The sequence below is a fragment of the Pseudomonas sp. SJZ131 genome, from assembly GCF_007828705.1.
Taxonomy (GTDB): domain Bacteria; phylum Pseudomonadota; class Gammaproteobacteria; order Pseudomonadales; family Pseudomonadaceae; genus Aquipseudomonas; species Aquipseudomonas prosekii.
In genome coordinates, this window is record NZ_VIVC01000002.1 from 915003 (window position 1) to 972673 (window position 57671).

The 57671-nt window shown below is 60.4% G+C and carries 53 protein-coding genes and 1 pseudogene (2 of these 54 cut by a window edge); 35 read left to right on the plus strand and 19 right to left on the minus strand.

What is annotated here, in order from left to right; all coding sequences use genetic code 11:
• The 4 genes from recQ to FBY12_RS11170 form a co-directional block, all read left to right on the plus strand.
• Positions 1-1068 carry the 3' portion of a DNA helicase RecQ gene (gene recQ / locus FBY12_RS11155; protein ID WP_121734034.1) on the plus strand. Its footprint begins 1059 nt before the window's first position, so the window shows 1068 of its 2127 coding nt (coding positions 1060-2127); the start codon falls outside the window, past its left edge; the stop codon is at positions 1066-1068.
• Positions 1069-1201: 133 nt separating this feature from the next.
• The gene (locus tag FBY12_RS11160; protein WP_121734033.1) at positions 1202-1636 is read left to right on the plus strand and encodes a MarR family transcriptional regulator; all 435 of its coding nucleotides are present in this window, start codon (positions 1202-1204) and stop codon (positions 1634-1636) included.
• A gap of 128 nt (positions 1637-1764) precedes the next feature.
• Positions 1765-3558, plus strand: a complete 1794-nt coding sequence (locus FBY12_RS11165) for a FimV/HubP family polar landmark protein (protein ID WP_145252901.1) — start codon at positions 1765-1767, stop codon at positions 3556-3558.
• An 83-nt stretch (positions 3559-3641) separates the two neighbouring features.
• Positions 3642-3929, plus strand: coding sequence for a SelT/SelW/SelH family protein (locus FBY12_RS11170; RefSeq protein WP_121734031.1), 288 nt, complete (start codon positions 3642-3644; stop codon positions 3927-3929).
• Here the strand turns inward: FBY12_RS11170 and FBY12_RS11175 are convergent.
• Positions 3923-4813: a DMT family transporter gene (locus tag FBY12_RS11175; RefSeq protein ID WP_145252902.1), complete on the minus strand. Its 891-nt coding sequence runs from the start codon at positions 4811-4813 to the stop codon at positions 3923-3925. The genes FBY12_RS11170 and FBY12_RS11175 overlap by 7 nt on opposite strands.
• 87 nt (positions 4814-4900) lie before the next feature.
• Positions 4901-5665 (minus strand): AraC family transcriptional regulator, encoded by a 765-nt coding sequence (locus FBY12_RS11180; protein WP_145252903.1) that lies wholly within the window; start codon positions 5663-5665, stop codon positions 4901-4903.
• 163 nt (positions 5666-5828) lie between these two features.
• Here FBY12_RS11180 and FBY12_RS11185 point away from each other — a divergent pair, with 163 nt between their 5' ends.
• On the plus strand, positions 5829-6644 hold the full coding sequence (locus FBY12_RS11185) for a UDP-2,3-diacylglucosamine diphosphatase (RefSeq protein WP_145252904.1): 816 nt from the start codon (positions 5829-5831) through the stop codon (positions 6642-6644).
• A 106-nt stretch (positions 6645-6750) separates the two neighbouring features.
• On the opposite strand, the gene FBY12_RS11190 is transcribed toward FBY12_RS11185, so the two are convergent.
• Both FBY12_RS11190 and FBY12_RS11195 read right to left on the minus strand, forming a co-directional pair.
• Positions 6751-7341 carry an HD domain-containing protein gene (locus FBY12_RS11190; protein ID WP_145252905.1) on the minus strand — a complete coding sequence of 197 codons (591 nt, stop codon included), beginning with the start codon at positions 7339-7341 and terminating at the stop codon, positions 6751-6753.
• A 117-nt stretch (positions 7342-7458) separates the two neighbouring features.
• A complete protein-coding gene (locus FBY12_RS11195; RefSeq protein WP_092271560.1) occupies positions 7459-7770 on the minus strand; it encodes a DUF962 domain-containing protein in 312 nt (103 codons plus the stop codon).
• Positions 7771-7952: 182 nt separating this feature from the next.
• Here FBY12_RS11195 and FBY12_RS11200 point away from each other — a divergent pair, with 182 nt between their 5' ends.
• Entirely contained in the window at positions 7953-9014 is a 1062-nt protein-coding gene (locus FBY12_RS11200; RefSeq protein ID WP_218570642.1) for an AraC family transcriptional regulator, read from the plus strand.
• On the opposite strand, the gene FBY12_RS11205 is transcribed toward FBY12_RS11200, so the two are convergent.
• On the minus strand, positions 8971-10425 hold the full coding sequence (locus FBY12_RS11205) for a TrkH family potassium uptake protein (RefSeq protein WP_121734025.1): 1455 nt from the start codon (positions 10423-10425) through the stop codon (positions 8971-8973). The genes FBY12_RS11200 and FBY12_RS11205 overlap by 44 nt on opposite strands.
• Before the next feature lie 122 nt (positions 10426-10547).
• On the opposite strand from FBY12_RS11205, the gene FBY12_RS11210 reads away from it, so the two are divergent.
• On the plus strand, positions 10548-11114 hold the full coding sequence (locus FBY12_RS11210) for an NAD(P)H nitroreductase (protein WP_145252906.1): 567 nt from the start codon (positions 10548-10550) through the stop codon (positions 11112-11114).
• Between the two features lie 432 nt (positions 11115-11546).
• Here FBY12_RS11210 and FBY12_RS11215 read toward each other — a convergent pair whose 3' ends face one another.
• From FBY12_RS11215 to FBY12_RS11240, 6 genes are all read right to left on the minus strand, one after another.
• Positions 11547-12887, minus strand: coding sequence for a HAMP domain-containing sensor histidine kinase (locus FBY12_RS11215; RefSeq protein ID WP_145252907.1), 1341 nt, complete (start codon positions 12885-12887; stop codon positions 11547-11549).
• 149 nt (positions 12888-13036) lie between these two features.
• Positions 13037-13489 carry a Spy/CpxP family protein refolding chaperone gene (locus FBY12_RS11220; RefSeq protein ID WP_145252908.1) on the minus strand — a complete coding sequence of 151 codons (453 nt, stop codon included), beginning with the start codon at positions 13487-13489 and terminating at the stop codon, positions 13037-13039.
• A 323-nt stretch (positions 13490-13812) separates the two neighbouring features.
• Positions 13813-14490: a response regulator transcription factor gene (locus FBY12_RS11225; RefSeq protein ID WP_092271548.1), complete on the minus strand. Its 678-nt coding sequence runs from the start codon at positions 14488-14490 to the stop codon at positions 13813-13815.
• A 7-nt stretch (positions 14491-14497) separates the two neighbouring features.
• Positions 14498-14911 carry a translation initiation factor 2 gene (locus tag FBY12_RS11230; RefSeq protein ID WP_145252909.1) on the minus strand — a complete coding sequence of 138 codons (414 nt, stop codon included), beginning with the start codon at positions 14909-14911 and terminating at the stop codon, positions 14498-14500.
• Positions 14912-15042: 131 nt separating this feature from the next.
• On the minus strand, positions 15043-15342 hold the full coding sequence (locus tag FBY12_RS11235; RefSeq protein ID WP_145252910.1) for a YciI family protein: 300 nt from the start codon (positions 15340-15342) through the stop codon (positions 15043-15045).
• 1 nt (position 15343) lies between these two features.
• Entirely contained in the window at positions 15344-15940 is a 597-nt protein-coding gene (locus tag FBY12_RS11240; RefSeq protein WP_092271542.1) for a septation protein A, read from the minus strand.
• A gap of 87 nt (positions 15941-16027) precedes the next feature.
• Between FBY12_RS11240 and FBY12_RS11245 the strand changes: the two genes are divergently transcribed.
• The 6 genes from FBY12_RS11245 to rluB all read left to right on the plus strand — a co-directional run bounded on the left by FBY12_RS11245 (position 16028) and on the right by rluB (position 21156).
• A complete protein-coding gene (locus FBY12_RS11245) occupies positions 16028-16891 on the plus strand; it encodes a PHP domain-containing protein (RefSeq protein WP_145252911.1) in 864 nt (287 codons plus the stop codon).
• Positions 16892-16904: 13 nt separating this feature from the next.
• Entirely contained in the window at positions 16905-17534 is a 630-nt protein-coding gene (locus FBY12_RS11250) for an L-threonylcarbamoyladenylate synthase (protein ID WP_092281471.1), read from the plus strand.
• A gap of 60 nt (positions 17535-17594) precedes the next feature.
• A complete protein-coding gene (locus FBY12_RS11255) occupies positions 17595-18353 on the plus strand; it encodes a ScpA family protein (protein ID WP_178111760.1) in 759 nt (252 codons plus the stop codon).
• An 11-nt stretch (positions 18354-18364) separates the two neighbouring features.
• Positions 18365-19360, plus strand: a complete 996-nt coding sequence (gene scpB / locus FBY12_RS11260) for an SMC-Scp complex subunit ScpB (RefSeq protein ID WP_145252913.1) — start codon at positions 18365-18367, stop codon at positions 19358-19360.
• 145 nt (positions 19361-19505) lie between these two features.
• Positions 19506-19697, plus strand: coding sequence for a DUF1289 domain-containing protein (locus FBY12_RS11265; protein ID WP_092271534.1), 192 nt, complete (start codon positions 19506-19508; stop codon positions 19695-19697).
• A gap of 154 nt (positions 19698-19851) precedes the next feature.
• Positions 19852-21156 (plus strand): 23S rRNA pseudouridine(2605) synthase RluB, encoded by a 1305-nt coding sequence (gene rluB, locus FBY12_RS11270; RefSeq protein ID WP_145252914.1) that lies wholly within the window; start codon positions 19852-19854, stop codon positions 21154-21156.
• Positions 21157-21317: 161 nt separating this feature from the next.
• Here the strand turns inward: rluB and FBY12_RS11275 are convergent, their stop codons facing one another.
• A complete protein-coding gene (locus FBY12_RS11275) occupies positions 21318-22283 on the minus strand; it encodes a leucyl aminopeptidase (RefSeq protein WP_145252915.1) in 966 nt (321 codons plus the stop codon).
• A 69-nt stretch (positions 22284-22352) separates the two neighbouring features.
• On the minus strand, positions 22353-22490 hold the full coding sequence (locus FBY12_RS27665) for a hypothetical protein (protein WP_010461921.1): 138 nt from the start codon (positions 22488-22490) through the stop codon (positions 22353-22355).
• Between the two features lie 929 nt (positions 22491-23419).
• Between FBY12_RS27665 and FBY12_RS11280 the strand changes: the two genes are divergently transcribed.
• From FBY12_RS11280 to arfB, 3 genes are all read left to right on the plus strand, one after another.
• Positions 23420-24835 carry an amino acid permease gene (locus FBY12_RS11280; protein WP_121734015.1) on the plus strand — a complete coding sequence of 472 codons (1416 nt, stop codon included), beginning with the start codon at positions 23420-23422 and terminating at the stop codon, positions 24833-24835.
• 108 nt (positions 24836-24943) lie between these two features.
• Positions 24944-25639 carry a pentapeptide repeat-containing protein gene (locus tag FBY12_RS11285; RefSeq protein ID WP_121734014.1) on the plus strand — a complete coding sequence of 232 codons (696 nt, stop codon included), beginning with the start codon at positions 24944-24946 and terminating at the stop codon, positions 25637-25639.
• A 360-nt stretch (positions 25640-25999) separates the two neighbouring features.
• Positions 26000-26413 (plus strand): alternative ribosome rescue aminoacyl-tRNA hydrolase ArfB, encoded by a 414-nt coding sequence (arfB, locus tag FBY12_RS11295; RefSeq protein ID WP_121734012.1) that lies wholly within the window; start codon positions 26000-26002, stop codon positions 26411-26413.
• On the opposite strand, the gene FBY12_RS11300 is transcribed toward arfB, so the two are convergent.
• The 6 genes from FBY12_RS11300 to phhA form a co-directional block, all read right to left on the minus strand.
• Complete coding sequence (locus tag FBY12_RS11300; RefSeq protein WP_145252917.1) at positions 26410-27624, minus strand: MFS transporter; 1215 nt, start codon at positions 27622-27624, stop codon at positions 26410-26412. The genes arfB and FBY12_RS11300 overlap by 4 nt on opposite strands.
• Positions 27625-27728: 104 nt before the next feature.
• Positions 27729-27962, minus strand: a complete 234-nt coding sequence (locus FBY12_RS11305; RefSeq protein ID WP_178111746.1) for a hypothetical protein — start codon at positions 27960-27962, stop codon at positions 27729-27731.
• 38 nt (positions 27963-28000) lie between these two features.
• Positions 28001-28132: a hypothetical protein gene (locus FBY12_RS27855; RefSeq protein WP_256663297.1), complete on the minus strand. Its 132-nt coding sequence runs from the start codon at positions 28130-28132 to the stop codon at positions 28001-28003.
• 271 nt (positions 28133-28403) lie between these two features.
• Positions 28404-29597: an amino acid aminotransferase gene (locus FBY12_RS11310; protein WP_145252918.1), complete on the minus strand. Its 1194-nt coding sequence runs from the start codon at positions 29595-29597 to the stop codon at positions 28404-28406.
• Complete coding sequence (locus tag FBY12_RS11315) at positions 29597-29953, minus strand: 4a-hydroxytetrahydrobiopterin dehydratase (RefSeq protein ID WP_008030478.1); 357 nt, start codon at positions 29951-29953, stop codon at positions 29597-29599. Before FBY12_RS11315 ends, FBY12_RS11310 begins: the two co-directional genes overlap by 1 nt.
• A 71-nt stretch (positions 29954-30024) precedes the next feature.
• A complete protein-coding gene (phhA, locus tag FBY12_RS11320; RefSeq protein WP_145252919.1) occupies positions 30025-30816 on the minus strand; it encodes a phenylalanine 4-monooxygenase in 792 nt (263 codons plus the stop codon).
• Positions 30817-31218: 402 nt separating this feature from the next.
• Between phhA and FBY12_RS11325 the strand changes: the two genes are divergently transcribed.
• The 19 genes and pseudogenes from FBY12_RS11325 to FBY12_RS11415 all read left to right on the plus strand — a co-directional run.
• Positions 31219-32778 (plus strand): sigma-54-dependent transcriptional regulator, encoded by a 1560-nt coding sequence (locus FBY12_RS11325; protein ID WP_101209581.1) that lies wholly within the window; start codon positions 31219-31221, stop codon positions 32776-32778.
• Positions 32779-33029: 251 nt separating this feature from the next.
• Positions 33030-33770 (plus strand): flagellar basal body rod protein FlgF, encoded by a 741-nt coding sequence (locus tag FBY12_RS11330; RefSeq protein WP_121733550.1) that lies wholly within the window; start codon positions 33030-33032, stop codon positions 33768-33770.
• 45 nt (positions 33771-33815) lie between these two features.
• Positions 33816-34601 (plus strand): flagellar basal-body rod protein FlgG, encoded by a 786-nt coding sequence (gene flgG, locus FBY12_RS11335; protein WP_121757393.1) that lies wholly within the window; start codon positions 33816-33818, stop codon positions 34599-34601.
• Between the two features lie 52 nt (positions 34602-34653).
• The gene (flgH, locus tag FBY12_RS11340) at positions 34654-35349 is read left to right on the plus strand and encodes a flagellar basal body L-ring protein FlgH (RefSeq protein WP_121733549.1); all 696 of its coding nucleotides are present in this window, start codon (positions 34654-34656) and stop codon (positions 35347-35349) included.
• Between the two features lie 9 nt (positions 35350-35358).
• Entirely contained in the window at positions 35359-36465 is a 1107-nt protein-coding gene (locus tag FBY12_RS11345; protein WP_092271503.1) for a flagellar basal body P-ring protein FlgI, read from the plus strand.
• 11 nt (positions 36466-36476) lie between these two features.
• Complete coding sequence (flgJ, locus tag FBY12_RS11350) at positions 36477-37823, plus strand: flagellar assembly peptidoglycan hydrolase FlgJ (protein ID WP_145252920.1); 1347 nt, start codon at positions 36477-36479, stop codon at positions 37821-37823.
• Positions 37824-37847: 24 nt separating this feature from the next.
• A complete protein-coding gene (gene flgK / locus FBY12_RS11355; protein ID WP_145252921.1) occupies positions 37848-39890 on the plus strand; it encodes a flagellar hook-associated protein FlgK in 2043 nt (680 codons plus the stop codon).
• Between the two features lie 13 nt (positions 39891-39903).
• The gene (locus FBY12_RS11360; protein WP_145252922.1) at positions 39904-41472 is read left to right on the plus strand and encodes a flagellar hook-associated protein 3; all 1569 of its coding nucleotides are present in this window, start codon (positions 39904-39906) and stop codon (positions 41470-41472) included.
• A 112-nt stretch (positions 41473-41584) separates the two neighbouring features.
• Positions 41585-45187, plus strand: coding sequence for a glycosyltransferase (locus FBY12_RS11365; protein ID WP_145252923.1), 3603 nt, complete (start codon positions 41585-41587; stop codon positions 45185-45187).
• A 641-nt stretch (positions 45188-45828) separates the two neighbouring features.
• Positions 45829-46602, plus strand: a complete 774-nt coding sequence (rfbF, locus tag FBY12_RS11370; RefSeq protein ID WP_145252924.1) for a glucose-1-phosphate cytidylyltransferase — start codon at positions 45829-45831, stop codon at positions 46600-46602.
• Complete coding sequence (gene rfbG / locus FBY12_RS11375) at positions 46584-47666, plus strand: CDP-glucose 4,6-dehydratase (protein ID WP_145252925.1); 1083 nt, start codon at positions 46584-46586, stop codon at positions 47664-47666. The genes rfbF and rfbG overlap by 19 nt, the downstream gene beginning before the upstream one ends.
• Entirely contained in the window at positions 47663-48223 is a 561-nt protein-coding gene (gene rfbC / locus FBY12_RS11380) for a dTDP-4-dehydrorhamnose 3,5-epimerase (RefSeq protein WP_145252926.1), read from the plus strand. The genes rfbG and rfbC overlap by 4 nt, the downstream gene beginning before the upstream one ends.
• 11 nt (positions 48224-48234) lie before the next feature.
• Complete coding sequence (locus FBY12_RS11385; protein ID WP_145253306.1) at positions 48235-49092, plus strand: NAD(P)-dependent oxidoreductase; 858 nt, start codon at positions 48235-48237, stop codon at positions 49090-49092.
• Positions 49082-50152 carry a class I SAM-dependent methyltransferase gene (locus tag FBY12_RS11390; protein WP_121733541.1) on the plus strand — a complete coding sequence of 357 codons (1071 nt, stop codon included), beginning with the start codon at positions 49082-49084 and terminating at the stop codon, positions 50150-50152. Before FBY12_RS11385 ends, FBY12_RS11390 begins: the two co-directional genes overlap by 11 nt.
• A gap of 16 nt (positions 50153-50168) precedes the next feature.
• Complete coding sequence (locus tag FBY12_RS11395; protein ID WP_145252927.1) at positions 50169-53093, plus strand: TIGR00180 family glycosyltransferase; 2925 nt, start codon at positions 50169-50171, stop codon at positions 53091-53093.
• A gap of 285 nt (positions 53094-53378) precedes the next feature.
• A pseudogene (gene pseG / locus FBY12_RS11400) lies at positions 53379-54900 on the plus strand (UDP-2,4-diacetamido-2,4,6-trideoxy-beta-L-altropyranose hydrolase).
• 275 nt (positions 54901-55175) lie between these two features.
• A complete protein-coding gene (locus FBY12_RS11405) occupies positions 55176-56102 on the plus strand; it encodes a ketoacyl-ACP synthase III (RefSeq protein WP_121733537.1) in 927 nt (308 codons plus the stop codon).
• Between the two features lie 331 nt (positions 56103-56433).
• Entirely contained in the window at positions 56434-57285 is an 852-nt protein-coding gene (locus tag FBY12_RS11410) for a flagellin domain-containing protein (protein WP_121733536.1), read from the plus strand.
• A 72-nt stretch (positions 57286-57357) separates the two neighbouring features.
• Positions 57358-57671 carry the 5' portion of a flagellar protein FlaG gene (locus FBY12_RS11415; protein ID WP_145252928.1) on the plus strand. Its footprint extends 52 nt past the window's final position, so 314 of the gene's 366 nt are visible here — the first part of the coding sequence; the start codon lies at positions 57358-57360; its stop codon lies beyond the right edge, outside the window.

Here is a 57671-nt window from a genome sequence, read left to right on the forward strand (position 1 = left end):
AAACGTCTGGAGCAGCACAAACTCGACGCCATGCTCTCGCTGTGCGAAGAAACCCGCTGCCGCCGCCAGACGCTGCTGGCGTACTTCGACGAAGACATGCCCGAGCCGTGCGGCCATTGCGACAACTGCGTCGATGGCGTGCAGACCTGGGATGCCACCGAGCCGGCGCGTCAGGCGCTGTCGGCGATTTACCGCACCGGCCAGCGTTACGGCGTCGGCCATTTGGTCGATGTCTTGCTCGGCAAGGACAACGAAAAAGTCCGCAGCTTTGGCCATCAGCATTTGTCGGTTTACGGGGTCGGCAAAGCCATGGGCGAGAGCGAATGGCGCTCGCTGTTCCGCCAGTTGGTCGCCCGTGGTTTGGCCGACATTGACCTCGAAGGCTACGGCGGCCTGCGCCTGAGCGACAGTTGCCGGCCGCTGCTCAAGGGCGAAGTGACCCTGGAACTGCGCCGCGATCTGAAGCCGCAGACTACCGCGAAAAGCAGCAAGAGCCAGGCCAGCCAACTGGTCCGTGGCGAAGAACGCGAACAATGGGAAGCGTTGCGAGCCCTGCGCCGCAAACTCGCCGAGGAACATGGCGTGCCGCCGTACGTCATTTTCCCCGATTCGACCCTGCTCGAAATGCTCCGCAGCCAGCCAACCTCGCTAGCGGAAATGGCCACGGTCAGCGGCGTCGGCGCGCGCAAACTCGAGCGTTACGGCGAGGCCTTCCTCGAAGTGCTCGGCGGTCAGGTTGAGGCGCCGAAAGTGGTCGCCGATGTTCGTCACGAACTGATCACCCTGGCCCGCGCCGGCATGACGCCGCTGCAGATTGCCGGTCAACTGCAATGCTCGGAAAAGAATGTCTACACCATGCTGGCCGAGGCGATCGGCAAGCAGCAGTTGTCGCTGGAACAGGCGCTGGACCTGCCGGAAGAGCTGATGGGCGAAATCCAGGACGCGTTCCTCGACGGCGAGGGCGAGTTGCCCGCCGTGACGGAAATTGCCGCGTTGTTCGCCGGTCGTGTGCCGGAAGGTGTGCTGTATTGCGTGCGGGCAGCGCTGCAATCCGAATTCGAAATGTGAGGTTCGAGATTTAAGTGACCGGGCGCATTGATGTAACGATTCACTACGGAGCAAGCCTTGCCTATAGCCAAAGGTCATGCTTAGCTGACTAATAATTAGTTTTTCTCTATTTCAGTCTAATCATGAGTTTTTTATGCCGTTAACTGATCAACATCGCTTTGGCATGCAATTGGCCCAGATGTCTCGCGGCTGGCGCGCCGAACTGGACCGCCGACTGGCAGGCCTCGGATTGTCCCAGGCGCGTTGGCTGGTGCTGCTGCACCTCGCACGCTTTGAAGACGCGCCGACTCAGCGTGAATTGGCGCAAAGCGTCGGCGTCGAAGGCCCGACCCTTGCCCGTTTGCTTGACAGCTTGGAGACCCAAGGACTAGTGCAGCGCCAATCGGTACTCGAAGACCGCCGCGCGAAGAAGATCGTGCTCTGCGCACCGGCCCGGCCGCTGATCGAACAAATCGAAACCATCGCCACACAGTTGCGCCGCGAATTGTTCGAAGGCGTCGACGAGGCGGATTTGAAGGTCTGCATGCGCGTCCACGGGCACATTCTGGCCAACCTCGAAAAGTCTTGAGGTAAAACCTTCGGCCGACTTTTTGAGATACCCCGTTGGGCAGACTATAAAGAACTACTAGGCGATATCGTGTTCGTACCGGATGTGCGAACGCGTACGGTTGGTTCTGCTTAATCTAAGGGATGCTCATGCTCGAAAGTTGGCGCGTGGTTTTGCGGTGTTGCAGCCGTCTGCTTCTGGTCGGTGCTGCAATCAGCTACTCGGCATTGGCGCCGGCCCTGGGGTTGGGTGAGATCACGCTGCATTCAGCGTTGAACCAGCCGTTCAGCGCCGATATCACTTTGATCGATGCGGGCGGTCTGGCCGAAAGCGATCTGTCGGTCAGCCTCGCGACGGCCGACGAATTCGGTCGAGCGGGCGTCGAGCGGGTGTTTTTCCTCAACAACCTCAAGTTCAAACCGATCCTGCGCGGCAACCGCACGATCATCCGCGTCACCTCCAGCAAACCGGTCAACGAACCCTTTCTGAATTTCCTCGTGCAGCTCAATCAGCCCAACGGCCGTTTGCTGCGCGAATACACGGTGCTGATCGACCCGCCGGGTGCGACGGGCATCGTGCCCGCCACGGATGAACCGGAGGCCGATGAACCGACCTCGGGTTTCCCGCGCGTGGAACCCGCCCTGGCGCCGGCTCAAGCCGCGCAAGGCAAGCGTTCAGCGCAACCCGCTGCGACTCCCCAACCTGCCGCCGCAGCGGCCAATGAAGCAGTGGCCGAACAACTGGCCGCCAGCGTCCTGCAGAACCAGCAGCTGCAAAAAACCATCGATGAACTCAACGCCAGGCTGAAAACCCAAGACGAGCAGATTGCCGACCAGCGAAAGCAGGTCAGCGACTTGCAGACTCAGCTCGCTGAAGTCGCGCCAAAACCTGCCGCCGCGCCGATCCCCGTGGCGCCAGCGCCTGTCGCGGTGGAACCGCCGGAATCGACCAATTGGCTGCTGATCGCCGCGTTGCTGGTGCTGGTTCTGCTGTTGGCACTGGCTGCGTGGTTGCGCCGTCAGCGCCAGCCAATATTCACCGAGCCTTTAGCGACGGCGGGTGATGAGGGGCAGGCCGATCACGATATTCATCCGCAGCCGACCAGTATCGCATCGGACCTTGGCCACCACGACGACGCACCCGTTGGCGATGTGATGGAAGGCGTGGGGATTTACCTGGCTTACGGGCGTTTCACCGAGGCCGCGAACCTGTTGCGCGAAGCGCTGGCCAAGGATCCGCAACGCAGCGATCTGGCATTGCACCTGCTCGAGGTGCTGGGCAAACAGGGCGATGTGGCGGCGTATGACGCGCAGGAAAGCAGCCTGCGCGACGCCGGGTATGATCCGCAGCAGCTCGCCGAACTGCGCGCGCGATTCCCGAAAGTGGCGGGCAGGGCGCCAGTGGTCGCGCCAGTTGCGCCGGTTTTGGCAGCGGTCCCAGCGGCGGTTGCGCCGTCGGCCGTCAGTGACGACTTCCAGTTGAACCTCGACGATCTGTCGATGGATTCCAATTGGGACCTGGTCAGCCCGTTCGAGAACTCGTCGCCATCGCTGGCGAAAACACCGCCAATGCAGGAACCGCCGTTCACCTCCAATCTTCATGTGCTGCCCGACGTCTTCGAAATGCCCGACGAGCCGACGCCCGTCGAGCCACTCCTTGACGAACCATTGCTCGATGAAAATGAGCTGGAATGGGACGCCGTCCCTGATACCCAGGCGCTGGACGATGATTTTCTCGATGCATTCAACGAGCCCGGCCAGTCGCTGGAGCTTGAGCCCTTGACCTCGAACGCTGCGGACAACGCCAGCAAACTCGAGCAAGCGCAGACCTGCATCGACGACGGCGATCTCGACAGCGCCATCGAACTGCTCAACGAATTGCTCAAGGACGGCGACGAACCGCTGAAGCAAACCGCGCGCAGTCTGCTCGCCGGCATCCGTTAACATCGTCAGCACAATCCCGAGGTGGCAGCGCGCAGGCACGCTGCCATTTTTTTGAGCTTTCGGGCTCAGGAGCTTCAGCGATCATGACCGAACAAAAAGCAGAAATTGTCATCACCTATTGCACGCAGTGCCAATGGCTGTTGCGCGCAGCGTGGCTGGCGCAGGAGCTGCTCAGCACCTTTGGCGATGACTTGGGCAAGGTGTCGCTGGTGCCGGGCACGGGCGGGGTATTTCATATTTTTTGTGATGACGTGCAGCTCTGGGAGCGCAAGGCCGATGGCGGTTTCCCCGAAGCCAAAGTGTTGAAGCAGCGCGTGCGCGATCAGATCGACCCGCAGCGCCACCTCGGGCACAACGAACCCACTCAGTGAGACGCGGCTTCGGCGGCCACGGTTTTTTTGCTGCCGCCGGATAAACGACTGGAAAGTACAATCGCGACGATGATCAGCGCGCCGCCGAGGAGCATGCGCAGGGTCGGGTCTTCATCGAACAGCAGCCACGCCACGCTGATGCCGTACACCGGTTCCAAGGCGAACACCACGGCGGCGGTTCGCGCCTTGATCACCGCCAGACTGGCGACGAACAAACTGTGCGCGACGCCGGTGCAGAACACCCCGAGCAGACCGATCCACAACCAGTCGAGGGGGCGCACTTCGCTCAACTGCGGCGCGGCGAACGGCAGCAGACACAGCGCGACCACCACGTTCTGGCACAGCGCCGCTTGCACCGGCGGAATGCGCCCGGAACTGGCGCGGTTGGTCAGCGACAGCAGGGCGAACAGCAAACCCGAGCCCACCGCCCAGAGCAGGCCGGCAGTCGCGCCGCTGGCGAGGTCGAAGTGCGGCGTGACCAGCACCAGGCCGATGCTGACCAGCACCACCAGCAGAATTTCATTGGCGCGGATCCGCTCGCGGAAAATCAGGCCTTCGAGGATCACCGTGAAGGCCGGGAAACTGGCAAAACCCAACGTCGCAATCGCTACCCCGGCGACTTTGACCGCGATGAAAAAATTCACCCAATGCCCGGCCAGCAGCAAACCGCTGAGCAGCAAACGCCGCCAGTCGATGGCTTGGAGTGTCTGCCAACGCGTAGTGCTGGCGAACCGGGCGAAGACGGCCAGTGCGAGCACCGCGAATGCCGCTCGCCCAAACACGATAACGCCGGGGGAGGCGGCCGCGAGTTTGCCGAACACGCCGGTCAGGCCAAACATCAATGCGCCGATATGCAGTGCGCCGAGGGCGGTACGGGGAGTCATTGCGATCCTTGATAAACGTTGGAGGCCGACAGGCTTCGCCAGCGGCTACATTTAATCGCGCAACGGCCTCGCGTGTCTGTCGGCAAACTAGCGACTTTTGTCGCTGGCCTCGCGTCGCAGTTTCCCCGGCGAGGCTCCGAATTCGCGCAGCACTGCCGCAGCAAACGCACTTTGCGAACTGTAACCAACGCGGCAGCCGATCTCGCCAATAGGCAATGCCGAATCACGCAACAAGCCCACCGCCATGTGCAGTCGACGGCTGCGAATGTAGTCCATCGGCGTCTGCCCGCATTCGGCGACGAACCGCGCATGCAGGCGCGCCGCCGACAATCCGGCAATCCGCGCCAGGTCCGCCACTTGCAGCGGATACGCGGCGTATTGATCGATGTGCGCATTCAGTGCTGCATACGGCAGGCGCCGGCCACCGATCACCTCGGCTTTGACGTTATTCAGGCTGGCGAGCAATAACACCGCCCCTTGCTGGGCAATCAGCGGATCATTCACCGGGCTGTTCGCCAGCCAACTGACCAACTGGCTCTGCCCGGCATCCAGCGGCAGGCGTCCGGCGTTGTCGAGCAAGCGGCGGCTGGCGTCGGCGTGTTCCCCCAGCGATTGCGCGAGCCATTGGTCGCTCGGCACATCCAGCACCAGGCAACGGCTGCCATTGGCGCTGCCGCAGGCGTGATGCATGCCGGACGGCACCACCACAAAACTTTGCTGGATCACCTGACTGCCACGCCCGTCGACCTCGAAATCCAGCGCACCCGACAGCCCGAATACCAATTGCGCGTGGTCGTGGCTGTGGATGATCAAGTCTTCGGTGTATTGGCGCAGCGTGAGGATCGGTCTCATCGCAGGTCTCCTGGCAAAGTGCGGCCAGTCTACACCGGCCCGGCGCTGACACAGATTCTGACAAAGATGTTGGCACAGACGCTGTCACAGGACTGACGCGCGACTGTCACAGGCGATTAACCGGCCCGGCGCACGCTGCTGAAAACATCGCAGAGGGTTGCCCATGACCAGCGCCGAGCTTGCCCGACCCAGCCGTAAACAACGTGTGCGCACTGTATGGATCTCCGATGTGCACCTCGGTACTCGGGATTGTCAGGCCGAGCACTTGTCGCACTTTCTCAAGGGTTACCACGCCGACAAGGTTTACCTGGTTGGCGACATTATCGACGGCTGGAAACTGCGCGGCGGCATGTATTGGCCGCAGGCGCACACCAATGTGATCCGCCGCTTGCTGACCATGAGCAAGCGCGGGACCGAGGTAATCTACGTCACCGGCAACCACGACGAATTCCTGCGGCGTTATTCGAAGCTGATTCTGGGCAACATTCAGTTGGTCGATGAAGCGGTGCACGTCACCGCCGACGGTCGTCATCTGTTGGTGATTCACGGCGATCAGTTTGATGTGATCACCCGTTATCACCGCTGGCTGGCATTCCTCGGCGACTCAGCCTACGAGTTCACCTTGACCCTCAACCGCTGGCTCAATCACTGGCGCGCGCGTTATGGCTACGGCTATTGGTCGTTGTCGGCGTACCTGAAGCACAAGGTGAAAACCGCCGTCAGCTTCATCAGCGACTTCGAAGAAGCCATCGCCCATGAATGCGTCAAGCGCGGATTGCACGGGGTAGTGTGCGGGCACATTCACCATGCCGAGATTCGCCAGGTGGGCGGCGTCGATTACTTGAATTGCGGCGATTGGGTCGAGTCGTGCACGGCGTTGATCGAACATTGGGACGGCTCGATCGAGCTCTATCGCCTGGCCGACGCGCAGGCGCGCGAGGCCGAATTGAAAGCGCTGAAAATCGCAGAACCGGCGTAGGCAGGTTCGGCGCCTTCGCGGGCAAGCCTCGCTCCTACGGGAGAAGGCATTCCAAGCGTAGGAGCGAGGCTTGCCCGCGAAGGGGCCATCACGATCACCCTGACATTCAGGCCGGCGCGTGTTCTTGCATCGCTTCCTTGTAGATCGAGTTCTTCGGTTGCGCAAACACGCGTTGCATCATCGGTTCGAAGAAGCTCAGCGGCAGGCTTTCATAGGCCGGATCAAACGCCGCCGCATCGTATTTGGCGCAGAACTCGATGGTCGCCTGATACTGCGGATGGTCGCTGAATTGGTCGCGCAGGTGCCGATCCATGCCCAAGTGATGAAAGAAGTAATAACCCTGGAAGATCCCGTGTTTCTCGACCATCCACAGATTTTCGGCACTGATAAACGGCTTGAGAATCGCCGCCGCAATGTCCGGGTGATTGTACGAACCCAGCGTGTCGCCGATGTCGTGCAGCAGCGCGCAAACCACGTATTCCTCATCGCGATCATCGCGAAAGGCACGGCTCGCGGTTTGCAGCGAATGGGTCAGGCGATCGACCGGGAAGCCGCCAAAGTCACCCTCCAGCAACTTCAGGTGCGCGACGATTCGTGTCGGCAGTTGTCGAGCGTAGGCGCTGAAATCTGCGGCGATGATCGCCCAGTCTTCTTGCGTGCCGTCCTGCATATGGGTGAAGCGAGCATTGGCGTTCATCGGCGATCTTCTTGTTTTCAACGAAGTTGGGCGGGGTTCGCCCAGGTTTTGCCTCAGTGTAGAAGCTCCCCACGGTCGCGCACTGGCTGCGCGGGACGCTTTGCTGGCCGGTCGAGCCTAGAACGGCACGCGGCCGAGAATCATGTCGCGGTACATGACGAAATCGCCGAGCAGGCTGTAGAACGGATGCTGAAAGGTTGCCGGACGATTCTTCTCGAAGAAGAAATGCCCGATCCAGGCAAAGGTGTAACCGGCAAGCGGCAGGGCGATCAGCAACATCCACGCGCCTCGGCCAATGGTCAGCGCCAGAATGAAAATCACCAGCGTGGTGCCGATAAAGTGCAGTCGTCGGCAAGTACTGTTGGCGTGTTCGCTGAGGTAATACGGGTAAAACTCAGCGAAGCTGTTGAAACGCTTGGTGTTTTCCACGACTGCGCTCTCTGTGTTGGTTCTGTGGCTGTCAGTTGATTACCGCTCTGACGGCAAGATGTTCTGCGGGTAGCTTATTTGAGTCTAGAGTGATCATTGGTAACAGCCAGTGACAATGGGCGCCACTTTAGTATCCTTCGGTAATTGGCCGTAGCATGCGGCTCATCATTTAAGTAAACGCCATGAGCGAACGAACGACTTCTGCAAGCTGGGCGATGGGGATTGTCAAAGCACTGGAAATGGACGGCCTGGATTGCCGGGTGTTGTTCAAGCAACTGGGGCTCGACTACGCATCGCTGGATGATCCGGATGCGCGCTTCCCGCAAGATTCGATGACGCGGCTGTGGCAGCGCGCGGTCGAGCTGTCGGGGAACCCGGCGATTGGCCTGAACATGGGCAAAGTGGTGCGACCGGCGTCTTTTCATGTCGCCGGATATGCGCTGATGTCCAGTCAGACACTCGCCGAGGGGTTTCAGCGGCTGGTGCGTTATCAACGGATCATTGCCGAAAGCGCCGACCTGAGTTTCCGTCTGCTGGATGAAGGTTACGCGCTGATCCTGACGGTCCACGGCGACCATCTGCCGCCGACCCGCCAGAGCGCCGAAGCCTCACTGGCTTGCGCGCTGGCCCTGTGCGGCTGGCTGACCGGGCGCACGTTGCAACCGCGCAAAGTGCTGGTGCAGGGCGATGAGCCGGCGGATCTCGAACCGTACAAACAAGCGTTTCATGCGCCGCTGGTGTTCAACGCGCCCTACGATGCGCTGATTTTCGAACGCGCCGACATGGAAGCGCCGCTGCCCACCGCCAACGAGGCGATGGCGCTGCTGCATGACCGTTTTGCCGGTGAATACCTGGCGCGGTTTTCCGAGAGTCGGGTGACCCACAAGGCGCGGCAAGTGCTGTGTCGTTTGCTGCCCCAAGGCGAGCCGAAGCGCGATACCGTCGCGCAAACCCTGCATTTATCGCAACGCACCTTGCAGCGCCGGTTGCAGGAAGAGGGCACGAGTTTCCAGACCTTGCTCGATGACACCCGACGCGAATTGGCCGAGCAATACCTGGCGCAACCGAGCATGACCCTGCTGGAAATCGCCTATCTGCTGGGCTTCGCCGACCCGAGCAACTTCTTTCGCGCCTTCCGCCGCTGGTTTGACGCCACGCCCGGCGAATACCGCGCGCGGTTGCTCGATGCGCCGAAGCAGGTCAGTGACGCCAGAACGCCGGAATACACAGAACAAACACGGTAATGATTTCCAGTCGGCCGAGCAGCATGCCGAACGACAGAATCCACTTCGCCGCATCCGGCAGCGTGGCGAAGTTGCCGGCCGGACCAATCGTTTCGCCAAGCCCCGGACCGACGCCGGACACGGTACTGGCGGCGCCGGTCAGCGCAGTCATCCAGTCGACGCCGAGCAGCGACAGCAACAAGGCGATCACGCAAATGGTGATGGCGAAAAAGAACGAGAACGTCAGGATCGAGCGGACGATTTCTTCGTCGAGCCGGTGACCGTTGTACTTCTGCTTGATCACCGCGCGCGGGTGAATCAACTGGTTAAGGTTGGCCTTGAGCAAAATGTAGGCGACCTGGAAACGGAAAATCTTGATCCCGCCTGCCGTCGAGCCGGAACAACCGCCGATGAACCCCAGATAAAAGAACAGCATCAGTGAGAAATTGCCCCAGAGGCTGTAGTCCCCCAGTGCAAAACCGGTCGTCGTCACTACCGAAGTCACGTTCAGCGCCACGTGGCGCAAGGCCTCGAGCCAATGCAGATTGGTGGTCCACCAATACCAGGTGCCGAGCACCAGCCAGGTCATCAACAACAAACCGAGCAAACCCTGCACTTGCTGATCCTTGATCAGCGCTTTGCGATTGCCGCGCAACGTCGCGACGTACAGGGTGAACGGCAGGCTGCCGAGGATCATGATGACCACCGCGACCCAATGCACCGCAGGCTGTTTCCACTTCGCCAGCGACAGGTCGGAGGTGGAGAAACCACCGGTGGAAATTGCCGACATCGCGTGGTTGATCGCATCAAACAGGCTCATTCCGGCCCACCAGAACGCCAGGCTGCCGAGAATGGTGATGCCGACATACGCCGCAACGATCAGCCGCGCAACCATGTGCGAGCGCGGCATGACCTTTTCCGAGCGGTCCGAAGATTCGGTCTGGAACAGGCGCATGCCACCGATGCGCAGCAGCGGCAGAATCGCCACCGCCATGCCGATAAAGCCGATGCCGCCGATCCAGTGCAGCAACGAACGCCACATCAGAATGCCGGGCGACATGTTGTCGAGATGATTGAGCACGGTGGAACCGGTCGCGGTGATGCCCGACATGCTTTCGAAAAATGAGTCGGTGTAGCTGATGTGTTGGGTCAGCAGGAACGGCAACGCGGCGAAAATGCACACCACCAGCCAGCTGCTGACGGTCAGCAGGTACATGTCGCGTGGGCGCAGATGCACGTGTTCCGGGCGGCCGGGGATCACCAGCGCGAGGCCGGCGACGAAGGTGATCATGCTCGCCCAGAGGAACGACGGCAGATCGCCGGTGCGGTCGAAAATCACCAGCGTGGCCATGGGCACGACCATGGCGATGGCCAGCGTGATCAGGAAGATGCCGATGATGAAACCAATAGTGCGTAAGGTCGGCAACGCCATGAAGTCCGCTCGGGTAGTAATAGGGAAGGGCGCCATTCTACCTGCGGGGTCCGGCATGTAAACCGGCACTCCCGAGGGTGATGCAGCTAGAATAGCCAAACATTTTTTACAGGAGGTGGCCGATGCAGGCTCTCGACGCTTTGCTCAACCGTGTTTCCGTTCCTCGACTGGTCGAACCGGCCCCTAGCGCTGAACAACGTGAAGCATTGTTCGCCGCCGCCATGCGCGCACCGGATCACGGCCATTTGCAGCCATGGCGCTTTTTGACCGTCGAGGCCGCGGCCCGCGAGCAAATGGGCGAGCTGCTCGCCGAAGCGGCGAAATTGCAGGACGGCGAAGTCTCCGAAGCGGCAGTGGACAAGGCGCGCAACGGTCCGCTGCGGGCGCCGTTGGTTGTTGTAGTGATCGCGCGGTTGCAGGATCACGTCAAATACCCGAAATCCGAGCAGTTGCTGGCCGCCGGTTGCGCGGCGCATGGGATTCTGCTCGCGGCGTACGCGCAAGGCATTGGCGCGGTGTGGCGAACCGGCGAGTTGGCGTATTCGGCGCACGTTGCCAAGGGATTGGGCTTGGCGGAAGGTGAGGAAGTGATCGCGTTCCTGTACCTCGGTACCCCGCAGAAAGAACCGCGCGTGGCCGAGAAAGTTGACCTGACTGAATTTGTCAGCGCCTGGCCTGGTAAAGCCTGATACGGGTTGTTTGTGGGTGAGGGGTGAGTCATTGAGAGTCACCCCTCACCCCAACCCTCTCCCCAAAGGGGCGAGGGGGCTGACCGAGTTGAATGGGCCATGTGCTGCGACCTGCGGCTCCGCGTTGAACCAGGATTTGAAAGGCTCGAAGATGGGCTCCCTTTCCCCCTCTCCCCACTGGGGCGAGGGGGCTGACCGGGTTGAATGGGCTATGTGCTGCGACCTGCGGCTCCGCGTTGAACCAGGATTTGGAAGGCTTGAAGATGGGCTCCCTTTCCCCCTCTCCCCACTGGGGCGAGGGGGCTGACCGAGTTGAATGGGCTATGTGCTGCGACCTGCGGCTCCGCGTTGAACCAGGATTTGAAAGGCTTGAAGATGGGCTCCCTTTCCCCCTCTCCCCGCTGGGGAGAGGGCTGGGGTGAGGGGTGGTTTTCAGGGCTGGACCACAGCCCCCGGCACCAACGGCAATTCAAGGCTGGCGATAAACCCGCCGTCCGGGTGATTGGCCAATATCAGGCTGCCGCCGTGGCGTTCTGCGGCGCGGCGCGCAATCGCCAAACCCAATCCATGCCCGGCCGCAGTTTGCCCCGGCGCACGGTAAAACGGTTCGCCCAGCTGGCTCAGATGCTCGGCGTCGACGCCCGGCCCATGATCGCGCACGCTCACCACTACGCGCTCGCCCTGCCGCGAGGCATGCATCTCAATCGGCTGGCCCACCGGGTTGAAGCGCTGGGCGTTGCGCAGCAGATTGTCCACCGCGCGCTCGATCATCGTCGGCCAGCCCTTTAGGCTCAGTTGCGGCTCGACGTCGAGGCGCACGGTCTGTTCCGGGAAGCCCAGTTGCGCGTCCTTTTGCAAGGTCTGCAGCAACGCATTCAGATCCACTTCCTCGGCACTGGCGTTGTCGGCATCGACCCGCGCCAACACCAGAATCTCGCTGATCAATGCTTCCAGCCGATCACATTCGCGGGTCAGGCGCGGCCAGAGTTTTTCGCGTTCTTCAGGATTGGCGCGCTCGGCCAGCGCCAGCGCAATGCGCAGTCGGGCCAGCGGTGAGCGCAACTCGTGGGAGACGTCGCGCAGCAGTTGCCGTTGACTGCCGATCAAACTCTGCAGGCGCGCGCCCATGCGGTTGAAATCGTTGGCCAGTACGCCGAATTCATCGCGGCGGTTGGCCAGTTTCACCAAGCTGTTCTGCTGATAAGTGGTTTGCCCCAGATCATGCACCGCGCCGCGCAAACGGCTGAGCGGGCGGGTAATCGACAGCGTCACCAGCAGGCTGAACAACGTCAGCACCACCAGCGCAATCCCCAGCGCACTCAATGGCCAGAGCAGGCTTTCGCGGTGCCAGGCATCGAGTTCCGGGTGGGCGATGCGGTAGATCAGCAGGTAGGTGTTGCCGGTTTTTTCGCTGGTGTATTCAGCAGTCAGACGGCGCCACGGCAGGCGTCGGTCATCGTCATTCTGCCGCGCCTCAAAAGCCGCCGCGCGTCGTGGGAAAGTGCCGCGCACCACCGGGTCGCCGCTTTCGTTGAGCACCTGGACGTCGATGTGATATTGGCGTTTGCGCTGTTCGAGAATGTCTTGTGCGGCTTCTTCGCCCTGGGCTTCGAAGGTTTGCGTCCACTGCTCGGCGAGGTTATTGAGGCCCGGATGGCGGCTGAGAATCCATGCATCCTGATTGAGCATGTGCCCTAGCAGAATGGACAGCCCTGCCACCAGAGCGATGGCCAGCCAGAAGCTGGCCAGGATACGCCAGAACAATGAACGCACAGAAAATCCTCAAGCAAACGCAAATCCCCTGTGGCGGCGGGTTTGTTGTGCCGAGGGGGCGAGCCTCCTCGCCACACAAGCCTCGTCGCTGCCGGGTCTGAATGGCAAAAGACCCAACGGCGTTGGCCGTTGGGTCCGGGTTCAGCGCATTATTGCGCTTTTTGCGGCTGTTGCGCTTTCCAGGCTTTGAACTCAGCCCACTCGGCACGGCGCTCGGCGCGTTTTTTCTGGATCTCGTCGAATTTCTTCTGTTGATCCGGTTTCAGCACGGCGCGGACATCGGTTTGCGCTTTGTCACGTTTGGCGGCGATTTCGTCCTTCATGGCTTTCTGGTCAGCCGGGGAGAGTTTCTCCAGGTATTTGTCGACCAGTTGTTTGCGATCATGCATCTGCTCGCCCATGATTTTGCGGATCTGTTCGCGCTGTTCCTTGCTCAGGTCCAGCTGGCTGTACGGACCTTTGCCGTGCATGTCGCCGTGCATCTGCCCGCCGTGGCGCGGGCCGTCCAGCGGACCACCCATCGGGCCGGCGCCTTCAGGCATGGCCATGGCAACGGTTGGCAGAGCGGCAGCGAACATCAGAGCGATAAGAGTCTTGCGCATGGTGAATCTCCTTGTCTCGTTCCCGGTACGTTCCGGATGAGTGCAGATTACGCAGATCAAGGTCAGCGGCGGTCAGCGGAGCGTAAAGCTTGGGTAAAGACACCATCTCGTCAACCTGACAAAACCAACCCCAACACAACGACGACCGTCCTTTTTTGTAGCAGCTGCCGAGCCCCAGCGAGGCTGCGTCCGACGACAAAGTCGTCGCCAAACCAGACAACTCGGTTCATCAGCAGGATTGGATTGGCAGGGATTGGGCGACGACTGCGTCGTCGGACGCAGCCTCGCTGGGCTCGGCAGCTGCTACAGGGTTAGCGACGGATTCAGAGGCTGTAGTAATAACCGCGGCTGCGCAGCGCGACGATACGTGGGCGGCCGTCGGGGTGCGGGCCGATTTTCTTGCGCAGATTGCTGACGTGCATGTCGAGGCTGCGGTCGTACAGGGTCAGCTTGCGGCCGAGGGCGATCTGCGCCAGTTCCTGCTTGTCCAGCGGTTCGCCGGGCTGCTTGATCAGCGCTTCAAGCAAGCGACTTTCGGAAACTGTCAGGGTGAATTCCTGCTCATCGATGCTGACCACGCCGCGCACCGGGCTGAAGCACAGGTCACCGAGTTCGAGCTGGCTCGACACCGCCGCCGGGTGGCTGCGGCGCAACACCGCGCGCAAACGGGCGGTCAGTTCCCGTGGATCGCACGGCTTGGCCAGGTAATCGTCAGCACCGAGTTCGAGGCCGAGGATGCGATCCAGCGGCTCGCCACGCGCCGACAGCATCAGCACCGGCAAGTCCGGGTGATCGCTGCGCAGCTGCTTGAGCAGTTCCAGGCCGCTGCCATCGGGCAGCATGACGTCTAGCACCACGGCGGCCGGGGAGGTTTCGGCCAACGCGCGGCGGGCACTCTTGCCGTCGTGGCAGGCGTGCACGACAAAGCCTTCCTGGCTCAGCCAACTGCTCAGGAGCTCGCACAGCTCCTGGTCATCATCAATTAATAACAGCTCGCTCATGACTCACTCAATTTAGCCATTGCCGACGTTTTCGACTTGCTCCGCTGGCAAAGATACCGCACAGCAGGGCCAATAGCGCTACTCCACCGCCGGTGACGAACCATTGCTGCTGGTCGGTCAACAGCCGCGACACCGGGCTGGCGGCCAACGCTTCCTTGAGTTGCAGCTTCAGGCGCTGGTTCTCCTGGCGCAACCGGCTCAGTTGAGCGCTTTCACGTTCGGCAGCGGAGTTTTGCAATTGTTTGCTTAATACTTCTCGCTGCTGCTCGCTGACTTTCAAGCGCTGCTGCAACTCGGTGATCTGACTGCCGGCGCTCAACGACAACGGCGTCGAATCGACGCTATCGAGATGTTCCTCACCGTGAACGGGGAAGCCGATCGACAACGTGACCAACATCAGACACAACGGACCCTTGCGCATCGCGACTCCTGATTCCAATCGAGTGATTGGGCAAGTTGTCGGCCGGCAAACGAGAATAATGAGCGATTGAGAGCGCGATGAACCGAGAAGGTTCATCGCGTGAGCAGGGATTTGCCGGGGATGGATGCGATTTACGGCAAGACTTGCTTGAACGGCTTCACGACAACATTGGCGTAGACGCCGGCCGCGACAAACGGATCAGCCTCGGCCCAGGCTTGCGCCGCGCTCAGGGATTCGAACTCGGCAACGATCAGGCTGCCGGTGAAACCCGCCGCGCCCGGATCATTGCTGTCGACCGCCGGGTTAGGGCCGGCGAGGACAATGCGACCTTCACTCTTGAGCTGGTGCAGGCGCTCGAGGTGCGCCGGCCGATTGGCCAGGCGAGCTTCCAGGGAGTTGGCGACGTCTGTAGCAACGATGGCGTAAAGCATGTCAGTCCTCGGTTTTTGGCGTTGTGGTGTCGGTGTCATGCAGATGGCGCGACAGGTAAATACCCTGCGCGACCAGGAACAGCAGCGTCATGCCCAGGCTGCCGAAGACTTTGAAGTCGACCCAGTAGCTCTGGAAGGTGAACGCGACAAACAGGTTGGCGGCGCCGCAGAACAGGAAAAACGCGATCCAGGCGATGTTCAGGCGCGTCCAGATTTGATCCGGCAATGTCAGCGCGTGGCCCATGATGCGTTTGATCAGCAACTGGTCGCCAATGAAATGACTACCGATGAACGCCAGCGCAAACAGCCAGTTGACCACCGGCGCTTTCCATTTCAGGAAGGTTTCGCTGTGGAACGCCAAAGTCAGGCTACCGAAGACCAGGCACGCGATGAGGGTCAGCCATTGGCTCTTTTCCAGCTTGCGCTGCTTGATGAAGAGCGCGCCGTAGACCACCAGCGAGCTGATGATCAGCATCGCGGTGGCGCTGTAGATACCGCCTACAGTGACCTCATGACCGGCAATGTCGACGACCCGTGGGTCGATTTTGAAGACAATGAAAAACAGCAGAAGCGGGATGAAGTCGATGAATTGTTTCACAGTGGCAGCCAGAAGCAGGATGTGTCGGCATAATAACAAACATATTGAGGCGCGATAGCGCCAGCTGATTTGAGGTTACAAAGCCCTGTGAATGTTGATTTGCACTGCCATAGCACGGCCTCCGATGGCGCCCTGGCGCCTGCGGTACTGGTTGCGCGTGCGTTCGAGAAAGGCGTGCGAGTGCTGGCCTTGACCGATCACGACACCCTTGAAGGCCTCGACGAGGCCCGCAGCGCCGCAACGGCGTTGGGGATGCAGTTGGTCAACGGCGTCGAATTGTCCTGCACCTGGGGCGGCGCAACCATTCATGTGCTGGGCTACGGTTTTGACGTCAACGCTGTACCGTTGGTCGAGGCGATTGCCAAATTGCACGATGGCCGTTGGCTACGGTCAGAGGAAATAAGTCGCAAACTGGAACTCAAGGGCATGCCGGGCGCACTCGAAGGGGCGCGGGCGCTGCAGCAGGAACTGGGCGACAGCGGCAACGCGCCGGCCCGTCCGCATTTCGCCGACTGGATGGTGCGCGAAGGTTACGTCAAGGATCGCGCCGAAGCGTTCCGCAAATGGCTCGGAGCCGGCAAACTCGGTGACGTCAAGCAACACTGGCCGACCCTTGAAGACACCGTCGCGACGTTGCGCGCGGCGGGCGCCTGGGTCAGCCTCGCACATCCTTGGCACTACGATTTCACTCGCAGCAAGCGCCGTCGCCTGATTGCCGACTATATTCAAGCAGGCGGCCACGCAATTGAAGTGGTCAATGGCCATCAGCCAGCCGAACAGGTCGGCAGCCTGGCCATTCTTGCCCGCGAGTTCGGTCTGCTGGTCAGCGCCGGCAGTGATTTTCATGGCCCAGGAGGCTGGTCGGAGATCGGTGAGTACCGCCCGGTTCCGGAGGATCTGCCACCGTTATGGTGTCGATTCAAACATGACCCAATTATTGCCGCCGTCTGAACAGGTAGAGAATGTGAGTCAATTTTTCCAGATTCATCCGGAAAACCCGCAAGCGCGCCTGATCAAACAGGCTGTCGAAATCATCCGCAACGGCGGGGTGGTGGTTTATCCCACTGACTCGTCCTATGCCATTGGCTGCCAGATCGGCGACAAGAATGCCGTGGAGCGCGTGCGCCGTTTGCGCCAGCTCGACGACAAGCACAACTTCGCGCTGATCTGCAGCGATCTGTCGCAACTGGGGATTTTCGCCAAGATCGACACCGGCACTTTCCGGATTCTCAAGGCGCATCTGCCCGGGCCTTACACCTTCATCCTCAACGCCACGCGTGAAGTGCCGCGGCTGTTGCTGCACCCGAAAAAACGCACCATCGGCCTGCGTGTGCCCAGCCATCCGATTGCCTTGGCGCTGCTCGCCGAACTGGGCGAGCCGTTGATGAGCGTGACCCTGATCATGCCCGGCGACACTGACCCGATGAGCGATCCCTACGAAATTCGCCAGTTGCTCGAGCATCAGGTGGACCTGATCATCGACGGCGGTTTCGGCGGGATCAAGGCGTCCACCGTGATCAATCTTGCCGACGGCGAGCCGGAAGTCATCCGCGTCGGTTGCGGCGACCCGGCGCCGTTCATGGCCGAGGCCTAGATGTCGGCAGTGGAACCCGTCGACAGTCAGGCCGGCGCCCAGCAAGAGCTGCCATTTGCCATGGTCTACGGCCAGGCAGTCATGGAAATGCCGCTGGATTTGTACATTCCGCCGGACGCGCTTGAAGTATTTCTCGAAGCCTTCGAAGGCCCGCTCGACCTGCTGCTGTACCTGATCCGCAAACAGAACATCAATATTCTCGACATCCCGGTGGCGGAAATCACTCGCCAATACATGGGTTATGTCGAGTTGATGCAGTCGGTGCGCCTGGAGTTGGCCGCCGAATACCTGGTGATGGCCGCGATGCTGGCCGAGATCAAGTCGCGGATGTTGCTGCCGCGTGCCGAAACCATCGAGGCCGAAGAAGACGATCCGCGCGCTGAGCTGATTCGCCGCTTGCAAGAGTACGAGCGCTTCAAAGCAGCGGCGGAGGGCATCGACGGCCTCAGCCGGGTGGGCCGCGACGTCGTGGTGCCCAAGCTCGATGCCCCCGAAGCGCGGGCGCGCAAGCTGTTGCCGGACGTCAGCCTCGAAGAGTTGCTGATGTCGATGGCCGAGGTCCTGCGTCGTGGTGACATGTTCGAAAGCCACCAGGTCAGCCGCGAGGCACTGTCCACCCGTGAACGCATGAGCGATGTGCTCGAGCGTCTCAAGGGCGGCGGTTTTGTGCCGTTTGTCGAGCTGTTCACGGTGGAGGAGGGCAAGCTCGGCGTGGTCGTGACTTTTATGGCGATTCTCGAACTGGTCAAGGAATCCTTGGTCGAGCTGGTGCAGAATGAGCCGTTCGCGCCGATCCATGTGCGGGCCCGAGCCGAATAACGAGTTGAATCATGAACCTGACTGAACCCCGCGAGCTGGCGCCACTGCTTGAAGCCTTTCTGTTGGCCTCGGGAAAACCGCAATCGCTTGAACGCCTGTTCGAACTGTTTGAAGAAGGCGAGCGCCCGGAGCCGCCGGTGTTCAAGAAAGCGCTGACGATTCTCGCCAAGTCCTGCGACGGCCGCGCCTTCGAATTGAAGGAAGTGGCTTCCGGGTATCGCTTGCAGATTCGCGAGAAGTTTTCGCCGTGGGTCGGGCGTTTGTGGGAAGAGCGCCCACAGCGTTATTCGCGGGCGATGCTCGAAACCATGGCGCTGATCGCCTATCGCCAGCCGATCACGCGTGGCGAGATCGAAGACGTGCGTGGCGTCGCGGTAAACAGTGACATCGTCAAAAAGCTGCTGGAACGTGAGTGGATTCGCATCGTCGGCTACCGCGACGTGCCGGGGAAACCAGCGATGTTTGCGACCACCAAGGGCTTTCTCGATCACTTCAACCTGAAGAACCTCGACGATTTGCCGCCGCTCGCCGAACTGCGCGAAATGGAACCCGACCCGGTGCTCGACTTCGACGACGCGCCGGTGCCCGCCGGTTTGCAGGAACTGGCCGATGCCAGCGCCGAACCGGAAGAGCCCAAGGAAGAAACCAGTTTCCACACGTTATTGCTGGAACTGGATGACATGGAGCAGGGGATCAAGACAGATTTTGATGATTTGTTGCGCGATGGCGCGGTGACAGATGTTCCGGATCAGCCGCAGATTCCAGCGCAGATTGAAGTTGAACTCCAAGTCGAGCCCGAAGCCCCAATTGAAGACGCGCCGGCAGACGTCCCGGAACCAGCCCCGGAGGAAGACGTGCTAGGTGTGGCCGAAGCCCGCGAGAAACTCCTCGCCGCCGTCGCCGCCCTGCAGCAACCGGCGCCGGAGAGCGAAGAAAGCGAAGAAGAAGCCGAGGCCCGCGCGCTGGCCGAAGCCATCGAAGCGGAACGCCGCGAATTCGACGACTGACATACGATCGGCGAATGATGAAATTCCACTGTGGGAGCAAAGCTTGCTCGCGAAGACGGCGGCACATCCAGCATTTGCGCCACAGGTAGACCGCCATCGCGAGCAAGCTTTGCTCCTACAGAGTACGCGTCCTCAGGAGGCATTAATGAGCTCAACCAAAGACCCGTGCATCAGCGTCTGCAAGTTCACCGACGATATCTGCGTCGGTTGCGGGCGCAGCAAGCGTGAGATCAAGTCGTGGAAGAAACTCGACAAGGCCGATAAACGCACGGTGCTGGCCGAAGCGGCGCTGCGGTTGATCAAGCTGGGCGCGACCGGTCGGCGGAAACACAAGTAACTCGCGCGCCTTCAGCTAGTCTCTGATGCGCGAACGCTGACATGAGCGTATGATTCGCGACCCTCCGACGATCCCTTCGTCCGAGAACAAGTTTTCAACGCTTCAGGCCCTCACCTCAGAGCTGCCTGAACAGACCACACCGGGAGGTGCCCAGATGAGTATCAACGACCAGAAAGACGGCCCAAAAGACGAGCAGGAAATCGGTCCTGCAGGCGAAAAACTGCAGAAAGTCCTCGCCCGCATCGGCGTCGGCTCGCGCCGTGACGTGGAAGCCTGGATCAGCCACGGTCGCATCAAGGTCAATGGCAAGGACGCGACCCTCGGTCAACGCGTCGATATGCACGACGCCATCACCATCGATGGCCGCGTGATCAAGCGCGAAGAAGCCGCCGAGTCGGTACGCCGCGTGATCATGTACAACAAGCCCGACGGTGAAATCTGCACTCGTCTTGACCCGGAAGGCCGTCCAACCGTATTCGACAAGATGCCGAAGCCGAAAGAAGGCCGCTGGATCAACATCGGCCGTCTCGACATCAACACCACTGGTCTGCTGATGTTCACCACCGACGGTGAACTGGCCAACCGTCTGATGCACCCTTCCTACGAAATGGACCGTGAATACGCGGTGCGTGTGCGTGGCGAAGTCGATGACGAGATGATCGAGCGCTTGAAAGCAGGCGTCGTCCTCGAAGACGGCCCGGCCAAGTTCACCGACATCAAGCAGGCGCCGGGTGGCGAAGGTTTCAACCACTGGTACCACTGCGTGGTGATGGAAGGTCGCAACCGCGAAGTTCGTCGTCTGTGGGAATCCCAGGGCCTGGTGGTCAGCCGTCTGAAGCGCGTGCGTTTTGGTCCGGTGTTCCTCAACTCGGACCTGCCGATGGGTCGCTGGCGCGAAATGAGCCAGTACGAAGTCGACATTCTCAGTGCTGAAGTGGGCCTGACGCCTGTGGCCATGCCGCAGATGAACGCCAAGAGCAAAGACAAGCTCGACCGCATGCAGCGTAAATCGTCGCGTCCGATGGGCAAGACCGAGCGCGTGCGCTCGTTGCGTCCAGCGATCGGCAACCAGACCGCTGCTACGCCGCGTGACTCCCGTGAGCCGCAAATCGAAGGTGAGCGTCCGGCCCGCAAACCGGCAGCGCCACGTGCTGACGGCGAACGCGGTCCACGCACGCCACGTCCGGCCAATGGTCGCACCGAGCGCGGCGAAGGCCGTGGTGCACCAAGCGGTGGTCGTAGCGATCGCGGTGCTCCTCGTGGTGAGGCTCGTGGTGATTCGAGTCGCGGTGCGCCAGCGGCGGACCGTCCGGCCGACACCAACCGCCCGGCCAAGGCCCCGGCAAAAAAACGCCCAGGCATCGTTCTGGTCAACAAGGACGCGCCATCGGGCAAGCGTCGCGGCGCACCTGCCGGTTCGGGCCAACGCCCGGGCTTCGGTCGTCGCAAGCCGGAGTGAAGCAGCGCTGAGTTTTTAGCGGCAAGCTGCAAGTGAAAAACGCCAACCTTCGGGTTGGCGTTTTTTTGGGGTCTGGCGTTAGTGGTGCGGCGTCCAGGGGTCAGTCATCGCGAGCGAGCTTGCTCGCGATGAGGTCGGTAGCAGCATCGCCATCTCACGGCTTAAAAGACAAACCGCCCATCAAATACCGGCTCGTCATCCAGCGCCAGCACGCCGCTGGAGAAGATCAAATCCAGATGATGGCTGCCCTTGGCCCCACCGCCCAAGCCGAGGTGCAAGCCGCAATGGCGTTCCTCAAACCCGGCGTTGCGCGCGTAGAGTTCCTTCACGCCTTCATTGGTGCCAATGCCCAATTCTTCAATGCGCCGATTTGACGGATTGGCGTCCAGGTATTTATTGAAATCATGTTCCAGCCCCGGAACTTCCGTGGCGATTTTGCTGATAGTCGAGTTTTCGATCCATAACTCCAACGGCGACTCCAATACCCCGTATTTACGGGCGAATGGAATAGTGCTGAGGAATGTCCCCATAAACTTCACTCGGCCATTAATGGCTTCGCTGTGCGTGGCAATTTCACCAGGCGCCAAGTCGAAGTTGCCCACTCCATTGATATCGGTCCACTTCTTGATACTGCTCATGGGTGTTTCAAACCATGAGCCATGTTCATCTTTGAAACTAAGCGTGGTGGCGTGGGCCATGCGCTGGATCAAATGGCTATTGAGCCCGGCGATACGCTGCGGGGTGACGCTGAACGTGTCGTAGAAGTAATCGCCGTAATCCTTGAACAGCAGCGACTTTTTCCAGTTCTGCGCCATCACCTCTTGCAGCGCGCGGACAAAATCCGGGCCGTCGGGACGAGGGTTGGGCAGGGTGGAAGAGTCGTAGAAGAAAATGTACAGATCGCTGTCGGCAATCGCCTGGGCCAGCAGATCCGTGGGTTCTAGGTCCAGGCGCATGGCGCTGAAGCTGAACTGTTGGCTGTTTGCGGCCTGTTCGGCGATGGCGCCGGCGAGTGCCTGGTAATCAGCGGTGTGGCCGAGCAAAACCTTCGCCGGGTTGATTCCGACAAGGGCTGGGTGGTGTTCGAGGTAGTAAAGGAAATGCGAGATAGCGCGTTGCTTATCCATGTAGTCCTCCCTGACAAACCGAGAAAATGTGGCAGGCACGACCGGCCGGATCGTGCCTGCCGGGATGGCTTACAGAGGCCACATCGCCGTGCCGAACGGAACAACCGCGTCGGCTTGCATCATTTCCACGGCGGCTTCATGGGTCGGTGCTTCAAACCAATCGTCCAGTTGCAGTTCAGTTTCCAAGTCTTTTTCAAGTGCTTGCATTGTGAATCTCCTAGATGACTTTTGAGTAATAAAGCGGCGCTGCTTTCAGTCAGTGAATACAACACCAACTTGCCGGTCGAGGCGGCTCGGCAAGTCGCTCAAAAACTAGTTCAGACAGTTTGATAATGCAAAATAATAATTAAATAAGATTATTGGGAACTTGTTTCGCCGTTCTTTGGAAGTGAATTTTGTGTTTAAAAAACAAAAAACTAACTCGACCTGATCCTTAGGAAGCTTCCTATCGTCAATTTGCAGGCGTCCTACAGCCTTATCTGATTTGGCAAATTAACGTTACGGCGTGTAACGGAAGTTTTACGAAATCTGCGTTGAAGTCCCGTGAAATGAAGCTTCCACGAAACGCGTAAGGAAAACCTTCCGCGCGTCTGCTCCGTGCGAGCGCTGCAAGGCTCTGGCGCGCTTGTTTCAGAGGCGTTTGAAGGGTGAGATGCGCCCATGCCTGCCGTGCAGGTGCATAACAAGAAGGAGGCGCAATGAACGCCGTGCATCATCCCCATCTCTCCCCGTGGGCGGATTTTCCCCTCGCTCGCGTCGACGACCTGCAAAGGTCTGACTCCTTATTTGCAGCCGCCCGAGCGCTTCGTGGCGGACACAGGCAATCCCGGCAACCGACACGCTGATCCAGTGGTGTCTGGCAGTAGGGGGTTAGCGGTGTACAATGCGCCGCGTTTTAACTGTGACCTCCTGCGCATCAGCGCAAATTTCAAGGCTATCCGCCTTGTTCACTCCGCCGCGCCACAAGCGTGTCGGGTTCGATTTCGTCACAGATAAAAACAAACAGGTGACGCATGACCGTTGTTAATTCGCTGAACTCCTGGTGCTTGCGCTGGGGTTTGATCGGCGCTGCTTGAAATTGCAACCGAGCAGCAACGTCTACTGAACATCATCAAACCTTGCGTGAGACCCTTTTCATGAGTGGACAAAACTCGCATTCAGGCGAGCTGAAACGAGGCCTGAAAAATCGCCACATTCAACTGATCGCCCTCGGTGGCGCGATCGGTACCGGGCTGTTCCTCGGCTCGGCGGGCGTGCTGAAATCCGCCGGCCCGTCGATGATCCTCGGCTACGCCATTTGCGGCTTCATCGCGTTCATGATCATGCGCCAGCTCGGCGAGATGATCGTCGAAGAGCCAGTGGCCGGTTCCTTCAGCCACTTCGCACACAAATACTGGGGCGGTTTTGCCGGTTTCCTCTCGGGCTGGAACTGCTGGATTCTGTACATCCTGGTGGGCATGTCGGAGCTGACGGCGGTCGGCAAGTACATTCACTACTGGGCGCCGGACATCCCGACCTGGGTCTCGGCCGCCGGTTTCTTCGTGCTGATCAACCTGATCAACCTGGCCAACGTCAAAGTCTTTGGCGAGGCCGAGTTCTGGTTCGCGATCATCAAAGTTGTGGCGATTGTCGGCATGATCGCCTTGGGCAGCTATTTGCTGGTCAGCGGCAACGGTGGCCCGCAAGCGTCGGTCAGCAACCTTTGGTCCCACGGTGGTTTCTTCCCGAACGGGGTCAGTGGTCTGGTAATGGCCATGGCGATCATCATGTTCTCCTTCGGCGGTCTGGAAATGCTCGGTTTCACCGCCGCTGAAGCCGACCAACCGAAAACCGTGATCCCGAAAGCGATCAATCAGGTGATCTACCGGATCCTGATTTTCTACATCGGCGCACTGGTGATCCTGTTGTCGCTGACGCCTTGGGACAGCCTGCTGGCCACGCTCAACGCTTCCGGCGATTCCTACAGCGGCAGCCCGTTTGTGCAAGTGTTCTCGATGCTCGGCAGCAACACCGCCGCGCACATCCTCAACTTCGTGGTGCTGACCGCCGCGTTGTCGGTTTACAACAGCGGCACCTACTGCAACAGCCGCATGCTGCTGGGCATGGCCGAGCAGGGCGATGCGCCGAAAGCATTGGCCAAAATCGACAAGCGCGGCGTGCCGGTGCGTTCGATTCTCGCCTCGGCGGCGGTGACGCTGATCGCGGTGTTGCTCAACTACCTGATCCCGCACAGCGCGCTGGAACTGCTGATGTCGCTGGTTGTGGCGACGCTGGTGATCAACTGGGCGATGATCAGTTTCTCGCACTTCAAGTTCCGCCAGCACATGGACAAAACCCGGCAGACGCCGCTGTTCAAAGCCTTGTGGTACCCGTACGGCAACTACATCTGCCTGGCGTTCGTGGTGTTCATTCTGTGCGTGATGCTGCTGATTCCGGGGATCCAGATCTCGGTGTACGCGATCCCGGTGTGGGTGGCGTTCATGTGGATCTGCTACGGCATCAAGAACAAGCGTCGTGATGGTGCTCTTGTGGTCGGTTCCGCGACCAAGTAAGAAAAGGATGACAACAAAAAAGCCGGCGTCTGCCGGTTTTTTTGTCGGCGGTCCTACGTGACGTGGCGATAGACTGCATCCGCCAATCCAATCAGTCAGGGATCACGTATGGGCGAAGGACAATTACATTTTGAAATTGAAGACGAGACGCTCGGGCGAGAAGACGTTCAAGCGTTGCTCAACGCTCACAATGGTCCGTTGCGCTTTATTGGGGTGGACTTCACTGATGCTGATTTGTCGAGGCTGATGCTGGATCGCTGCGAATTCCAGCGCTGTACCTTGCTACGCAGCCAGTTTCTCGGCGCACGTCTGGAGGGGACTCAGTGGACAGGTTGCCGGGGTGCGCACGCGGTGTTCGAAGCGACACACCTGCTGGAAGCATCGTTCAGCAATTGTGATTTGAACAACACCCGTTGGCAGCGAGCCAAGCTGGCGCAAGTTGCTTTCAACGGCTGCAAGTTGACGGGGGCCAATTTCAGTCATTGTTCAAGCCTGGGGCTGTCGTTCAATGAAACTCGACTCAACAGTGCTTTTTTACCGGGAATGTCCTTTGCTAGAAGCACACTGAATAACCTGGATTTTTCTGATGCGGACTTGAGCGACGCGGACTTTCGCAAAGCAGAGTTTGTCGATTGCAGCCTGGCTCATGCTCGTATCAATGGCGCGACGTTCGCCGGGGCGGATTTGCGTGGCGCCGATTTGAGCGGTTTTCGCCTCAACGATGCCAAGCTGTTCAAAGGCGCGGTCATTTCCCGCGCGCAGGCTTCGATGTTGTTGTCAGAGCTGGGCCTATCGGTCGCATAACGCGACTCTCAGAAACAACAAACCCGGCCATGTGCCGGGTTTGTTGTTTCAGGGTCTACACAAAACCCCTGTGGGAGCGAGCCTGCTCGCGAAAGGGGCATCACATTCAACATCAATATCGACTGACCCACCGCCTTCGCGAGCAAGCCCGCTCCCACAAGGGGATCCATGCCGAGCCCATCCTCCGCGAGCACCACAGTTCCCCTGTGGGAGCGTGGCTTGCCGGCGAAGAGGCCGGCACATTCAGCATTGATATTGGATGTGCCGACGCCTTCGCGGGCAAGCCTCGCTCCTACAGGGGATCACATTCCTCCAGCCCATTCGCGCTATCCTGCACGTCCTGAACCCGGACGCTTTTCCATGCTGGTAATCTCCAACAACGTGCATCTGCCGGATGCCGAGATCGAATTGACCGCCATTCGTGCCCAGGGCGCGGGTGGGCAGAACGTCAACAAGGTCTCCAGCGCCATGCACTTGCGCTTCGACATTCAAGCGTCGTCGTTGCCCGAGTTTTACAAGGAGCGACTGCTGGCGCTGCGCGACAGTCGCATCACCAGCGATGGCGTGTTGATCATCAAGGCCCAGCAATACCGCACGCAGGAGGCCAATCGCGCCGACGCGCTGGAGCGGCTGGTCGAGTTGATTCTCAGCGCCACCAAGATCGAAAAGAAGCGCCGGCCGACCAAACCGACGCTCGGTTCGAAGAAGCGTCGGCTCGAATCAAAAACCAAGCGCGGCAGTATCAAGGCCGGTCGCGGCAAAGTGGATTTCTAGCGCGCGCCGCGTTCTTCGCGATGTTTTTCGCTGAGGTGCTTGGGCGCCTGACGGTACAAATAGATGCTCAGCATCAAACCGGTCAGCGCCGCCAGGGCAGCAAACAGGAAGATCGAGGCAAAACCAAACCCGGCCGCAATCGCTCCAGCCAACGGCCCGGTAATCCCCAGCGACAAATCGATAAACAACGAATACGCCCCCACCGCCGCACCGCGACTGGAAGCAGGCACCAGATTGACCGCTTCCACGCCCAGCGCCGGGAACACCAGCGAGAAACCAAAACCGCTCAAAGCAGCGCCGGCCAATGCCCAATTGGCGTCTGGCGCGAGCCACAACAGCAGCAACCCCAGCGTTTCTACGGACAAGCAGGCAATCGCCACGCGAAACCCGCCGAGCCGATTGATCAAATTGCCGAACAGCAAACGCGCGCCGATAAAACTGGCGCCGAACAGGCTCAGGCACAACACCGCGTTCGACCAATGCTGCGTCGCGTAATACAGCGTGATAAACGTGGCGATGGTGCCAAAACCAATCGAGCCCAGCGCCAGGCCGCAGCCGTGTGGCAATACCCGCCCCAGCACGTGCATGAACGGCAGGCGTTCACCGACGACAATCGGCGCGGCGATCTTCGGCCAGGCCAGCGCCAGGCCCAGCACCGCCAGCAGCACAATGCTCACGCCCATGCTCCACAGACCCAATTCGCCAACCAGCCACACGCCAAGCGGCGCGCCGATGGCAATCGCGCCATAACTGGCGATGCCGTTCCAGGAAATCACTTTGGCGGTATTCGCCGCACCGACGCGGCCGATGCCCCAGCCGATCGAGCCGGAGCCGACCAGGCTTTCGGCGCTGCCGAGCACCAGTCGGCCGATCAACAGGCTGATCAAACTGAGCACTGGCAAGCTCTGCGTCCATGCCGAAATCAGCATGAACACACCGCTCAAACCGCACCCGGCGAGGCCATACATCACTGCCAGTTTGCTGCCCTTGTTGTCGATGATGCGTCCGGCATACGGGCGGCTGAGCAGGGTCGCGAGGTATTGCACGCTGATCACCAGCCCGGCGATCACCGCGCCGAAACCGAGGTCGCTGTGGACGTAGCCGGGCAAGACGGCCAGGGGAATGCCGATGTTCAGGTAACCGATGAAGGTGAAAAGGACGATGGAGACGACTTGCAGCGTGACCGCCAGGGGGCGCTGGTTTTCTGACATGGGTAAAGGTCCACGGGGCAGCAGGATAGATAGGCTGCTTATGATAGCGGCGCGAGCGGCGGGCGGTCGGGGAAAAGTAAAACTATTTGCCGGGCGGCAGTCGATCAGGGTTTGGCGGGGGCGACCAGTTGCGTGGTGACGAGGGCGGCGAGGGCGTTTTCTTCGCTGCCAAAACGCGCCAGCAGCGTGGCTTGTTTTTCCGGCGAGAGGCGATTCCAGATATCGATCATTTTCTCGGCGGTGCCGATCAGTACGCTGGCCTGCAGCGCTTCATCGCGCGGCGGAGTGGATTCGTCGGTCATGGTGGGGCTCGGGTTCAGGCGGTGTGGAAAGCGCATGTTAGCGCTTTCCACACGGTCTGGCATTGCAGGGTGTTTCAGTCTTCGCTGTCAGCCTGACGGCTGTCAGTGGCTTCCTTGGTCTCGGGCTGTTGGGCACCGGCTTGTTGCGTGGCTGTCTGCTCAGTTTCGTGCAGGCTTGGGAAGGGGAGATTAGGGATCTCGTGCATGTTCGCGCTCCTCGCAAAGTCTGTTGATAGATCTGGTAGATCCGCGCTTTTAAAAAGCTTGGGCAGGATACAGCAGGAAAAATGACAAACAGACTTTTATCTCGAATTTCTGCGACCAATGGCCGCAGGGGCGATATTTTTTGACCGTTGCGCAAACCAATGTGGGAGCGAGCTTGCTCGCGAAAGCGTCAGCACATTCAACATCAATGTGGCTGAGGAACCGCAATCGCGAGCAAGCTTGCTCCCACAGGGGGATAGGGTTTGCCTGAAGTTACTTGCAGACTTCGGCGATGGCTTCGGCCAGCAGTGCCAGGCGGGTCGCGTCGATGCCGGCGACGTTGGCCCGGCCGGAGTTGACCATGTACACGCTGTGGTGATCGCGCAGCTGTTTGACTTGCTCCGCCGTCAGCCCGGTGTAGGAAAACATCCCGCGCTGCACGCCGATGTGCGCGAAGCGCTCGCGCAAACCGTGCGGTTCCAGTGCTTCAACCAGACCGCTGCGCAACTGCGCAATACGCAAACGCATGGCTTCCACTTCGTCGGCCCAGATGCTTTTCAGTTGCGGGTCGCCGAGGATTGTCGCGACCACTGCCGCGCCGTGATCCGGTGGCGTCGACCACAAGTTGCGGGCGATGTTGGCCAGTTGGCTGCGGATATCGATCAGTTTCTCGGCAGTCTTCGCACAGACAATCAGCGCGCCGGTGCGATCGCGGTACAAACCGAAGTTCTTCGAGCAGGAGCTGGTGATCAGCACTTCCGGCAATGCTTCGACGAACAACCGGGTCGACCACGCGTCCTGTTCCAGGCCGTCGCCGAAACCTTGATAAGCAAAGTCGATCAGCGGCAGCAACTCGCGGCGGCGAACCACCTCAAGCACCCGGCGCCAGTCGTCATGTGCTAGATCAAAACCGGTCGGGTTGTGGCAGCAGGCGTGCAACAACACCACGTCGCCCTTCGGCGCTTGGTTCAGCGCGGCGAGCATCGCTTCGACGTCAAGACGGTTGTCGCTGCCCACGTACGGGTAGTGGCTGACCTTGAGCCCGGCGGTGGCGAAAATTGTTTCGTGGATCGGCCAGGTCGGGTTGCTCAGCCAGATGCCACGGCCCGGCAGCATCTGCACGATGAAATCAGCGCTCAAGCGCAACGCGCCCGTGCCGCCCGGGGTCTGGGTGACGCCAGCACGATGTTCGGCGATCAGCGCCGAATCGGCGCCGAGCACCAATTCGTTGATGACTTTGCCGAACGCCGGGTCGCCGTGACCACCGATGTAAGTCTTGGTGGTCTGCCGCTCGACCAGCCGCGCTTCGGCAAGTTTCACCGCTTGCGGGATCGGCGTCAGGCCTTGGGAGTCTTTATAAACGCCCACGCCCAAGTCGAATTTGCGCGGGTTGGGGTCCTGCGCGTAGGCCTCCATCAGGCCCAGAATCGGGTCGCCGGGGACGCGGCCGATGGCGTCGAAATGCATTACTTGCGGCCCTCGGCGTCTTTCGCCACTTCGTCGGTGCGCGCGGCCATGATGAAGTCGTTGCGGTGCAGGCCTTTGATCGAGTGGCTCCACCAGGTCACGGTGACTTTGCCCCACTCGGTCAGCAGGCCTGGGTGATGGCCCTCAGCCTCGGAGATTTCGCCGACGGCGTTGGTGAACGCCAAGGCGTGCTTGAAATTCTTGAACAGGAAGACTTTTTCCAGTTGCATCACGCTGTCGCGAACCTCGATGTTCCAGTCAGGGATCTGCTTGATCAGTACCGGCAGTTCTTCGTCGCTGACTTGCGGGGCATCGGCGCGGCAGGCTTCGCAATGGGCTTGGTTCAATGTGGACATGGTCTGGTTCCCGATTCGATTCTTGTTAGACGTTACTGGTTTTGCGCGCACACCGCGAGTGTCGGTTGCGCTCAGGCGGCTTTCGGCTTGGGCGGAAATTTCGGCGCGTGCAGGCCCAACTGCATGCCTTGCTGGACCATGCCCATGATGTCTTCGTGGGCCAGGTCGAACAAACGCTTGAGGTTGGGCAGGACAAAGTACAGCGGTTGCAGGATGTCGATGCGATACGGCGTGCGCATGCATTCCAGCGGATCGAAGGCCTGGTGCTCGGGCTCGTCCGACATGCAATAAACAGTTTCCTTGGGTGAAGACAGGATGCCGCCACCGTAGATGCGCCGGCCCTGCGGGGTGTCGACCATGCCGAACTCGATGGTCATCCAGTACAGGCGCGCCAGATAAACGCGTTCTTCCTTGGAAGCCTGTAGGCCAAGTTTGCCGTAGGTGTGGGTAAATTCGGCAAACCACGGATTGGTCAGCAAAGGGCAGTGACCAAAGATCTCGTGGAAAATATCCGGCTCTTGCAGGTAGTCCAGTTCTTCGCGGGTACGGATAAACGTCGCCACCGGAAACTGCTTGTTGGCGAGCAATTCGAAAAAGGTCTGGAACGGGATCAGCGCCGGAACGCGGGCGACTTGCCAACCAGTGGTTTCACCGAGGACTTTGTTGATCTCGCCAAGTTGCGGAATGCGGTCGTGGGGCAGACCGAGTTTTTCAATACCGTCCAGGTATTCCTGGCACGCACGCCCTTCGATCACTTTCAGTTGACGGGTGATCAGCGTGTTCCACACCGCGTGTTCTTCGGCGGGATAGTCGATAAAACCTTGCGCATCGGGCTCGCGGGCCACGTATTGCGTCTGCTTCATGCTGCTCTCCTGCTAGGGGAATTGTTTTTTGTTATGTCCAGCGATGGCTTTAGAGATACCCGAAGGCGTGCCGGGATGCAGCAGCAGGTCAGCGCCGCGCGTAGGAATAATCCGAGGATTTCGTAAAGTTTTCGTTACGATTTGGCGGGTGGGGCGCAGGTATTGAGTTTTTGCGGTTTGAAAAGGTCGGTGGGTGTCACATAATCTTGACGATTAACTGAGCGGCTCTGCAGAAAATAATCGCTGTAGCGCCGCGTGACCCCTGTAGGAGTGAGCCTGCTCGCGAAAGCGTCCTTCCAGTTGATGGAGATTTTGGCTGGAAAACCGCTATCGCGAGCAGGCTCACTCCTACAAGGGATGTGTTCTTCATCCTTTTACTCACCGTTTTTTCGGGCCTTTTTTATGCGTATCAAAGTCCACTGCCAGAACCGCATCGGCATCCTCCGGGACATTCTCAACCTGCTGGTGGAATACGGCATCAACGTCGCGCGCGGCGAAGTCGGCGGTGAGCACGGCAACGCGATCTACCTGCATTGCCCCAACCTGATCAACATCCAATTCCAGGCGCTAAGAGCAAAGTTCGAAGCGATTGCCGGTGTCTTCGGCGTCAAGCGTGTAGGCCTGATGCCCAGCGAGCGTCGGCACATGGAACTCAATGCGTTGCTCGGCGCGCTGGAGTTTCCGGTGCTGTCGATCGACATGGGCGGCTCGATCGTCGCCGCCAACCGCGCGGCGGCGCAGTTGCTGGGGGTGCGGGTTGACGAGGTGCCGGGGATTCCGTTGTCGCGGTACGCCGAGGATTTTGATCTGCCGGAACTGGTGCGCGCCAACAAGTCGCGGATCAACGGCCTGCGCGTGAAAGTGAAGGGCGACGTATTTCTCGCCGACATCGCGCCGCTGCAATCGGAGCACGACGACAGCGAAGCGATGGCCGGCGCGGTGTTGACGTTGCACCGCGCCGACCGCGTCGGCGAGCGCATTTACAACGTGCGCAAGCAAGAGTTGCGCGGCTTCGACAGCATCTTCCAGAGCTCCAAAGTCATGGCGGCCGTGGTGCGAGAGGCTCGGCGCATGGCGCCGCTGGATGCGCCGCTATTAATAGAGGGCGAAACCGGCACCGGCAAAGAGCTGTTGGCGCGCGCCTGCCACCTCGCCAGTCCGCGCGGGCAATCGCCGTTGATGGCGCTTAATTGCGCGGGACTGCCGGAATCCATGGCCGAAACTGAATTGTTTGGTTACGGCCCCGGCGCGTTCGAAGGCGCGCGGGCCGAGGGCAAGCTCGGGCTGCTGGAATTGACCGCGGGCGGCACGCTGTTTCTCGACGGCGTCGGTGAAATGAGCCCGCGCCTGCAGGTGAAATTGCTGCGCTTTTTGCAGGACGGCTGCTTTCGGCGTGTCGGCAGTGATGAAGAGGTGTACCTCGACGTGCGGGTGATTTGCGCGACGCAAGTGGACCTTTCCGAGTTGTGCGCGCGCGGCGAGTTTCGTCAGGATCTGTATCACCGCTTGAACGTGCTGTCGCTGCACATCCCGCCGCTGCGCGAATGCCTCGACGGGTTGACGCCGCTGGTCGAGCACTTCCTCGATCAGGCCAGTCGGCAGATTGGTTGTCCGCTGCCAAAACTGGCGCCGGCGGCGATGGAACGGCTGAGTCATTACCATTGGCCGGGCAACGTGCGGCAACTGGAGAACGTACTGTTCCAGGCGGTTTCGCTGTGCGAGGGCGGAACGGTGAAAGCCGAGCACATTCGTTTGCCGGATTACGGCGTGCGTCAGCCGCTTGGCGATTTCTCGCTGGAAGGCGGGCTCGACGCGATTGTCGGGCGGTTCGAGAAAGCTGTGCTGGAACGCTTGTATTCCGAACACCCGAGCAGTCGGCAACTGGGCAAGCGCTTGGGCGTTTCGCACACCACGATCGCCAACAAATTGCGTGAGCATCAAGTCGGTAAAGAACCCGGCTGATTGGCGCGTGTGGCGAGGGGGCTTGCCCCCTCGCCACGGGGTTTTGCGTTGGCCTGGAGGTCGACGCTTGCCGTTAGCGGCATAACACCGCCGGTTTTTCGTCTCCGATACATTTCCCCAATCCCCGCAAAACCCCGCAAGCCCTTTGTTTGCCGGGCTTCGCGCCGCCAAAAGAAAGTTGGTCTGCAAATTGCTTAAGGCTCAGCAGTACAGCAGTGGACGGCAAACGTCCGGCATGCAGAGGATAGAGCGTGGACAAGTACCTTTATGTGGCAATGACCGGCGCCAGCCAGAATGCACTGGCGCAGAAGGCTCATGCGAACAACCTGGCGAACATCTCCACCAACGGTTTTCAGAAGGACCTCGAGCAGGCCCGTTCGATGCCGGTGTTTGGTGACAGCTTTCCGGCGCGCGCCTATGCCCTGACCGAACGCCCGGCCACCGACTTTTCCGCTGGCACGCTGGTGGAAACCGGCCGTGACCTCGACGTTGCCGTGAGCGGCAATGGCTGGATCGCCGTGCAAACCCCCGGTGGCGGCGAAAGCTACGTGCGCACCGGCAGCCTCAACATCGACGCCCTCGGCGTATTGCGCGCCGGCAACGGCATGCCGGTGATGGGCAATGGCGGGCCGATTGCCGTGCCGCCCGAGCAGAAAATCGAAGTGGGCGAGGACGGCACCATCAGCATTCGTTCGATGGGCGAAGGTCCGCGCGTGATGGCCGAAATCGACCGGATCAAACTGGTCAACCCGGACCTGAAGAACATGACCAAGGGCCTCGACGGTTCGATCCACACCAAGGACGGCCAGCCGGCGCAAGCCGATGCCGGGGTGAAGCTGGTGTCCGGGTTCCTTGAGTCGAGCAACGTCAACGCCGTCGAGGAAATGACCTCGGTGTTGGCTTTGTCGAAGCAATTCGAGCTCCACATCAAGATGATGAACACCGCCAAAGAAGATGACCAAGCCATGGCTCGGGTCTTGCAGATCACCTAATTATCAGAACGTCGCGCCGTAAAACAGGCGCACGAGGAGAATCGAATGCTTCCGGCTCTATGGGTTGCCAAAACAGGTCTGTCCGCCCAGGACACTAACCTGACGACCATTTCCAACAACCTGGCGAACGTGTCGACCACAGGTTTCAAACGTGATCGCGCCGAGTTCCAGGACTTGCTGTACCAGATCAAACGCCAGCCAGGCGCCCAGTCGACCCAGGACAGCGAACTGCCGTCGGGCCTGCAAGTGGGTACTGGTGTGCGCATCGTCGGCACGCAGAAAAACTTCACCGCTGGCAGCCTGCAAACCACCGAAAACCCGCTGGACATGGCGGTCGACGGTCGCGGTTTCTTCCAGATCCTGCAACCGGACGGCACTACGTCCTACACCCGTGACGGCACTTTCCACCTCGACTCCAACGGTCAAGTGGTGAACGCCAGCGGTTTTGCCCTGGAGCCGGCGATTGTCATCCCCAACAACGCCCAGACCTTCACGGTCGGTCGTGACGGCACCGTGTCCATCACCATTGCCGGCAACGCTGCCTCGCAAGTGATCGGCAACCTGCAAACCGCCGACTTCATCAACCCGGCCGGTCTGCAAGCAGTGGGCAACAACCTGTTCCTGGAAACCGCAGCCAGCGGCGCGCCGCAAGTCGGCACTCCGGGGCTCAACGGTTTCGGCACGACGCTGCAGAACACCCTGGAAACGTCCAACGTCAGCACCGTTGAAGAGATGGTCAACATGATCACCACTCAGCGCGCTTACGAGATGAACTCCAAGGTGATCTCCACCGCCGACCAGATGCTCTCGTTCGTCACGCAGAATCTGTAACCAAGTCTATGGGGCGACCATAACGTCGCCAGCTACACCGTGAGGTAGGGTCATGAAGCGCTTTGTATCTGTTCTGGCACTGGGTGGGGTTGTCGCACTCGCGGGCTGCGTCGCGCCGACGCCAAAGCCCAATGACCCTTACTACGCCCCGGTGTTGCCACGCACGCCGTTGCCGGCGGCGGCCAATAATGGCTCGATTTACCAGGCCGGTTTCGAACAGAACCTGTACAGCGACCGCAAGGCGTTCCGGGTCGGTGACATCATCACCATCACCCTTAACGAGCGCACGCAGGCGAGCAAAGGTGCCAACTCGCAGATCGACAAGAACAGCAAAACCAGCATCGGTCTGTCGTCGTTGTTCGGTGGCGGCTTGAGCACCAGCGACCCGGTCGGCAGCGGCAGCCTGAGCCTTGACGCCGCCTATGGCGGCGACCGTGCCACCAATGGCGCGAGCAAGTCCGGGCAGAGCAACAGCCTGACCGGCTCGATCACCGTGACCGTCGCCGACGTCTTGCCCAACGGCATCATCGCCGTGCGCGGCGAGAAGTGGATGACCCTGAACTCGGGCGACGAGCTGGTGCGGATTGCCGGTCTGGTGCGCGCTGATGACATCGCCACTGACAACACCGTGTCGTCGACCCGCGTCGCCGATGCACGGATCACCTATTCGGGCACCGGTGCGTTTGCCGATGCGAGTCAGCCAGGCTGGTTCGACCGTTTCTTCCTCAGCCCGCTGTTCCCTTTCTAGGTGGCTACGTTGAATCTTAAACAGCTGTTGCTGGGCGCCTGCCTGTTGTCCGCAGCCTTCGGTGCTCACGCCGAACGGCTGAAGGACATCGCCAGCATTTCCGGGGTTCGGACTAACCAATTGATTGGTTACGGCTTGGTGGTCGGGCTTAACGGCACCGGCGACCAGACGACACAAACCCCGTTTACCCTGCAAACCTTCAACAACATGCTCTCGCAGTTCGGCATCAAAGTGCCGCCGGGCTCGGGCAACGTGCAGTTGAAGAACGTCGCTGCGGTGTCGATCAGCGCTGACCTGCCGGCGTTTGCCAAGCCGGGTCAACAAGTCGACATCACCGTTTCGTCCATCGGTAACTCCAAGAGCCTGCGCGGCGGCACTTTGCTGCTGACGCCACTCAAAGGTATCGACGGCAATGTTTACGCCATCGCTCAGGGCAACCTGGTCGTTGGCGGCTTTGATGCGGAAGGTCGTGACGGTTCGAAAATTACCGTCAACGTGCCATCGGCCGGGCGTATTCCTGGCGGTGCGTCGGTCGAGCGTTCGGTGCCGAGTGGTTTCAACCAGGGCAACAGCCTGACCTTGAACCTCAACCGTTCCGACTTCACCACCGCCAAACGTGTGGTCGACAAGATCAACGACCTGCTCGGCCCAGGCGTGGCGCAGGCGATTGACGGCGGTTCGATCCGCGTCACCGCGCCGCTCGATCCGAGCCAGCGCGTCGACTATCTGTCGATCCTCGAAAACCTTGAAGTCGACCCGGGTCAGGCGGTGGCGAAAGTCATCATCAACTCGCGCACCGGCACCATCGTGATCGGCCAGAACGTCAAGGTTTCGCCGGCCGCCGTTACCCACGGCAGCCTGACCGTGACCATCACCGAAGACCCGATTGTCAGCCAGCCCGGCCCTCTGTCCAACGGTCAGACTGCCGTGGTGCCACGCTCGCGGGTCAACGCCGAGCAGGAAGCCAAGCCAATGTTCAAGTTCGGCCCAGGCACCACCCTCGACGAAATCGTCCGTGCGGTGAATCAGGTCGGCGCGGCGCCGGGTGACTTGATGGCGATCCTTGAAGCTCTGAAACAGGCTGGCGCGTTGCAAGCCGACCTGATTGTGATCTGAGGACAGCGACCATGGACATGCGCAAGAGCGGGGCGGTCAGCAACAGCGATTCGGGTTCGTACTCGGACCTCAATCGCCTGAATCAGCTGAAGGTCGGCGACAAGAACAGCGACGGCAATATGCGCAAGGTTGCGCAGGAATTCGAGTCGCTGTTCCTCGGTGAAATGCTCAAGTCCATGCGCTCGGCCACCGATGCGCTGGGCCAGGACAATCCGCTCAATACGCCTGCGGCCAAGCAATACCAGGAAATGTACGACCAGCAGTTGGCTGTTTCCATGTCCCGCGAGGGCGGCGGTATCGGCCTGGCTGACGTGCTGATGCGGCAGATGTCGAAGAACAAACCGCTGGCGCCCGGCGAAGCGGCGATCCTGTCGGCACAAAAACAGGAAGAAGCGAAAAAAGCGGCGGTGGAAACGCCGATTGCCGCCGGCACCATTGCCACCAATGGGCCGTTGTCGCGGGTCAATGGCGAGCGTCCGTTGTGGGCCTCGCGCTCGCTCAAGGGTTCGCAAGCGGTCAGCGATCACAGCAACGACGTGGCGCTGCTCAACCAGCGTCGGTTGGCGTTGCCGCCGAAACTCGCCGACCGTTTGCTCGCCGGTCTGGTGCCATCGACGCCAGCCACGGCCAACATTGCGGCCAACATTGCGACCAGCGCTACGGCCAACAATGCGACCAACGCCATCGTCAACCAGACCCCTTTGCCAGAACGCGCGGCGACGCCAACCGGCGCCGGCCCGCTGTACAACGGCGACTGGCTGGCGGCGCAAACCGACACCTCGACTGCCTCAAGCGGGCGCATGCAGGTTTACGGTCGGGCGATGGCGCAGATTCCATTGGCGCCTGCGAAAAAAGCCTTCAGTTCCGCCGACGAATTTGTCGCCACCATGCTGCCGATGGCCAAGGAAGCCGCCGAGCGCATCGGCGTCGATCCGCGTTATCTGGTGGCGCAGGCTGCGCTGGAAACCGGTTGGGGCAAATCGGTCATGCGCGCCCAGGATGGCAGCAGCAGTCACAACCTGTTCGGGATCAAGGCCGGCACTAGCTGGAAGGGCGATTCGGCGCGGGCAATCACCAGCGAATTCAGGGATGGCGCGATGGTCAAGGAGACCGCGCAGTTCCGTTCCTACGACTCCTACAAGGACAGCTTCCACGACTTGGTGACATTGTTGCAAAGCAACAATCGTTATCAAGATGTATTGAAGTCGGCCGATAACCCAGAACAGTTTGTACGCGAGTTGCAGAAGGCCGGTTACGCAACCGACCCGAACTACGCCAACAAGATTTCGAAGATAGCCATGCAGATGACGAGTTACCAAAACTACGCTGCGGCGGGCGTTTCCACTACGCCTCTATAAGGCACAAGGAATAAGGTCTGAACCATGAGTTTGCTTAATATCGGGATGTCGGGACTGGCCGCGAGCCAATCCTCTTTAGCTGTGACGGGCAACAACATTGCCAACGTCGACACCGCCGGTTATTCGCGTCAGCAAACCGTGCAGGGCACCAAAGCCTCGCAGCAGTACGGGAACGTTTTCATTGGCTCGGGCACGACCCTGGCAGACGTTCGTCGCGTCTACAACTCCTACCTCGATTCGCAGCTGCAGACCGCTACTTCGCTGAACAGCGAGTCGGCCGCGTACCTGAATCAGGCAACGCCGCTGGATGCTTCGCTGTCCGACACCAACACCGGCCTGACCGGCGTGTTGCAGAAGTTTTTCACCTCGATGCAGGGCGTTTCGACCTCGGCCACCGACGACACGTCGCGCCAGTCGGTGCTGACCGGCGCGCAGGCGTTGACCAGCCGTTTCAACACCATCGCCAAGCAGCTCAATGATCAGAACGCCACGATCAATGGCAGCCTCGCGGACATGGCCGCGCAGGTAAACAAACTGGCGACTTCGATTGCCAACCTGAACCAGAAGATCGGCGAAATCTCTACCAGCGGCGGCCAGCCCAACGACCTGCTCGACACCCGTAACGAAGCGGTGCGTCAGCTCTCGCAGATGGTCGGCGCACAAGTCGTCGAGCGCGGCAGCAGCTACGACATCTACGTCGGCAGCGGCCAGCCACTGGTGATGGGCAACACCACCAACACCCTGGAAACCGTCGCGAGCAAAGACGATCCAACGCGCATGGGCCTGCAGATGAATCGCGGCTCCAGCACCATCGACATCACGTCGGTGATCAGCGGCGGCGAGATCGGTGGCCTGCTGACGTATCGCAAAGAAGTGCTCGACCCTTCGCTCAATGAACTGGGGCGTGTGGCCCTGGTGGTTGCTGACCAGATCAACAGTCAGCAGGCGCAAGGCATCGACAAGAATGGCGAGTTCGGCGCGCCGCTGTTCAGCAACATCAACAGCGCCGCACTGATCAGCCAGCGCAGCATTGGCGGGGCGAACAACAGCGCCGGTTCCGGCAACCTCGATGTGACCATCAAGGACACCGGCAAGCTGACTACCAACGATTACCAGGTGACGTTCACCAGCGCGACCAATTACTCGGTCAAGCGCTCGGACGGCACCGACATGGGTGCGTTCAGCACCACGACCACTCCGGCGCCAGTGATCGACGGCTTCAGCCTGTCGCTCAACGGCGCGGCGTTGAGTGCGGGTGACAGCTTCAAAGTGACCCCGACCCGTGGCGCCGCGACCAGCATTCAGACGGTCTTGAGCGACCCGAAAAAGATCGCTGCCGCCGCACCGTTGAGCGGCGTTACCAGCGCCAACAATGGCGGCACTTACACCCAGCCAACGCTGACCACCAAACTCGATATCTACAACCCGGCGTCGCAGTCGGAGTTGCAAGCGGCGCTGAAAAACTCGACGCCGGTCAAGCTGACCTTCGCTGCCGCCAGCGGTGGCAGCCAGACCTACCAACTGACCGACGCTCAGGGCAATTCGTTGGGCAGCGGCACGATTGTTCCGGGCCAGAGCAATACCGTGAACATGAAAATCGGCATGGTCGACGGCAGCGGCAACCCGATCATGGACGGCGGTACACCGCCGGTGCAGAAAACCTTCACCGTGCAAACCACCGTCGGTGGCACGCCGAAAGCCAACGAGAGCTTCAGCGTTTCGCTGACCGGCGCCGGCTCCTCGGACAATCGCAACGCTCAGGCGCTGGTCGGCCTGCAAACCAAACAGACGGTAGACACCGGTTCGGCGAGCAAGGGCATCAGCCTGACTGACGCCTACAGCAAGCTGGTCACCAACGTCGGCACCAAGGCTGCCCAAGGCAAGTCCGACAGCGCCGCTACCACGGCGATTCTGGCGCAGGCCAAAGGCGCGCGTGATTCGTTGTCCGGGGTCGACCTGGATGAAGAAACCGGCAACCTGGTGAAATACCAGCAGTACTACACCGCCTCTTCGCAGATCATCAAAGCTGCGCAGGAAACTTTCAGCGTGCTGATCAACAGCCTTTAAGGAGTCGTAATTCATGCGCATTTCTACCGCCCAGTATTACGAAACAACCGCTGCCAACTATCAGCGCAACTTCAACAAGGCGATCGCCACCAGCAATGAAGCCAGCAGCCTGACGCGCATCAACACCGCCGCCGATGATCCGCTGGGCGCAGGTCGTTTGCTCAAACTGGGCCAGCAAAGTGCTGCACTTGAGCAATACACCACCAACATCAACACCACCAAAAGCGCCTTGAGCCTGCAGGAAACTACCCTGACCTCGATTGGCAGCGCGTTGCAGCGCGCCAAGGAAATCGGCCTGGCTGCCAACAACGGCATCGCCACCGACGCTGACCGCAAGGCTTACGCCGCCGAGATCAGCCAGATCCAGCAACAAGTGCTGGGCCTGATGAACTCCAAGGACGCCAACGGCAATTACCTGTTCGCCGGGTCGAAAACCGACACCCCGCCATACTCGCCGAACTCCGACGGCACTTTCAGCTACAGCGGTGACCAGAGCAGCATCGACCTGGGCATTGGCGATGGCATGACCGTGGCCACCAACACCACCGGTTGGGATGCCTTCCAGCAGACCATCAACACCAGCCGCACCCAAACCAGCATGACCGCGCCGGCGGTGGATGATGGGCGTGTGGTTTTGTCCCAGGGGACGGTTGGCACCGCAGCCACCTACAACGCCAAATTTGCTGGTGGCGAGCCGTACACCGTCAGCTTCCTGAGCAGCACCCAACTGAAAATCACCGATGCGCTGGGCAACGACGTCACTGCTGAAGCCAGCCAGAACGGCGTGATCAGCAACCGCAACGGGGCGAATCAGCAAGTCAGTTTCCGTGGCGTTGATCTGCAGCTGAACATCAATCTCAAGGCTGGGGACACCAACCCGGACGCAGTGATTGCCGGTCACAGCTTCACGCTGTCGGCGACCCCGGACACCTTCAATACCTCGCGCAGCCCAGGCAACGTTTCGACGGCAGTGATCACCAGTTCCACCGTCACCGATCAGGCGGCTTACAACAAAGCCTTCCCGGCGGGCGGGGCGGTGCTGAAGTTCACCAGCGCCACCGATTTCGACCTGTACGCGGCGCCGGTTACCGCTGACAGTCGCCCGGTTTCGTCGGGCACCATGGTCGGCAACAACGCCACCGCTGCCGGCGTGACTTTCGCGGTGAACGGTACGCCAACCGGCGGCGACCAGTTTGTCTCGCAGTCCAACGACCACCAGACGCAGAACGTGCTCGACACGCTGGGGAAAATGATCACCGCGCTGAACACGCCGATTGACGGTGATGCAGTGGCCAAGCAGAAGTTTCAAGGGGCGATGGAGGCCGGTCTGGGCAACATCGACAGCGCTACCAACCAGCTCGGCTCGGCAGTCACTTCGATTGGTGCGCGTGGGCAGTCGCTGGACAGCCAGACGACCACCAATGAGAGCCTGACGCTGGCGAATACCGCCACCCAATCGTCAATCCGCGATTCCGACCCGGCCGAAGTCATGACCCGCCTGACCTTGCAGCAAACCATGCTGCAAGCGGCGCAACTGGCCTTCAGCAAAATCACCTCGCTGGGTTTGTTCAACAAGATCTGACGGCGCTCGGGCGCTACGGCGCCCGATTGCCCGAGCCTTCCCTGTTTATTGTCTTTTAGCGGTTTGAAGGGCTCGCTTTCCGGAGCGGGCACGCACCGCCAGTGAGCCCGCCGTGAATCCACTTCCCCTCGTCAGCCTGGTCATTCCTGCCTTCAACCCGAGGTTTTTCGAGCGCACGCTGCGCAGTGCCATCGGTCAGGGCTATGCCAACCTCGAAATCATCGTGTGTGATGACAGTCGCGGCGACGAGATTCGCACCGTTTTCGATACGGTCAGCGAGCAAACCGGCGTGCCGCTGCGCTATGTGCGCAACCCGCGCACGCTGGGGCTGGTGGGCAACCTGCAGGCGTGTCTGGCGCAGGCGCAGGGTGAGTTTGTCAAATTCCTCTGTGACGATGACTTGCTGTTCGGCTCGTGTATCGAGGTTCAGGCGCATCTGCTGAACGAGAACCCGGACGTCAACCTCGCGCTGGCCCAGCGACTGTACTGGGATGCCAACGACGCGCCGTTGCCGTCGCGTCTGGAAAACACGCCGTTGTCGCCAACCAGCAGCGTATTCAAGGGTGAAGACCTGCTGGCGATTTTCGAGAAGTTTCCGGTGAACATTCTCGGCGGCTTCAGCAGCTCGCTGTTCCGTCGCGCCGATCTGCTGGAGTGGTTGCCGGCGCTGACCGCGCCCGGACACTGTTTTGTCGCCAGCCTCGACTTTGCGTTGTACGTCTGCCTGTTGCGGCGCGGCAACGTGGCCGTGTCCAACCATGTGCTGATCGTCGAGCGCTTGTATCCCGAGCGCCTTAGCAATCAGCAGCCGATCAAGGATGCCCTGCAAACCGAACGCCAGTGGCTGATGCAAATGATTCAGGCGCGCAGCGGTGAGGCCGCGCCCGCACCGGGCTGGGTGCGTTATCTGCCGTTGGATCGCCTCGGCGAAACCCCGCGAGTCTGGGAAGAACTGGCGCTGAACCGCACGCTGGGCAACAAGCAGACCACCCAGATTTGGGAAGTCGGTATCGCCAGCGAAAGTTTTGCCGAACTCTACGAACAGTGGCTGGCCTGCCGGACACTGACGGACTGCCAGCGCGAGCTATTGCCGGACACATTGGCAAACTGGCCGCGCGTGCCGAAAATTGTGCCGATCATTGTTGACGAGCATGGCAGTCGTGCCGCGCTGAACGTCACCCTCGACTCACTGGCCGCGCAAGATTACGCGCCTCATCTGACGTTGGTGTTGTCCGCAACCTGCACCGAAGCCGCGCTGGACGGGCGAGTGTTCCGCTTGCCGCTGCAAGAGGACTGGCAACAGCAGATCAACCAAGTGCTGGCGCAACTCGACGGCGCTGACTGGTTTTATCTGCTGCGTGCCGGTGATCGACTGGTGGCGCCGGCGCTGCTGGTGATGGCCGAGCGCATCGCCACGACGCCGGCGTTTGCTTGCCTGTATGGCGACGAAGGCGGATTGCTCCGGGGCGAATCGACCGACCCGGTGTTCAAGCCGGATTTCAACCTCGATCTGATGCGCAGCTATCCCTACGTAGGTCGGGCGCTGGCCTTTGAGTGCGAACGTTTTCTGGCGCTGGGCGGTTTCGATTCCGGGCACGGTGAATTGGCCCCGCATGATCTGCTGTGGCGTCTGCTTGAAACCGACGGTACGCAGGCGATCGGTCACGTTGCCGAAGTGCTGCTGGAATCCGCCTTCGACTTGACCCAATGGTTGTCGCTGCCCGAGGTGATGGAAGCCAATCCGTTGTTGCTGCAGGCGCATCTGCAACGCCTGGGCATTGCGCACCAGATTCGTGACGGCAGTTCGACGTTGCTCAATCGCGTCGATTATCTGCATGTCGCTCGGCCGCTGGTGTCGATTGTGATTGTCAGCAACGACCAGACGGTGGCGGTACAACGCTGCGTCGAGAGCCTGTTGGAAAAAACCGCTTACGGCGAATATGAGCTGCTGCTGGTGGATAACGGCAGCCAGAGCGAAGAGGCGCGCATCTGGTTCGACGGCATGGCGCAATTGGGCAGCGAGCGGATTCGGGTCATCGACTGTCCGTCGCAAGGCTATCCGCCGCAGGACAATGCGGCGGCGGTGGGCAATTTCGCCGTGGCGCAGGCGCGTGGCGAATACGTGCTGATGCTCAATCCTTACGCAGTGATCACCCAAGGTGATTGGCTGAGCGAGCTGCTCAACCACGCGCAACGTCCGGAAGTCGGTGCCGTCGGCGCCAAGCTGTTCAACCCGGAAGGTCGAGTGGTGCAAGCCGGTTTGATTCTGGGGCTGCACGGGCCGGCCGGCGTGCCGTTTGCCGGCGAGACCCTGCACGCGAAAGGCTACATGTATCGCCTGCAAACCGCACACAACCCGAGCGCCGTCGCCGGTGATTGCCTGATGCTGCGCAAAGCGGTTTTTGCTGCCGTCGGCGGTTTTGACGAGCAAGATCTGGCGCAGTCGCTGAACGACGTCGACCTGTGCCTGCGGATCGGCCAGCAAGGTTATCTGCTGGTCTGGACGCCGCACGCGCAATTGGCGCTGGGCGCGCAACCGCCGCGAGTCGCCGATCAGGCCCGTAGTGATCAGGAGCAAGAGGTTTTCTACAAGCGCTGGTTGCCGGTGATCGCGCGTGATCCGGCGTACAACGTCAACCTGGCGCTGGAGGGCCGAGGCGGGGTCAGTTTTGTCCTGGAGCCGGGTTTGCGCAGTGGCTGGAGTCCTTTTTCGAAATCGCCGCTGCCGAAGATTCTTGCCTTGCCGGCCAACGCTTCTGCCATCGGCCACTATCGCGTGACGCAGCCGTTGCTTGAACTCGAAGCCGTCGACCGGGCGCGCGGGCGTATCTACTACAACCGTCCTTCGATTATCGAAATCGAACGGTTGTCGCCAGACGTGATCGTTCTGCAGGGCCGTTATTCCGAAGGGCTGATCAACGAAATCCCGGTGTTTCGCACCTATTCCAACGCGCGGCGCATCTACGAACTGGATGATTACGTGATCAACGTCCCCCAGCGTAATGCGCACATCCGCAACATGCCGGGCAGGGACGACATGGAGAAACTGGTGCGCCAGGCGATCGGCATGTGCGACCGCGTCGTGGTGTCGACCGAGGCGCTGGGCAATGCGTTATCGGACATGCACGACGACATCCGCGTGGTGCCGAACATGCTCGCCCAACACCTGTGGACCGACATGCCGAGCCAGCGCCGCACCTCGAAAAAGCCGCGCGTCGGCTGGGGCGGCGGCACCAGCCACCATGGCGATCTGGCGGTGATCGCCGAGGTCGTGCGGGAACTGGCGAACGAGGTCGACTGGGTGTTTTTCGGCATGTGCCCGGATGATTTGCGCCCGTACATGCATGAGTTCCACGGCGTGATCGGCCTCGACGTGTACCCGGCGAAACTGGCCAGCCTGAACCTTGATCTGGCGCTGGCGCCGCTGGAATTCCACGTTTTCAACGACTGCAAAAGCAACCTGCGCCTGCTCGAATACGGCGCGTGCGGTTACCCGGTGATCTGCAGCGACACCGAGGCGTATCGCGGTTATCTGCCGTGCACGCGGATCAAGACCAACACCACCGATGAATGGCTGCAAGCGATCCGCATGCACCTGGCCGACCCGGATGCCAGCTACCGCATGGGCGATCAGTTGCGCGAAGTGGTGATGCGCGACTACGTGCTGCGCGGCGACAACCTGCGCTACTGGGAAAACGGCTGGCTCGCTGACTGAACCAAACCTGTAGGAGCATGGCTTGCCCGCGATGGCGGTTTATCAGTTGACCTGATGTTGAATGCGCCACCGTCTTCGCGGGCAAGCCTCGCTCCTACAGGGGGTGATGGTGATGCCTCCATCCCGGATTCACCACGGACGCTGATGCCTCCATCCCAGATTCACCACGAACAATGTGGGAGCAGAGCTTGCTCGCGATGGCTTCGTCTCAGTCGATAAAGATATCGACAGATCGGAGGCCATCGCGGGCAAGCCTCGCTCCTACAGGGGGTGATGGTGATGCCTCCATCCCAGATTCACCTCGAACGGTGATGCCTCCATCCCAGTCTCACCACGAACGGTAATGCCTCCATCCCAGACTCACCACGAACAATGTGGGAGCAGAGCTTGCTCGCGATGGCTTTGTCCCAGTCGATAAAGATATGGACTGATCGGACGCCATCGCGGGCAAGCCTCGCTCCTACAGGTTTCCCGGCCGTGAGCTGGCGCGTTTCCTGCAAGCCCCCCTTTATATCGCCATAAAACGAGCACTGACGGCGTTGTCAGCGGTGCTGTGCGCGGCGTTCAGCGTTTTATCCAGATGGCCCGCACACGCGTGAAACAGCGTGCCCGGGCCCTGTGACGAGCAAGAGGGGAAGCGGATGAAGGCAGTTATTTTGGCGGGTGGTCTCGGCACGCGCATCAGTGAAGAGTCGCACCTCAAGCCCAAGCCGATGATCGAGATCGGCGGCAAGCCAATTCTCTGGCACATCATGAAGCAGTACTCCGCGCACGGAATCCACGATTTCGTGATTTGCCTCGGCTACAAGGGCTACGCGATCAAGGACTTCTTCGCCAACTACTTCCTGCACACCTCCGATGTCACCTTCGACATGCGCAACAACCGCATGGACGTGCACCAGAACTACAGCGAGCCATGGCGCGTGACGCTGATCGACACCGGCGAAGAGACCATGACCGGCGGCCGTTTGCGCCGTGCCTCGCGTTATCTCGAAGACGAGCAAGCGTTCTGTTTCACCTACGGCGATGGCGTCTCCGACATCAACATCGGCGCGCTGGTGGATTTCCATTTGGCCCACGGCAAACTCGCCACCGTCACCGCCGTTCAGCCACCCGGACGTTACGGTGCGCTGGAGCGCGACGGCGATTCGGTACTGGGCTTCACTGAAAAACCGCGCGGTGACGGCGGCTGGATCAATGGCGGTTTCTTCGTGTTGTCGCCCAAAGTCTTGCCGTTCATTGCCGACGATCACACGTCGTGGGAAGCCGAGCCGCTCGCCGCGCTGGCCAAAGATCAGCAATTACAAGCCTTCCAGCACGACGGTTTCTGGCATCCGATGGACACCCTGCGCGACAAAAACCATCTCGAAGCGCTGTGGCAGAGCGGGGAGGCCCCATGGAAGCAATGGGATTGAGCCCGACATTCTGGCGCGGCAAACGGGTTCTGGTCACCGGTCACACCGGTTTCAAGGGCAGCTGGCTGACCCTGTGGCTGCACAGCCTGGGCGCCGAAGTCACTGGTTTTGCCCTCGATCCGTCGACCGAACCGAGCCTGTTTGAACTGGCGCGAGTCCACGAGGGCATCAACGATCAGCGCGGCGACCTGCGCGACCTCGGCGCCTTGCTGGAACTGATCGCCGACACCGAACCGGAAATCGTCCTGCACCTGGCGGCGCAACCGCTGGTGCGCGAAGGTTATCGTGACCCGTTGGGCACTTATTCCAGCAACGTCATGGGCACGCTTAACCTGCTCGAAGCGATCCGTCAGGTCGGTTGCGTGCGCGCTTGCGTGCTGGTGACCACTGACAAGGTCTACGCCAACAAGGAATGGCTGTGGCCGTACCGCGAAGACGAAGCGCTCGGCGGTCACGATCCTTACAGCAGCAGCAAGGCCTGCTGCGAATTGCTCGCGCAGTCGTATGCCGCCTCGTTTTTTGCCGCTGATCGTTATGAAGAACACGGTCTGGCGCTGGCCACCGCACGTGCCGGCAATGTCCTCGGCGGCGGCGATTTCGCCCCGGAGCGCTTGATCCCCGACGTGCTCAAGGCATGGTCGGCAGACGAACCGGTGACCCTGCGCTACCCGCAAGCCGTGCGCCCGTGGCAACACGCGCTGGAGCCATTGGCCGGTTACCTGCAACTGGCGGCCGGCCTCTACGAACAAGGTCCGCAATACGCCGGTGCGTGGAACTTCGGCCCGAGCGAAGCGGACATGTGCAGCGTCGGCGAAGTGGTCGAACTGCTCGCCAACCGCTGGCCGCAAGCACGCGGTTTGCGCATCGAGCCGAGTGAATTGCACGAAGCCGGCCTGTTGCGACTCGACAGCAGCCGCGCCAAACAACTGCTGGGCTGGCAACCGTGCTGGTCGTTGCAGCAATGCCTGGCGCAGACGCTCGACTGGCACCTGGCGTGGCAGAACGGCGAAGACATGCGCGAAGTCACCCTGAACCAATTGAATCTCTACAAGGATCGGTCATGAGCGAGCTGACACTCCAGGCGCTGAAACTGGAAGGGTTGTTTCTGATCCGGCAAAAAGTTTTCTGCGATGATCGCGGACGTTTTGCGCGATTGTTTTGCCAGACCAGTCTGACCGCGCAGGGCCGGCCGTTCGCGATTCGCCAGATCAACCATTCGCGCACCGCCGAGCAGGGCAGCGTGCGCGGATTGCATTACCAACACGCCGGTTTTGCCGAGTCCAAGTTGATCACTTGCGTGCGCGGCGCGGTGTGGGACGTGGTGGTGGACCTGCGCCCGCAATCGCCAACCTATCTGCAATGGCACGCCGAAGAATTGCGCGCCGACGATGGCCGCAGCCTGCTGATCCCGGCGGGTTTTGCCCACGGTTTTCAATCGCTGACTGACAATTCCGAAGTGTTGTACCTGACCGACGCCGATTACGCGCCGGCGCATGAAGCCGGGTTGTCGGTGCACGATCCAGCGTTGGCGATCCCTTGGCCGTTGCCCGTCAAGAACTTGTCGGCCAAGGATGCCAGTCATCCGCTGCTCGACGACACGTTCCGCGGGGTCGAGCTGTGACGGCTGCTGTGCTGAAAGTGCTGGTCACCGGCGCGACCGGTTTTGTCGGCCGGCACTTGGTCAGCGCTTTACTCGACAAGGGTTTCGAGGTTCGCGCGGTGGCGCGCAATGTCGAAGCGGCGCAGGCATTGCCGTGGTTCAACCAGGTAGAATTTGTTGCCGCCGATATTCAGGACCCGAACCTCGACGTCGCAGCCTTGGCCGAGGGCATCGACGTGATCGCGCACCTGGCCTGGAGCGGTCTGCCGAATTATCAGGCGCTGTTCCATTTCGAGCGTAACTTGCCGCTCGATTACGCGTTCCTCAAGCGGGTGATCGAGGCCGGCGTCAGCCAGGTCATGGTCACCGGCACCTGCTTCGAATACGGGCTGCAAAGTGGTCCGCTGAGCGAGACAGTGACCGCGCAACCGAACACGCCTTATGGTTTGGCCAAACACACCTTGCGTCAGTTTCTTGAGTCGTTGCAGCGCCAGCAGCCGTTCACGTTGCAGTGGGCGCGGTTGTTTTATCTGCATGGCGAAGGGCAGAACCCCAACAGTTTGTTGGCCAGCCTCGACCGCGCGATTGATGCCGGTGATGCGCAGTTCAATATGTCGGCGGGTGATCAGTTGCGCGACTACCTGGAGATCCGCGAAGCCGCCGCCATGCTCGCCGCGCTGGTGGCTCGTCGCGATGTTGCCGGCGTGATCAATTGCTGCAGCGGTCAACCGGTGTCTGTCAGGACATTGGTCGAGCAGCGCGTGGCCGAGCGTCAAGCAAATATCGCCCTCAACCTCGGGCACTACGGTTATTCCGCCCACGAACCGATGGCGTTCTGGGGCGTGGCCGAGCGGATTTCGCAATTGGCAGGAGAACAACATGCAGCATGAGCTCTATCGTGTCAGCGGCCTGCCGGTCTTGCAGAACCGCACGTTTGCCAGCGCCGAACAGGCGCGCGCCTCGGGCAGCGCCGACATCGTGCTGGTGCAGGACAGTGACAGCGGGCTGATCTTCAATCAGGCGTTCGACGCCAGCAAGCTCAGCTATGACGCCGACTATCAGAACGAACAGGCGCATTCGGTGCAATTCCAGCAGCACTTGAATGACGTCGAAGCAATTCTTGCCCGGCATTTCAAGGGGCAAAGCCTGATCGAAGTCGGCTGCGGCAAAGGCTATTTCCTCGAAATGCTGCGCGGGCTCGGCTACGCGATTACCGGGATCGACCCTTCCTATGAGGGCGATAACAGCGAAGTGATCAAGGCGCCATTCACTCAGGAATTGGGCCTCAATGCTGACGCGATTGTGTTGCGCCACGTGCTGGAACACATCAGCGACCCGGTGAGTTTTCTCGCCGACATTGCCGCCGCCAATCGCGGCGGGCAGATCTATATCGAGGTGCCGTGCTTCGACTGGATCGTCGAGCACAACGCCTGGTTCGATGTGTTCTACGAACACGTGAATTACTTTCGCCTCGCCGACCTGCGCGGGTTGTTCGATACCGTGCATGAAGCCGGGCATCTGTTTGGCGGTCAGTACCTGTACATCGTTGCGGACCTGTCGACGTTGCGCCGCACACCGCTGCAACCGCCGCACATGCTCAGCCTGGCGGACAACTTCACCGCCAGCATCGATAAAGCCGTGCAGATCATTCAGGCCAGCGGCAGCCACGGCGCCGGCATCTGGGGCGCCTCGTCCAAAGGCGTGATTTATTCGCTCGCGCTGCAACGTGCCGGGGTCTCGGTCGAGCATGTGGTCGACATCAACCCGTCCAAGCAGGGCCGTTATTTGCCGCTGAGCGGGGTGCGCGTGTCGTCGCCGCAAGAAGCGATCGACGGCTTGCCCGAAGGTGCCAATCTGTTTGTGATGAACTCCAACTACCTCGAAGAAATCAAGCGCATGACCGGTGGACGCTACGTCTATCACGCCGTCGACAGCGCTTCATTCCAGTGACTATTGAGACCTCGAAATGACTGTAAGCACGCTTCCCCAAACCTTCGAGCCGACGCTGCCCTTGAGTGAATTGTTGACGGTGGTGCTGATCACCCACAACCGCCCGGTGTTCCTGCGCCGGGCGTTGCAGTACTACCGTAATCTGCCTTGCAAAGTGATGGTGCTGGACTCGTCGAGTGAACGTCCCGAGGACGACTTTTCAGCGGTCGATTATCACCATTTGCCACAGATCGCCTACTGGGGCCTGCAGTCCAAATTGACCTTCGGCGTCGAGCGATTGACCACGCCGTACATGGTGTTTGCCGCCGACGATGATTTCCTGCTGCACGGGGCGCTGGGCGAAGCGGTGAGCTTCCTCGAAGCCAATCACGATTACGCGCTGTGCATCGGCTACACCCTGATGTACCTGGGGCTGGCGGGCAGCGTCAATTACTACCGCCGCGACAAAAAGGTCTGCGAGGACTATCAGTCTGACGACGCTGGGCAACGGCTGCTGGGTTTCATGCACCAGTTCATCCCGCCGTTTTATGGCGTGTGCCGCACCTCGGTGGTCAAGGACTGGTACGCCAGATTGCCGCAGGGCACCAATTTCGAATGGCAGGAAATCGGCCACGCCTACTTCCTGTTGATGAACGCCAAGGCGCGCATTTTGCCGATCCCGTACTCGGTACGGGAAATGAACTACGGATTCTCCGATCACGACACCGACGTCTATCGCGCGCTGACCTATACCGACGCCAAGTCTGTTGCTGCGCGTGAGGCATTCGCCGACTTCCTCGCCTCGCTGCCGCATGGCGTCGAGCACCTCGAGCCGGCGCAGCGCAAAACCCTGGCGCTGGAGAGTTTTGCGACCATGGCCGAAAGCCTGATCGCCAATCGCGGCTTGACCATGGAATTGATTTTCGAGTCGTGCTGGACCCAGGCACTGGCCGAGCCGGTGCGGCGCTTCGGGCCACGCCAATATGTCGAAATGCCGTTCTATAACAAGACGTTTTTTGATCTGTTGACCGAGATTGAATTTCTGATTCACGCGATGCCCGCCGGGCGCGTGCAGTTGGAAAAACTCGAAGGCATGTGGACGCGCCAGGAACATCTGTTGCGCGCGCGCAACAACGATACGCCGCAAAGTGTCGCCGACCGTTTGTGGCAGGCCCACGATCTGGACGTGTTCAACCGCGCGGTGGTCAAGCGCCTGGCGCAACAGACGCAATTGCTCGGCGAGGATGAGGAGACAGAAAAACTGACCGAGTGGGCCGGGCGCCTGGAAGCGCTGTCGGCGAAAGACCCGCACGCGGTTTTCAACCGCATGCACTCCAGTCGCTTGCTCGATTGGCTGGCCGCGCGTCAGCCGGATGCCGAGCAGGCCGGGCAAATCGCCAGCCACTTGGCAGCGCATGCCGGCGGCCCGCGCTTCGGGATTTTTCTGCTGGATGTCGACAACGACATCGACAAAGTCCAGGTCACGCTCGACAGCCTCGTCGAAGGACACTGCAAAGCGTTCAAGATTGTCGTGTTCACCACCGGTGAGCCGCCAGCGGCGACCACTGCGCAAAACACCCTGCATTTTGTCCGGGTGACGCAAAGCAACTTCGTCGACAAGCTCAACCAGAGCGCCGGGCAATCGCCGTGCGACTGGCTGTTGCTGGCGCAGGCGGGCGACGAGTTCACGCCCGGCGGGCTGCTGCGCGCCAGTCTCGAATTGCTCACTGTCAGCGGTCTGGACGCGGTGGCCACCGATGAAATCCAGCGTAAAGCAGATGGCGCACTGGTTGATGTGTTCCGTCCGGGGTTCAACCTCGATCTGCTGCAAAGCCTGCCGGCGTTGATGGCGCGGCACTGGTTGATCCGTCGTGAGGCCGTGCTGGAAGTGGGCGGTTATCAGGCCGATTTCAGCAATGCGCTGGAGTTCGACTTGTTGTTGCGCATCATCGAGCACAGTGGCCTCGGTGGCCTCGCGCACCTCGACGAACCGCTGCTGATTACCCAGGCGCCGGCGCTGGAAGAAAACGCCCACGAGCGACTGGCGTTGCTGCGGCACCTCGGCAATCGCGGCTACAAGGCCAAAATCACCTCGCAAGTGCCAGGCACGTACCAGATTGATTACCGGCACGCCGAGCGGCCACTGGTGTCGATTATCGTCCCGGCCGGGGAAGATCTGGCCGCGCTGCAACGTTGCGTCGACGGGCTGCTGCTGAAGACCCGTTACCTGCGTTATGAAGTGCTGATCGCGGTCAATCCGGCTCAAGCGGCGGCGGTCGACGATTGGCTAAGTGCGTTGCAAAACATCAAGGTGCGCCTGCTGCATGCCGAGCAATCTTTGAGCGAAGTAGCGCTGTGCAATTTCGCCAGCGAGAAAGCCCAGGGCGAGTATCTGGTACTGCTGGCGCCCGACGCCGAGGTGGTCAACCCGAACTGGATCGAGTCGCTGCTCAACCATGCGCAACGTCCGGAAGTCGGGGTGGTCGGGGCGAAACTGGTCGATCGCGATGGCAAGATTTCCGGCGCCGGGCTGATTCTCGGGCTCAATGGCGCGGTCGGCTCAGCCTTCGTCGGCGAAAAGCATGACGCCAGCGTGTACTTGCAACGCCTGGCCGTGGAGCAGAATTATTCTGCGGTGTCGAAGGTCTGCCTGATGGTGCGCAAGGAATTGTTCGACGACTTGGGCGGGCTCGATAACGAAGCGTTTGCACAAGGTTTCAGCGACGTCGATCTGTGTCTGCGCGCCGGTCAGGCCGGTTACCTGACGGTGTGGACGCCGCTGGTGCAGGTTCTGCATCAAGGCGAGCAACCGTCAGCGCCACAGGCTCTGGACGCGTTGCGCGAAAAATGGAGCACGGCGTTCGCCCAGGATCCGGCCTACAGCGCGCATCTGGCGTTGACCGGCAAAGGTTTCACGCTGGGTGAAAGCGCGCCGATCAATTGGGCACAGTTGCTGGCCTGAGAGGCGTGAGCTGACAGAGGTCACTTGGTGTGGCAACCGCGCCAAGTTGTCTGAACGCGCATTTGCTGGTGAAATGCCTGGCCCTTGCGACGAGCATTTGTTCGTTGCAAGGGTTCAGGCAGCCACCGTGACCCGCAGTTTTTCCGGTGGACGACGTCACGTGGTTTCTCCGGGAAAAGCACTTTTGAACAGCGTCGCCATCATTCCGGCCAATCGTGCCGAACAGATTTATCGGACTCCGCTCAATGCGCTCCTGCTCGCGCCAAAAGTGCCGAGTGCGTGGCGATGAGAGTGCTGATCCGCTCCGACGCCTCGCCGACGATTGGCAGCGGGCATATCGCCCGTCTGCTGCCCTTGGCCAGAACCCTGCGCCAGCAAGGCGTTCACGTCGCGTTTGCCTGTCGCGAACTGCCCGGTCATCGCCTCGACAGCCTCGCCGCCGAGGGTTTCCAGACGTTCTGCTTGCCGGCGCGTTATCCCGATGAAGACCCGCAACAGGCCATCGAGTCGATGCTGCCGTGGCAGGCCGACATCGATGCGCTGGACCCATTGCTGCAAAACCACTCAGCGTTCGATTGGGTCATCGTCGACCATTACGGCCTCGATCATCACTGGCAAACCGCTGCTCGGCGCTGGGCGCCACGGATCGCGGCGGTGGATGATCTGGCGACACGCACTTACCGCGTCGATCTGCTGCTCAATCAGAATCTCTCGGGTACCGCCGAGGCCTACGTTGGCCTGCTCGGTGACGATTGCCAGACCTTGTTCGGCCCGCGCTTCGCCATGCTGCGCGACGAATTTCGCTGCCCGGCGCTGCCGATCAAACCCGTGGCCAAACGCGTGTTGGTCAACTTCGGCGGCTTCGATGCGGCGCGGCAAACCCATCACGCGATGCTGGCGTTGCAGGACTTTCACGATCTTGAGGTCGATTTCGTCGCGGGCGCCGCCAACCCGGCGTGGGACGAGATGCAAGCGCTGGCGGCCGCGCGGCCAAATTGGCGCCTGCACAGTTTTGTCAGCGATTTTCAGCGTTTGATGACCGAAGCCGATCTGTTTGTCGGCGCCGGTGGCGGCACCAGTTGGGAGCGCGCGGCGATGGGCTTGCCGACGATTTCCATTGCTGTGTCGAATAATCAGCAGGCCAATGGCGAGGTCATGGCCAGCTCGGGCGCGCACGTGTTTCTCGGCGCGCGTGAGCAGGTCAGCGTCGAGCAATTGCGCCTGGCGGTGGGTTTTGTCGCCGGCAATCAGGGCTTGCGCCAAAGCATGGCCGAGCGCTCGCGACAGTTGGTCGATGGCCGAGGGGCGCAACGCGTGGCGGCGGCGCTGGTCGGCGCAATGTTGCCGCTGCGCGAGGCGACGCTCGACGACGCTCGTCTGTTGTTCGCCGGGCGCAACGCCGAGGCGGTGCGGCGCTGGTCGCTGGACAGCCGCGAGATCGATTGGCCGGCGCATCAGGCGTGGCTTGCGGCGAGCCTGGTCAATCCGCAGCGCTTGTTGCTGATCGCAGAGGCCGCTGATGGCCCGGTCCGGTGTGATGCGTTATGAGCTGCGCGGCGTCAGCGCCGAAGTATCGATTTATCTGTTCGAAGGGCGTTGTGGCCTCGGGTGGGGCAGGGCGCTGCTGGCGCGCGGCGAGGCGTTTGTTCGCGCCCGTTGGCCACAACTGCAAAGCCTCAGCGCGCAGGTGTTACCTGGCAATCAGCCGTCGCTGAGGCTGTTTGCTGAGGCCGGTTTTACGCAGAGTGCCTGCGTATTCACCCGTCTGATGCCCGCAGACCTGGATCTGCCCGAGCCCTTCATCTAGTACCCGACCAGCTCGCCACGGCACGCCGCGGCTCATTGGTCGAATATCGGTTGTCGAGTTGATTCGGCAAAATAGCGTGACCTGTGAGTCATAACGCGCATCTTCACTGTATTGTATTGACCGGGGAGATGGCGCCTGGCCCGTTATCGGGTCCAGTGATAGCCCTCAACGCTCCCCGCTGTCGCCCGTTGCGGCGACTGAAAATCACTGTATGTCGGCGCCCCTCGAATCCTTGCGAGCGGTGGTATTGGGCTGTTTATTATTGGGAAGCCGTAATGATTGGCATAAAAAGCATTGCGAGCTACGTTCCTGTAGCCGGCGTGGACAATTACGCACAAGGTGCAAAATTCGAGAAGGATGAAGAGTTCATCCTTGGCAAGATCGGTTCAGCGTTCCTGCCGCGCAAAGACGCCGCGCAGGAAACCTCGGACCTGTGTGTCGAAGCCGTCAACGCGTTGTTCGCCAGCAACCCTGAGCTGAAACGCGAATCCATCGACGTGCTGATCGTCGTCACCCAGAACGGCGACGAAGAAGGCCTGCCGCACACCGCCGCAATTGTTCAGGACAAACTCGGTTTGTCGACCAACGTTGCCGCGTTTGATATCTCGCTGGGCTGCTCGGGTTACGTCTACGGTATCTACGCGATCAAGGGTTTCATGGAAGCCACCGGCCTGAAAAACGGCTTGCTGGTCACTGCCGATCCGTACTCGAAGATCGTCGACCCGGAAGACCGCAACACCACCATGCTGTTTGGCGACGCTGCCACCGCTACGTGGATGGGCGAAGACGCGCCGTGGCAGTTGGGCAAAGCCAAGTTCGGCACCGACGGTTCCGGCGCGCCGCACTTGAAGGTCACCGATGGCGTGTTCTATATGAACGGTCGTCAGGTTTTCAATTTTGCCTTGCTCAAAGTCCCGGCGCATTTGCACGAGTTGCTCGACGAGTCGAATTTGCAGGCTGCCGATATCGACGCGTTCTGCATTCACCAGGGCAGCGCGGCGATTGTTGACGCCGTCGCCCGACGGTTCGAAGGCGAGCCGGAGAAATTCATCAAGGACATGGTCGAGACCGGCAACACAGTGTCTTCGAGTATTCCGCTATTGCTCGAAAAACACGTACTGGACTCGGACTGGAAGCGCGTGGCACTGAGCGGTTTTGGTGTGGGCCTGTCGTGGGGCTCGGCGATTATTTATCGTCCTTAAGCAGTAGGCGGGACGAAAAAACCTCAGCCGGCTACAAAAAAAGCGTTCAAGGCATCCCTTGAACGCTTTTTTTTGCCTGCGCGAAAAGTGGCTTTCGGCAGCGCTGCAACGCCACTTGGCGCCACGGACAGTTTTATGACGTCATTTTTATGTGGCTGGAATCGCGCTAAGCCTTTGTTTTCCGGGGGGTGGCCGGGTGATGGCAAATATTTTTAAAAAAGCCCTCAAGCAACCTGCCAAACCGACGATAACTATTACGAAGGTTCTCTAGGCCACACCCGGCGCTTGCCAGGGCCGGAAGCCGCAGTACCCAACCAACGAGGAATTCGTCATGGCTTTAACAGTAAACACTAACGTTACATCGTTGAACGTTCAGAAAAACCTGAACCGTGCTTCCGATGCACTTTCGACCTCGATGCAGCGCCTGTCCTCCGGCCTGAAAATCAACAGCGCCAAAGACGACGCCGCCGGCCTGCAGATCGCTACTCGCATGAGCTCGCAGATCCGTGGTGGTACTCAGGCAATCCAGAACGCCAACGACGGTATCTCCGTTGCGCAAACCGCTGAAGGCGCGCTGCAGGCTTCGACCGACATTCTGCAACGTATGCGTGAACTGGCTGTTAAAGCACGTAACGGCACCAACGGCGACAAAGACCAGGAAGCGACCAACTCCGAATTCGCTCAGATGTCTGACGAATTGACCCGTATCTCGGCTTCCACCAACCTGAACGGCAAAAACCTGCTCGACGGTTCGGCTGGTACTGTAACTCTGCAAGTTGGCGCAAACACTGGTTCGGCTAACCACATCGACCTGGACCTGACCGGCAAGTTCGACGCCGTCAGCCTGTCGGTAGGCAGCGGTACTGTTGCTCTGACCGGCGCTACCCCAAGCGACGCTGCTGCAGCAGCCGACGCCGCGATCACTGCTATCGATGCCGCCATTGCGTCGATCAACACCACTCGCGCCAGCCTCGGTGCTTCGCAAAACCGTCTGACCAGCACCATCTCCAACCTGCAAAACATCACTGAAAACACCACTGCTGCACAGGGTCGCGTACAAGATACCGACTTCGCCGCAGAAACAGCTAACCTGACCAAACAGCAAACTCTGCAACAAGCTTCCACCGCTGTTCTGGCCCAGGCTAACCAGCTGCCATCCGCCGTACTGAAACTGCTTCAGTAAGATCGGATTGAGTTTTGGCGGGGGAGTGCGCTTGCGTGCTCTCTCGCTTTTTCCGTTTAAGAGGTGATGGTCATGGACATGAGCGTGAAGCTGAATTTGTCTTACCCGGCCGCGAAACCGGCACTCAGCACTACCGATAAGCCGGCCGAACAGCCTCGCGTGGAAATTACCAAGGCTGCCGCCGCCAATAGCTCGGAATCGCGCAACCCGGACAATTCGGAAAAACTCAAAACTGCCGTGCAGGAAATTGAAAAATTCGTCCAGTCGGTAAAGCGCAATCTTGAGTTTTCGATCGATGAAACATCGGGCAAGGTCATTGTCAAAGTGATCGCGAGTGAATCCGGTGAAGTCATTCGACAGATTCCGTCGGCCGAAGCAATGAAGCT

What these genes read in the sequence shown, in the direction of transcription:
- FBY12_RS11325 (WP_101209581.1), top strand. Translation starts at nt 31,219, where the DNA reads ATGCGTATCAAAGTCCACTGCCAGAACCGCATCGGCATCCTCCGGGAC.
- FBY12_RS11360 (WP_145252922.1), top strand. Translation starts at nt 39,904, where the DNA reads ATGCGCATTTCTACCGCCCAGTATTACGAAACAACCGCTGCCAACTAT.
- FBY12_RS11405 (WP_121733537.1), top strand. Translation starts at nt 55,176, where the DNA reads ATGATTGGCATAAAAAGCATTGCGAGCTACGTTCCTGTAGCCGGCGTG.
- FBY12_RS27665 (WP_010461921.1), bottom strand. Translation starts at nt 22,490, where the DNA reads ATGCAAGCACTTGAAAAAGACTTGGAAACTGAACTGCAACTGGACGAT.
- FBY12_RS11200 (WP_218570642.1), top strand. Translation starts at nt 7,953, where the DNA reads ATGAGCGAACGAACGACTTCTGCAAGCTGGGCGATGGGGATTGTCAAA.
- FBY12_RS11165 (WP_145252901.1), top strand. Translation starts at nt 1,765, where the DNA reads ATGCTCGAAAGTTGGCGCGTGGTTTTGCGGTGTTGCAGCCGTCTGCTT.
- phhA (WP_145252919.1), bottom strand. Translation starts at nt 30,816, where the DNA reads ATGAAGCAGACGCAATACGTGGCCCGCGAGCCCGATGCGCAAGGTTTT.
- FBY12_RS11160 (WP_121734033.1), top strand. Translation starts at nt 1,202, where the DNA reads ATGCCGTTAACTGATCAACATCGCTTTGGCATGCAATTGGCCCAGATG.
- flgK (WP_145252921.1), top strand. Translation starts at nt 37,848, where the DNA reads ATGAGTTTGCTTAATATCGGGATGTCGGGACTGGCCGCGAGCCAATCC.
- FBY12_RS11185 (WP_145252904.1), top strand. Translation starts at nt 5,829, where the DNA reads ATGACCAGCGCCGAGCTTGCCCGACCCAGCCGTAAACAACGTGTGCGC.
- FBY12_RS11285 (WP_121734014.1), top strand. Translation starts at nt 24,944, where the DNA reads ATGGGCGAAGGACAATTACATTTTGAAATTGAAGACGAGACGCTCGGG.
- FBY12_RS11275 (WP_145252915.1), bottom strand. Translation starts at nt 22,283, where the DNA reads ATGGATAAGCAACGCGCTATCTCGCATTTCCTTTACTACCTCGAACAC.
- flgH (WP_121733549.1), top strand. Translation starts at nt 34,654, where the DNA reads ATGAAGCGCTTTGTATCTGTTCTGGCACTGGGTGGGGTTGTCGCACTC.
- FBY12_RS11180 (WP_145252903.1), bottom strand. Translation starts at nt 5,665, where the DNA reads ATGAGACCGATCCTCACGCTGCGCCAATACACCGAAGACTTGATCATC.
- rluB (WP_145252914.1), top strand. Translation starts at nt 19,852, where the DNA reads ATGAGTATCAACGACCAGAAAGACGGCCCAAAAGACGAGCAGGAAATC.
- FBY12_RS11220 (WP_145252908.1), bottom strand. Translation starts at nt 13,489, where the DNA reads ATGCGCAAGACTCTTATCGCTCTGATGTTCGCTGCCGCTCTGCCAACC.
- FBY12_RS11315 (WP_008030478.1), bottom strand. Translation starts at nt 29,953, where the DNA reads ATGTCCACATTGAACCAAGCCCATTGCGAAGCCTGCCGCGCCGATGCC.
- FBY12_RS11235 (WP_145252910.1), bottom strand. Translation starts at nt 15,342, where the DNA reads ATGCTTTACGCCATCGTTGCTACAGACGTCGCCAACTCCCTGGAAGCT.
- FBY12_RS11190 (WP_145252905.1), bottom strand. Translation starts at nt 7,341, where the DNA reads ATGAACGCCAATGCTCGCTTCACCCATATGCAGGACGGCACGCAAGAA.
- flgG (WP_121757393.1), top strand. Translation starts at nt 33,816, where the DNA reads ATGCTTCCGGCTCTATGGGTTGCCAAAACAGGTCTGTCCGCCCAGGAC.
- FBY12_RS11205 (WP_121734025.1), bottom strand. Translation starts at nt 10,425, where the DNA reads ATGGCGTTGCCGACCTTACGCACTATTGGTTTCATCATCGGCATCTTC.
- FBY12_RS11225 (WP_092271548.1), bottom strand. Translation starts at nt 14,490, where the DNA reads ATGAGCGAGCTGTTATTAATTGATGATGACCAGGAGCTGTGCGAGCTC.
- FBY12_RS11280 (WP_121734015.1), top strand. Translation starts at nt 23,420, where the DNA reads ATGAGTGGACAAAACTCGCATTCAGGCGAGCTGAAACGAGGCCTGAAA.
- flgJ (WP_145252920.1), top strand. Translation starts at nt 36,477, where the DNA reads ATGGACATGCGCAAGAGCGGGGCGGTCAGCAACAGCGATTCGGGTTCG.
- FBY12_RS27855 (WP_256663297.1), bottom strand. Translation starts at nt 28,132, where the DNA reads ATGCACGAGATCCCTAATCTCCCCTTCCCAAGCCTGCACGAAACTGAG.
- FBY12_RS11410 (WP_121733536.1), top strand. Translation starts at nt 56,434, where the DNA reads ATGGCTTTAACAGTAAACACTAACGTTACATCGTTGAACGTTCAGAAA.
- FBY12_RS11395 (WP_145252927.1), top strand. Translation starts at nt 50,169, where the DNA reads ATGACTGTAAGCACGCTTCCCCAAACCTTCGAGCCGACGCTGCCCTTG.
- arfB (WP_121734012.1), top strand. Translation starts at nt 26,000, where the DNA reads ATGCTGGTAATCTCCAACAACGTGCATCTGCCGGATGCCGAGATCGAA.
- FBY12_RS11265 (WP_092271534.1), top strand. Translation starts at nt 19,506, where the DNA reads ATGAGCTCAACCAAAGACCCGTGCATCAGCGTCTGCAAGTTCACCGAC.
- FBY12_RS11310 (WP_145252918.1), bottom strand. Translation starts at nt 29,597, where the DNA reads ATGCATTTCGACGCCATCGGCCGCGTCCCCGGCGACCCGATTCTGGGC.
- scpB (WP_145252913.1), top strand. Translation starts at nt 18,365, where the DNA reads ATGAACCTGACTGAACCCCGCGAGCTGGCGCCACTGCTTGAAGCCTTT.
- FBY12_RS11175 (WP_145252902.1), bottom strand. Translation starts at nt 4,813, where the DNA reads ATGACTCCCCGTACCGCCCTCGGCGCACTGCATATCGGCGCATTGATG.
- FBY12_RS11305 (WP_178111746.1), bottom strand. Translation starts at nt 27,962, where the DNA reads ATGCGCTTTCCACACCGCCTGAACCCGAGCCCCACCATGACCGACGAA.
- FBY12_RS11210 (WP_145252906.1), top strand. Translation starts at nt 10,548, where the DNA reads ATGCAGGCTCTCGACGCTTTGCTCAACCGTGTTTCCGTTCCTCGACTG.
- FBY12_RS11390 (WP_121733541.1), top strand. Translation starts at nt 49,082, where the DNA reads ATGCAGCATGAGCTCTATCGTGTCAGCGGCCTGCCGGTCTTGCAGAAC.
- FBY12_RS11300 (WP_145252917.1), bottom strand. Translation starts at nt 27,624, where the DNA reads ATGTCAGAAAACCAGCGCCCCCTGGCGGTCACGCTGCAAGTCGTCTCC.
- FBY12_RS11230 (WP_145252909.1), bottom strand. Translation starts at nt 14,911, where the DNA reads ATGCGCAAGGGTCCGTTGTGTCTGATGTTGGTCACGTTGTCGATCGGC.
- rfbC (WP_145252926.1), top strand. Translation starts at nt 47,663, where the DNA reads ATGAGCGAGCTGACACTCCAGGCGCTGAAACTGGAAGGGTTGTTTCTG.
- rfbG (WP_145252925.1), top strand. Translation starts at nt 46,584, where the DNA reads ATGGAAGCAATGGGATTGAGCCCGACATTCTGGCGCGGCAAACGGGTT.
- FBY12_RS11255 (WP_178111760.1), top strand. Translation starts at nt 17,595, where the DNA reads ATGGTCTACGGCCAGGCAGTCATGGAAATGCCGCTGGATTTGTACATT.
- rfbF (WP_145252924.1), top strand. Translation starts at nt 45,829, where the DNA reads ATGAAGGCAGTTATTTTGGCGGGTGGTCTCGGCACGCGCATCAGTGAA.
- FBY12_RS11170 (WP_121734031.1), top strand. Translation starts at nt 3,642, where the DNA reads ATGACCGAACAAAAAGCAGAAATTGTCATCACCTATTGCACGCAGTGC.